At 38.5% G+C, this 57671-nt stretch carries 59 protein-coding genes and 4 pseudogenes (2 of these 63 cut by a window edge); 15 read left to right on the forward strand and 48 right to left on the reverse strand.

What is annotated here, in order from left to right; all coding sequences use genetic code 11:
• The 3 genes in view from N178_RS03550 to N178_RS03560 are tightly spaced (at most 13 nt apart) and all read right to left on the reverse strand, a layout consistent with a single transcriptional unit that may run on beyond the window.
• Positions 1 to 672, reverse strand: the 5' end (the start) of a protein-coding gene (locus N178_RS03550) for an aldehyde dehydrogenase (protein WP_045290509.1). Its footprint begins 729 nt before the window's first position; 672 of the gene's 1401 nt are visible here — the first part of the coding sequence; the start codon lies at positions 670 to 672; the stop codon falls past the left edge of the window.
• A gap of 13 nt (positions 673 to 685) precedes the next feature.
• Positions 686 to 988: an ArsR/SmtB family transcription factor gene (locus tag N178_RS03555; RefSeq protein WP_033578848.1), complete on the reverse strand. Its 303-nt coding sequence runs from the start codon at positions 986 to 988 to the stop codon at positions 686 to 688.
• Positions 989 to 1000: 12 nt separating this feature from the next.
• Positions 1001 to 1780 carry an SDR family NAD(P)-dependent oxidoreductase gene (locus N178_RS03560; RefSeq protein ID WP_045290511.1) on the reverse strand — a complete coding sequence of 260 codons (780 nt, stop codon included), beginning with the start codon at positions 1778 to 1780 and terminating at the stop codon, positions 1001 to 1003.
• Positions 1781 to 2087: 307 nt separating this feature from the next.
• On the opposite strand from N178_RS03560, the gene N178_RS03565 reads away from it, so the two are divergent.
• On the forward strand, positions 2088 to 3320 hold the full coding sequence (locus N178_RS03565) for a helix-turn-helix domain-containing protein (RefSeq protein WP_045290513.1): 1233 nt from the start codon (positions 2088 to 2090) through the stop codon (positions 3318 to 3320).
• Between the two features lie 71 nt (positions 3321 to 3391).
• On the opposite strand, the gene N178_RS03570 is transcribed toward N178_RS03565, so the two are convergent.
• From N178_RS03570 to N178_RS03605, 9 genes are all read right to left on the reverse strand, one after another.
• Positions 3392 to 4879, reverse strand: coding sequence for an FAD-dependent oxidoreductase (locus tag N178_RS03570; protein ID WP_045290515.1), 1488 nt, complete (start codon positions 4877 to 4879; stop codon positions 3392 to 3394).
• A 116-nt stretch (positions 4880 to 4995) separates the two neighbouring features.
• The gene (locus N178_RS03575) at positions 4996 to 5586 is read right to left on the reverse strand and encodes a superoxide dismutase family protein (RefSeq protein ID WP_045290517.1); all 591 of its coding nucleotides are present in this window, start codon (positions 5584 to 5586) and stop codon (positions 4996 to 4998) included.
• Positions 5587 to 6003: 417 nt separating this feature from the next.
• Positions 6004 to 6489, reverse strand: a complete 486-nt coding sequence (locus N178_RS03580) for a YusW family protein (RefSeq protein WP_045290519.1) — start codon at positions 6487 to 6489, stop codon at positions 6004 to 6006.
• Positions 6490 to 6605: 116 nt separating this feature from the next.
• Positions 6606 to 7988, reverse strand: coding sequence for an aspartate kinase (locus tag N178_RS03585; protein WP_045290521.1), 1383 nt, complete (start codon positions 7986 to 7988; stop codon positions 6606 to 6608).
• Positions 7989 to 8183: 195 nt separating this feature from the next.
• Positions 8184 to 10055 carry a PTS fructose transporter subunit IIABC gene (locus N178_RS03590; RefSeq protein ID WP_045290523.1) on the reverse strand — a complete coding sequence of 624 codons (1872 nt, stop codon included), beginning with the start codon at positions 10053 to 10055 and terminating at the stop codon, positions 8184 to 8186.
• A gap of 12 nt (positions 10056 to 10067) precedes the next feature.
• A complete protein-coding gene (gene pfkB, locus N178_RS03595; RefSeq protein WP_014460320.1) occupies positions 10068 to 10982 on the reverse strand; it encodes a 1-phosphofructokinase in 915 nt (304 codons plus the stop codon).
• Positions 10979 to 11731 carry a DeoR/GlpR family DNA-binding transcription regulator gene (locus N178_RS03600; protein WP_045290524.1) on the reverse strand — a complete coding sequence of 251 codons (753 nt, stop codon included), beginning with the start codon at positions 11729 to 11731 and terminating at the stop codon, positions 10979 to 10981. The genes pfkB and N178_RS03600 overlap by 4 nt, the downstream gene beginning before the upstream one ends.
• Before the next feature lie 383 nt (positions 11732 to 12114).
• Positions 12115 to 12255, reverse strand: a complete 141-nt coding sequence (locus N178_RS26870; protein ID WP_013056833.1) for a hypothetical protein — start codon at positions 12253 to 12255, stop codon at positions 12115 to 12117.
• Between the two features lie 121 nt (positions 12256 to 12376).
• On the reverse strand, positions 12377 to 12730 hold the full coding sequence (locus N178_RS03605; RefSeq protein WP_033578844.1) for a YolD-like family protein: 354 nt from the start codon (positions 12728 to 12730) through the stop codon (positions 12377 to 12379).
• Positions 12731 to 12978: 248 nt separating this feature from the next.
• Between N178_RS03605 and N178_RS03610 the strand changes: the two genes are divergently transcribed.
• Complete coding sequence (locus N178_RS03610; RefSeq protein ID WP_028413534.1) at positions 12979 to 13818, forward strand: YitT family protein; 840 nt, start codon at positions 12979 to 12981, stop codon at positions 13816 to 13818.
• A gap of 31 nt (positions 13819 to 13849) precedes the next feature.
• On the opposite strand, the gene N178_RS03615 is transcribed toward N178_RS03610, so the two are convergent.
• The 18 genes and pseudogenes from N178_RS03615 to N178_RS03695 form a co-directional block, all read right to left on the reverse strand.
• Positions 13850 to 14584, reverse strand: a complete 735-nt coding sequence (locus tag N178_RS03615; protein ID WP_045290526.1) for an ABC transporter permease — start codon at positions 14582 to 14584, stop codon at positions 13850 to 13852.
• A complete protein-coding gene (locus tag N178_RS03620; RefSeq protein ID WP_045290527.1) occupies positions 14585 to 15292 on the reverse strand; it encodes an ABC transporter permease in 708 nt (235 codons plus the stop codon).
• The gene (locus N178_RS03625; RefSeq protein WP_045290528.1) at positions 15267 to 16202 is read right to left on the reverse strand and encodes an ABC transporter ATP-binding protein; all 936 of its coding nucleotides are present in this window, start codon (positions 16200 to 16202) and stop codon (positions 15267 to 15269) included. The genes N178_RS03620 and N178_RS03625 overlap by 26 nt, the downstream gene beginning before the upstream one ends.
• Positions 16203 to 16288: 86 nt before the next feature.
• Positions 16289 to 17653 carry a HAMP domain-containing sensor histidine kinase gene (locus tag N178_RS03630; protein ID WP_045290529.1) on the reverse strand — a complete coding sequence of 455 codons (1365 nt, stop codon included), beginning with the start codon at positions 17651 to 17653 and terminating at the stop codon, positions 16289 to 16291.
• Positions 17650 to 18318: a response regulator transcription factor gene (locus N178_RS03635; RefSeq protein ID WP_045290531.1), complete on the reverse strand. Its 669-nt coding sequence runs from the start codon at positions 18316 to 18318 to the stop codon at positions 17650 to 17652. The genes N178_RS03630 and N178_RS03635 overlap by 4 nt, the downstream gene beginning before the upstream one ends.
• 82 nt (positions 18319 to 18400) lie before the next feature.
• The gene (locus tag N178_RS03640; protein ID WP_045290532.1) at positions 18401 to 19396 is read right to left on the reverse strand and encodes a ketoacyl-ACP synthase III; all 996 of its coding nucleotides are present in this window, start codon (positions 19394 to 19396) and stop codon (positions 18401 to 18403) included.
• Positions 19397 to 19503: 107 nt separating this feature from the next.
• Complete coding sequence (locus N178_RS03645; protein WP_045290534.1) at positions 19504 to 20577, reverse strand: sulfate/molybdate ABC transporter ATP-binding protein; 1074 nt, start codon at positions 20575 to 20577, stop codon at positions 19504 to 19506.
• A 19-nt stretch (positions 20578 to 20596) separates the two neighbouring features.
• Positions 20597 to 21463, reverse strand: coding sequence for a sulfate ABC transporter permease subunit CysW (gene cysW, locus N178_RS03650; RefSeq protein ID WP_045290536.1), 867 nt, complete (start codon positions 21461 to 21463; stop codon positions 20597 to 20599).
• A gap of 12 nt (positions 21464 to 21475) precedes the next feature.
• On the reverse strand, positions 21476 to 22312 hold the full coding sequence (gene cysT / locus N178_RS03655) for a sulfate ABC transporter permease subunit CysT (RefSeq protein WP_045290537.1): 837 nt from the start codon (positions 22310 to 22312) through the stop codon (positions 21476 to 21478).
• Positions 22313 to 22406: 94 nt separating this feature from the next.
• Positions 22407 to 23471 (reverse strand): sulfate ABC transporter substrate-binding protein, encoded by a 1065-nt coding sequence (locus N178_RS03660; protein ID WP_045290539.1) that lies wholly within the window; start codon positions 23469 to 23471, stop codon positions 22407 to 22409.
• A gap of 252 nt (positions 23472 to 23723) precedes the next feature.
• Positions 23724 to 23875 (reverse strand): annotated as a pseudogene (locus N178_RS03665) (Fur-regulated basic protein FbpA).
• Between the two features lie 311 nt (positions 23876 to 24186).
• Positions 24187 to 24351, reverse strand: coding sequence for a YezD family protein (locus N178_RS25700; RefSeq protein WP_013056824.1), 165 nt, complete (start codon positions 24349 to 24351; stop codon positions 24187 to 24189).
• Positions 24352 to 24723: 372 nt separating this feature from the next.
• Entirely contained in the window at positions 24724 to 26103 is a 1380-nt protein-coding gene (locus N178_RS03670; protein ID WP_045290540.1) for a sensor histidine kinase, read from the reverse strand.
• Position 26104: 1 nt separating this feature from the next.
• Positions 26105 to 26779, reverse strand: coding sequence for a response regulator transcription factor (locus N178_RS03675; protein WP_045290542.1), 675 nt, complete (start codon positions 26777 to 26779; stop codon positions 26105 to 26107).
• A gap of 144 nt (positions 26780 to 26923) precedes the next feature.
• Positions 26924 to 27811 carry a UTP--glucose-1-phosphate uridylyltransferase GalU gene (gene galU / locus N178_RS03680; RefSeq protein ID WP_045290544.1) on the reverse strand — a complete coding sequence of 296 codons (888 nt, stop codon included), beginning with the start codon at positions 27809 to 27811 and terminating at the stop codon, positions 26924 to 26926.
• A pseudogene (locus N178_RS27970) lies at positions 27808 to 28213 on the reverse strand (GtrA family protein). The gene galU and the pseudogene N178_RS27970 overlap by 4 nt, the downstream one beginning before the upstream one ends.
• Positions 28206 to 29171 carry a glycosyltransferase family 2 protein gene (locus N178_RS03690; RefSeq protein ID WP_045290546.1) on the reverse strand — a complete coding sequence of 322 codons (966 nt, stop codon included), beginning with the start codon at positions 29169 to 29171 and terminating at the stop codon, positions 28206 to 28208. The pseudogene N178_RS27970 and the gene N178_RS03690 overlap by 8 nt, the downstream one beginning before the upstream one ends.
• Positions 29172 to 29184: 13 nt before the next feature.
• Positions 29185 to 31428 carry a glycosyltransferase family 39 protein gene (locus N178_RS03695; RefSeq protein ID WP_045290549.1) on the reverse strand — a complete coding sequence of 748 codons (2244 nt, stop codon included), beginning with the start codon at positions 31426 to 31428 and terminating at the stop codon, positions 29185 to 29187.
• Positions 31429 to 31670: 242 nt separating this feature from the next.
• Between N178_RS03695 and N178_RS03700 the strand changes: the two genes are divergently transcribed.
• Both N178_RS03700 and N178_RS03705 read left to right on the forward strand, forming a co-directional pair.
• Complete coding sequence (locus tag N178_RS03700) at positions 31671 to 32243, forward strand: GNAT family N-acetyltransferase (protein WP_045290551.1); 573 nt, start codon at positions 31671 to 31673, stop codon at positions 32241 to 32243.
• A 68-nt stretch (positions 32244 to 32311) separates the two neighbouring features.
• Positions 32312 to 32788: a hypothetical protein gene (locus N178_RS03705; RefSeq protein ID WP_045290553.1), complete on the forward strand. Its 477-nt coding sequence runs from the start codon at positions 32312 to 32314 to the stop codon at positions 32786 to 32788.
• Between the two features lie 77 nt (positions 32789 to 32865).
• Here the strand turns inward: N178_RS03705 and N178_RS03710 are convergent, their stop codons facing one another.
• The 3 genes from N178_RS03710 to N178_RS03720 form a co-directional block, all read right to left on the reverse strand.
• Complete coding sequence (locus N178_RS03710; protein WP_045290555.1) at positions 32866 to 33738, reverse strand: STAS domain-containing protein; 873 nt, start codon at positions 33736 to 33738, stop codon at positions 32866 to 32868.
• A gap of 271 nt (positions 33739 to 34009) precedes the next feature.
• Complete coding sequence (locus N178_RS03715) at positions 34010 to 34702, reverse strand: LrgB family protein (protein WP_028413552.1); 693 nt, start codon at positions 34700 to 34702, stop codon at positions 34010 to 34012.
• Positions 34672 to 35076: a CidA/LrgA family holin-like protein gene (locus N178_RS03720; protein ID WP_033578834.1), complete on the reverse strand. Its 405-nt coding sequence runs from the start codon at positions 35074 to 35076 to the stop codon at positions 34672 to 34674. The genes N178_RS03715 and N178_RS03720 overlap by 31 nt, the downstream gene beginning before the upstream one ends.
• A 190-nt stretch (positions 35077 to 35266) precedes the next feature.
• Here N178_RS03720 and N178_RS03725 point away from each other — a divergent pair, with 190 nt between their 5' ends.
• Both N178_RS03725 and N178_RS27410 read left to right on the forward strand, forming a co-directional pair.
• A complete protein-coding gene (locus N178_RS03725; RefSeq protein ID WP_045290558.1) occupies positions 35267 to 35698 on the forward strand; it encodes a MarR family winged helix-turn-helix transcriptional regulator in 432 nt (143 codons plus the stop codon).
• A gap of 105 nt (positions 35699 to 35803) precedes the next feature.
• On the forward strand, positions 35804 to 36085 hold the full coding sequence (locus N178_RS27410) for a hypothetical protein (RefSeq protein WP_074681570.1): 282 nt from the start codon (positions 35804 to 35806) through the stop codon (positions 36083 to 36085).
• Positions 36086 to 36121: 36 nt separating this feature from the next.
• Here the strand turns inward: N178_RS27410 and N178_RS03730 are convergent, their stop codons facing one another.
• Both N178_RS03730 and N178_RS03735 read right to left on the reverse strand, forming a co-directional pair.
• Complete coding sequence (locus tag N178_RS03730; protein ID WP_045290630.1) at positions 36122 to 36634, reverse strand: GNAT family N-acetyltransferase; 513 nt, start codon at positions 36632 to 36634, stop codon at positions 36122 to 36124.
• Positions 36635 to 36819: 185 nt separating this feature from the next.
• Positions 36820 to 38244 carry a phospholipase D-like domain-containing protein gene (locus N178_RS03735; protein ID WP_045290560.1) on the reverse strand — a complete coding sequence of 475 codons (1425 nt, stop codon included), beginning with the start codon at positions 38242 to 38244 and terminating at the stop codon, positions 36820 to 36822.
• 172 nt (positions 38245 to 38416) lie between these two features.
• On the opposite strand from N178_RS03735, the gene N178_RS03740 reads away from it, so the two are divergent.
• Complete coding sequence (locus N178_RS03740; protein WP_028413557.1) at positions 38417 to 38683, forward strand: hypothetical protein; 267 nt, start codon at positions 38417 to 38419, stop codon at positions 38681 to 38683.
• 2 nt (positions 38684 to 38685) lie between these two features.
• Here N178_RS03740 and N178_RS03745 read toward each other — a convergent pair whose 3' ends face one another.
• From N178_RS03745 to N178_RS03755, 3 genes are all read right to left on the reverse strand, one after another.
• Positions 38686 to 39285 carry a DUF3298 and DUF4163 domain-containing protein gene (locus N178_RS03745; RefSeq protein WP_045290565.1) on the reverse strand — a complete coding sequence of 200 codons (600 nt, stop codon included), beginning with the start codon at positions 39283 to 39285 and terminating at the stop codon, positions 38686 to 38688.
• 110 nt (positions 39286 to 39395) lie between these two features.
• Positions 39396 to 40250, reverse strand: coding sequence for a bifunctional methylenetetrahydrofolate dehydrogenase/methenyltetrahydrofolate cyclohydrolase FolD (gene folD / locus N178_RS03750; RefSeq protein ID WP_029714058.1), 855 nt, complete (start codon positions 40248 to 40250; stop codon positions 39396 to 39398).
• Between the two features lie 248 nt (positions 40251 to 40498).
• Complete coding sequence (locus N178_RS03755) at positions 40499 to 41899, reverse strand: tannase/feruloyl esterase family alpha/beta hydrolase (RefSeq protein ID WP_045290569.1); 1401 nt, start codon at positions 41897 to 41899, stop codon at positions 40499 to 40501.
• Positions 41900 to 42101: 202 nt separating this feature from the next.
• On the opposite strand from N178_RS03755, the pseudogene N178_RS03760 reads away from it, so the two are divergent.
• A pseudogene (locus N178_RS03760) lies at positions 42102 to 42571 on the forward strand (staygreen family protein).
• A 52-nt stretch (positions 42572 to 42623) separates the two neighbouring features.
• Positions 42624 to 43103 (forward strand): hypothetical protein, encoded by a 480-nt coding sequence (locus N178_RS03765; RefSeq protein ID WP_045290571.1) that lies wholly within the window; start codon positions 42624 to 42626, stop codon positions 43101 to 43103.
• A 33-nt stretch (positions 43104 to 43136) separates the two neighbouring features.
• Here N178_RS03765 and gltD read toward each other — a convergent pair whose 3' ends face one another.
• Positions 43137 to 44618 carry a glutamate synthase small subunit gene (gltD, locus tag N178_RS03770; RefSeq protein ID WP_013082931.1) on the reverse strand — a complete coding sequence of 494 codons (1482 nt, stop codon included), beginning with the start codon at positions 44616 to 44618 and terminating at the stop codon, positions 43137 to 43139.
• A gap of 16 nt (positions 44619 to 44634) precedes the next feature.
• The gene (gltB, locus tag N178_RS03775) at positions 44635 to 49188 is read right to left on the reverse strand and encodes a glutamate synthase large subunit (RefSeq protein WP_045290573.1); all 4554 of its coding nucleotides are present in this window, start codon (positions 49186 to 49188) and stop codon (positions 44635 to 44637) included.
• Between the two features lie 134 nt (positions 49189 to 49322).
• Between gltB and gltC the strand changes: the two genes are divergently transcribed.
• Together gltC and N178_RS03785 are read left to right on the forward strand one after the other, a co-directional pair.
• Positions 49323 to 50225, forward strand: coding sequence for a glutamate biosynthesis transcriptional regulator GltC (gene gltC / locus N178_RS03780; RefSeq protein ID WP_029714063.1), 903 nt, complete (start codon positions 49323 to 49325; stop codon positions 50223 to 50225).
• A 162-nt stretch (positions 50226 to 50387) separates the two neighbouring features.
• Positions 50388 to 51458, forward strand: a complete 1071-nt coding sequence (locus N178_RS03785) for a DUF3900 domain-containing protein (RefSeq protein ID WP_045290574.1) — start codon at positions 50388 to 50390, stop codon at positions 51456 to 51458.
• A gap of 71 nt (positions 51459 to 51529) precedes the next feature.
• Here the strand turns inward: N178_RS03785 and N178_RS03790 are convergent.
• Together N178_RS03790 and N178_RS03795 are read right to left on the reverse strand one after the other, a co-directional pair.
• Positions 51530 to 51714: pseudogene (locus N178_RS03790) on the reverse strand (H-type small acid-soluble spore protein).
• A gap of 77 nt (positions 51715 to 51791) precedes the next feature.
• Positions 51792 to 52151 carry a hypothetical protein gene (locus N178_RS03795; protein WP_045290575.1) on the reverse strand — a complete coding sequence of 120 codons (360 nt, stop codon included), beginning with the start codon at positions 52149 to 52151 and terminating at the stop codon, positions 51792 to 51794.
• 219 nt (positions 52152 to 52370) lie between these two features.
• Here N178_RS03795 and N178_RS03800 point away from each other — a divergent pair, with 219 nt between their 5' ends.
• The 3 genes from N178_RS03800 (at position 52371) to N178_RS03805 (ending at position 53309) form a co-directional block, all read left to right on the forward strand.
• The gene (locus tag N178_RS03800) at positions 52371 to 52679 is read left to right on the forward strand and encodes a flagellar hook-associated protein FlgK (RefSeq protein ID WP_013056797.1); all 309 of its coding nucleotides are present in this window, start codon (positions 52371 to 52373) and stop codon (positions 52677 to 52679) included.
• 141 nt (positions 52680 to 52820) lie between these two features.
• A complete protein-coding gene (locus tag N178_RS26535; RefSeq protein WP_152640830.1) occupies positions 52821 to 52967 on the forward strand; it encodes a hypothetical protein in 147 nt (48 codons plus the stop codon).
• A gap of 129 nt (positions 52968 to 53096) precedes the next feature.
• Positions 53097 to 53309 (forward strand): hypothetical protein, encoded by a 213-nt coding sequence (locus N178_RS03805; RefSeq protein ID WP_013056795.1) that lies wholly within the window; start codon positions 53097 to 53099, stop codon positions 53307 to 53309.
• Between the two features lie 60 nt (positions 53310 to 53369).
• Here N178_RS03805 and N178_RS03810 read toward each other — a convergent pair whose 3' ends face one another.
• The 4 genes from N178_RS03810 to N178_RS03820 form a co-directional block, all read right to left on the reverse strand.
• Positions 53370 to 53804 (reverse strand): MerR family transcriptional regulator, encoded by a 435-nt coding sequence (locus tag N178_RS03810; RefSeq protein WP_033578828.1) that lies wholly within the window; start codon positions 53802 to 53804, stop codon positions 53370 to 53372.
• 524 nt (positions 53805 to 54328) lie between these two features.
• The gene (locus N178_RS03815; protein ID WP_045290579.1) at positions 54329 to 54937 is read right to left on the reverse strand and encodes a class I SAM-dependent methyltransferase; all 609 of its coding nucleotides are present in this window, start codon (positions 54935 to 54937) and stop codon (positions 54329 to 54331) included.
• Positions 54938 to 54996: 59 nt separating this feature from the next.
• Positions 54997 to 55173 carry a hypothetical protein gene (locus N178_RS26875; RefSeq protein ID WP_169746649.1) on the reverse strand — a complete coding sequence of 59 codons (177 nt, stop codon included), beginning with the start codon at positions 55171 to 55173 and terminating at the stop codon, positions 54997 to 54999.
• Between the two features lie 95 nt (positions 55174 to 55268).
• The gene (locus tag N178_RS03820; RefSeq protein WP_029714073.1) at positions 55269 to 55886 is read right to left on the reverse strand and encodes a poly-gamma-glutamate hydrolase family protein; all 618 of its coding nucleotides are present in this window, start codon (positions 55884 to 55886) and stop codon (positions 55269 to 55271) included.
• A 388-nt stretch (positions 55887 to 56274) separates the two neighbouring features.
• Between N178_RS03820 and cyoE the strand changes: the two genes are divergently transcribed.
• The gene (cyoE, locus tag N178_RS03825) at positions 56275 to 57192 is read left to right on the forward strand and encodes a heme o synthase (protein WP_045290581.1); all 918 of its coding nucleotides are present in this window, start codon (positions 56275 to 56277) and stop codon (positions 57190 to 57192) included.
• A gap of 24 nt (positions 57193 to 57216) precedes the next feature.
• Here the strand turns inward: cyoE and N178_RS27760 are convergent, their stop codons facing one another.
• The gene (locus tag N178_RS27760; protein ID WP_272946313.1) at positions 57217 to 57561 is read right to left on the reverse strand and encodes a PfkB family carbohydrate kinase; all 345 of its coding nucleotides are present in this window, start codon (positions 57559 to 57561) and stop codon (positions 57217 to 57219) included.
• Positions 57561 to 57671 carry the 3' portion of a PfkB family carbohydrate kinase gene (locus N178_RS27765; RefSeq protein WP_272946314.1) on the reverse strand. It continues 483 nt past the right edge of the window, so only the last 111 of its 594 coding nucleotides appear in the window; its start codon lies beyond the right edge, outside the window; the stop codon is at positions 57561 to 57563. The genes N178_RS27760 and N178_RS27765 overlap by 1 nt, the downstream gene beginning before the upstream one ends.

Raw genomic sequence — 57671 nt, forward strand, 5'->3', positions numbered from 1 at the left:
TTTCCCTCCTAGCTCAAGCGTGACGGGAATAAGCTGCTTCCCTGCTTCTTGCATAATAATTTTCCCTACATTTACACTTCCCGTAAAAAAAATATAATCAAGCGGCTGTTTTAAAAGCAGGCTTGTGGTTTCTACAGCTCCTTCAATCACCGTCACAAATGCTGGATCAAAAGCCTCAGCTAGTAATTCTTGTATAACGCGAGATACGCTAGGCGTTAATTCAGAAGGCTTAATAATAGCCGTGTTCCCAGCGGCAATCGCTCCTACTAAAGGAGATAGCGCTAATTGAAACGGATAGTTCCACGGAGCAATAATTAACGCGACTCCATACGGTTCAGGAACAATTTTCCCTTTAGAGCCCACATGTGTTAAAGCGGTTTTTACTTTTTTAGGCTTCATCCATTTTGCTAAATGTTTAAGCGTAAACCGAATTTCCTCTAGTAAAATCCCAATTTCCGACGTGTAGGCCTCTACTTCAGATTTATTTAAATCTTGTTTTAAAGCATCCATAATTCTCTGTTCATTTTGTTTGACTACGTCTCTGAGCTTATTCAGCGCTTGAATGCGACTGTTGATACTCTTTGTCTTTTGCGCATAGAAATACTGCTTTTGTGTAGAGACAATATGCTCAATGACCGTTTCATCTGTGATATAGAATTGCTCGTGGTTCATTCCTTTCATCTCCCTATAAACATTCGGCTTCAACTGTAGCAAGCAAGCTTTTTAATAGCTCAACTGCCTCGTTTAAAGCTAATGAATAATATCTCTGCGTTCCTTTTTGCTCAATTTGCACAAGCTTTTGATCGCGTAAAATTTTCAAATGATGAGAAATTGCCGGTCGTGATAGAGTAGACTCGTTTGCAATTTCATTAACGGTTAAAGGCTCTTTTTCCGCGAGCAGCAAAATAATATCTTGTCTTGCTGAATCACTTAGAGCCTGAAAAATAGGAATGCTGGCACGAAATAACTCCACTGCTTTTTCACTCATAAATATTCTCCTTTATTTAATTTCTTGTGTTCTGCGGACAACGGATGAAAGCCACTTTCTTGGTACAAAGCGTGGGATGAACGTAGCAAGACGAAAATGTACGCCTGGTATGATAACCGTCTGCCCTTTCATAAATTTTTTATAGCCAACTTTAACAACTTCTTCTACATCCATTGCACCGCTTTGAAAAAGCTTGGAGTTGCTTAGCTGGGCTCGGTCGCTAAAACCAGTTTTAGTTGGACCCGGGCATAGAGCGCTTACCGTTACATTGGTACCTTTTAATTCATTTTCAAGAGCCTCTGTGAAAGATAATACGTACGCTTTTGTTGCGTAATATACCGTCATAAGCGGACCCGGCATAAATGCAGCAACGGACGCAATGTTTAAAATTTTCCCGTAATTTCTTTTGACCATATCGGGTAAAAATAATTTTGTTAAATGAGTTAATGATCGGATATTTAAGTCAATCATGTTTAACTCTTCGTCTAAAGCTGTTTCAACAAATTTACCGTATAGCCCAAAACCTGCATTGTTCACTAAATAATCAACGTGCATTTCTTTATTTTTAAGTTCTTCATACAGTGACTGTATCTCTTCTTCTCTTGATAAATCCTTTACAACCGTTATCACTTCAATATTGTAAGTAGATTTTAAATTTTCTCGAATAGCTCTTAGTTTATCAGCGCTTCTGGCAACTAAAATTAAAGAATGGCCATCCTTTGCAAATCGATAAGCTAACTCTTTACCTATTCCTCCCGACGCACCGGTGATGAGCGCATAATGCTGTGACATAGTGTTCACTCCTTATGTTTATATGTTCAAGAACTTAAACATTTAAACTTATCTTATAGGATTCATTTTTTCCCGTCAACTGTTTTCTATACTCTCTTGCCCTTCTCTATTTTAATTTTTTCCATTCGCGCATTTCTGTACATTTTTTTACAAAATATGCGTTTTCTTTACATAGAAGGCTAATGTCGTCTAGTTTTGACAACCTTTGTCACCTAGCAGGAAAACAAGTGAAGATATGGTGAATACAACATACAACAAATAATCCATTACATAGTTGGATGAAAATAGATAAGGGAGGAAATGAAAAATGATGGAGACATATACAATTAAAAAAGTAAGTGATCAATTAGAGGTAGAAAAGAAAACGTTAAAACAATGGGAAAAATTATTGGGCAGCTATTTAACAATTGAACGAGTAGATGGGGCCCGTGTCTATACAGAGGAACAAATTGAATTATTTAATGATATTAAACAGCTGTTTGATGAACAATGTACGTTAGATGAAGTGAAAGAATATGTTCAGCTGCTGATAAAGGAACAAGAAGAGCAGGAACATTTAGTGATGGAATCAGAGGCAGCGGTTTCAAAAGAAGAAGAACCAGCAAAGTTGAAAACTGCTAAAAAAGAAAACGTCATTGATTTCCAAGAACACTCCAATAAACAAATGAAGCAAGAAAAGAAAAAAGCTGCTGAAAAGCAGGAAAGCGTTTCAGAGAATAAGCAAGAGAAGACCCCTCCTATACCTGAAGCGCGATTAGCTACTGAAGAAGAAAAGCAGGCTATTTCGGCTTCTATTGAAGAACAAAAGCCAAACGACCTTGTCGTGAATGAAAAAGAGCTGCTTCAAGGGGAACTAGTAGAAGCTGTTCGCCGCTATGAAGATGTGTTTGAAGTACTTGATACGTTTAAAGCTGATTTGTTAAAAGAAATGCGAGAAGGAATGCGAAATGAAGTTCGGGAAGAAATTGTCGGAGAAGTAAAAAAAGAGCTTGAAAAAAGTGCTACTCAAACTGTAGAAATGGTGGAATCGGTCGGGGCATATATCTCTGAGTCTTCAGAACGCAGCGCAAGAGATGTAGAAAATATGTCTAAAAAAATTATCCGTTCTAACGAAAAATCGTTTGATGAGGTCACTTCTTTGATTGAAGATTATTCAACAATTGCGGAAGAAAAAACAGAGGATATGCGCCTGTTCATGAAAGATGTCATGGAGAATGCGGATGAATCCTCTAAAGAAATGCAGTATTTATTAGACCGATTCTCAAGCAATTCTACCGTTGCGATGAATCAAGTAAAATTTATGGTTGAAAAATTAAACAATTCTTCAACTAATACGACAGAAGAGCTTCGTGATCTAATTGATTCGATGAATGAAGAACGAGTCTATTATTTGAAAGAAATGGAGAAAGAACGTAAGCTTCATCGTCAAAGCGTAGCTGAACGCGAAGAAATGTTTAGTGATTTTGTCCAAACCTTTAGACAAACCGCCGCTGCTGATATGAAGCGAAAACGGAAGTGGTGGAAGCTGTTTCTCTCCTGAAAACACCGGCCCTATGGTAATAGGGCCGGTGTTTTTTGATGGTAACACTAGTAGTTTGTCTGTACGAAACGTTAAGGTAACCTATGCTGACGAGACGTTATACTTTGAAAAACATGATAGCCGCTTACCGATACGCCTATAGTTCCCGCTCCCGGAAACACTGTATCTCCGCACAGCCACAGCCCTTGTAAGCCAGATCGATGCGAAATGCTGTTGAACAAAGCATGATCTAACGTTTGCGGAAAGCCTCCCACTCCGCCGTTTGGGCGAGAAGTGAACCTTTCCCATGCTTTAGGAGCTCCTGAAATTTGATGCTCTGCTTCTTCAATGTTAGGAATGATGGTTTTAATTCCTGCCATCATTTTTTTCTCAAGAACTTGTTTTTGAACATCATAGGCTTCTTTGTTACGCCACTTGCTAAGCTCAATGTGAGTAGACGCTGTAATTGTACGCTTGCCTTGAGGCGCGCGAAAACGATCGTCAGGATGAGACACGGAGATAAATAAATGATTTCCTTCCGTCATCTCGCCTTGTTCGGATTGAAGCACTTGCTGAAACAACTCTACCTTCTGCGGCAAATCTCCTTCATCAATCGCAACATACATCGAAAACGTTCCCCACTGCGGAAGCTCGCTTTTTTCTTTGATCCGCTTATGGATATGTTGGTAATCTTCATCATGCAGTAAAGACTTTAAGCTTTGAATTGGCGCGTTGCATACAACGTCTGAAGCACTGTAGCGGTTACCTCTATGATCATGCACTATCCACTCGTCGTTATCACGCTCTATCTTTACTGCTTTCCTTCCTAGAATCGTTTTTCCTCCGTTGGCTTTAATCGATTTTTGCAGGGCTTCTGCGACTTTGTATAAGCCACCCTTCACGTAGAAAGCTCCTTCGTGATAAATATCCAACGCTAGACATCCGATAAGCATTGAACAGTTCTCACTCGTTGTCTGCATGCTGTCTATTAATTGACCATCAACAAAATGAAGAAAGTCCGTTTCGTCTAGTAAGCTGTGTTTTTTTAGTAAATGACTAAACGATCGATGAAAATAAGGTAATAACTTCACAGACCCAAGATTTAACGAACTTACCAGCCGACTCCACTCACCGACTGTCAGAGGAGGAAGAACCGGCAGCGGCCGCATGAGCTTGCGAATTTCTTTTGCAACTCTAAAAATACTTTCATAGAAGCTCCTAATATTCTTCGCTTTATGAGGAAATTGTTTTTGAAGATAGGAAATATGCTGATGCCGGTCTTGATAATAAATCAGTGTACGATGAGGAAGATGAACTTTCATGATTTTCTCAAGAGAAATCTTTTCAATTTCTAGGCCAAGGTACGTGCTGATTCGCTCATGTATCCCTCCGCGCTCAAAGCCCATTCCAAGCGTCGCTCCAACAGGAAATGTATAAAGATGGCGCTGGAATTTCCCGGCACAGCCTCCCCACTCTCGAGAAGCTTCTAAAACCGTCACTTCATAGCCATGCTTAGCTAAAAGCGCTCCGGCTGTTAACCCACCTATTCCTCCGCCTATTACAACAACTTGCTTATGCATATTTTCACCTTCTTTAGCTCTTTCTTCTATTGTGCAAAAAAAAGAAGCTCACCGCAATTTAGAAGCGGCTCGTTACTGAAATAAAAAAGCCGTGAATGATCTCACAGCTTTTTGGCTTATTTTGTAACCACTCCACAAATAATTCGATCTCCTGAGTTTCCTGAAGGGTCCGTTGTGTAATCGTCGACTTTGTCATGTATCACTAATGCCGACCCATCCATATCCAAAAGAGAATTCGGCTTTCCTTCTTGCAGCGTGACGAGAGAAGCAAAAATTTCGGTATCTACTTTTCCATTTGGCGCAACTTCTAGGTTGGGCAAGTCACCGGCATGCGGGCCTTTTGTATTTTTAAAGCCGTGTTCACGTTTAAAAGGATTAAAATGGGCCCCTGCTGTTTTAAAATCCGGCACCTCACATTTTCCTATTTCATGAATATGAAATCCATGTCTCCCGGGTGAAAGACCTTGAGCAGTTAATTTAATTTGCACACCGTTCTTTGCTTCTGTCAGCGTAGCCTCTCCTACTTTTTTGCCTGATGTATTCGTTAAATTCACTTTAACAGGTTCTACCGATACTTCGCTTGTTTCTTTCGCTTCCTCTGCTTCCAAATGGTTTTCATGAGCGTTATTTTGCTCTTTTACCATACTGCATGCTCCCAGCATTAATAAGATAAAGACCACGCATCCGTTCATTATCCACTTTTGCATCCGTGATTCCTCCTTTTGCTTATTTATCACCATCCTTTCACTATTCTCCTTTTTTTAGACATAAAAAAAGAGGATGGGACAAAAGTATTTTAGTCGAAGGAAAATCTGAACAAGTTGGATTTTTCACGGTGATGATGAATGTAGGTTTCATCTAGATAGGTGCTTCTAGCTGTTGATTGGAGGGCAAGACGAAGACTCCTGCGGGAAAAGCGGAATAGATGAGACCCCGCAGGAGCATAAGCGACAAGAAGACTCAGCGGCCGCCCGCTGAAAGCGAAGTCTTGCAGGGAATTCAACAGCGGTGTCACAAGCGATTCATACTAGCTCATTGATCCTCTTTGTTCGCCTTTAGATTCGATTGATGTAGTTATGTCTCAACCTCTCTCGTGTTTCCACTTTTTTCTTCACTTTAACGTCTTACTTTTGTTTAAAGTTGTATTCTTTTTCCGTTCCGTTTGAAAAACGAACTTCTAATTCAAAAGACTGAAAATCTTTTTTTAGATCAAACGCATCGATTACTTCCTTTTTCACATCTTCATCGGGCGTGCGCTGATCAAAATTTAACTTTTTAAATTTTGAAGATAATTTATTAAAAGCTTTGTCTCCGTTCAAGTGCTCATCGTTAATATTATCATCCACTTTGGCTTCTATCTCATCATTTTCATTTTCATAGTCGGCTTCATAATCATTGTTGAGCCCCTTATAGTCTACTTCTAAATCAAATTTTAAAAAGTTAAAAGATGTGTTTTCACTTTGATTGTCATAGCTCATCGGCGTTCCGCCATTTGTCACGCCTTGTTTATTTTGAGCTTCTCTTGCCGGTGCTGCATCATCATTGTGGCATGCTGAAAGTACGCTAATACCTATAAGGGAAAAGAATATGAAAAAGGGTCGTTTCTTCACTGTGTTTCCTCCTTTTAGTTCACTCTTCCTTCCTTTTATGTCCACAAATTTGATTTTTATACGCCTTCACTAGAAAACCCCGCTCTCTAAAAAGAAAGCGGGATTTTTCGTCTTGTTTATTTTACATTAGAATAAGAAATACTGTACATGCTGTTAAAATACGTATTGTAAAGAGCTTGAACAGCACGGTCTAAAGCGGCTGCTTTCACACCAAACATCATGCTCACCTCAGAAGATCCTTGATTGATCATTTCAAGATTCACTTCAGCACGAGCAAAAGCGTCTGTCGCTTTTGCAGCAATCCCTACTGTGCTATTCATTCCCTCTCCTACTACCATAACCATAGCAAGATCACGCTCAATAAAGATTTCATCTACTTCAAGTTCTTTTTCAATTCGAGCAAATACACGCTTTTCCACATCTGGCGTAAGCTGATGCTCGCGCATGATGACAGAGATATTATCAATTCCTGAAGGAGTATGTTCGTAGGAAATACCTTCATCTTCTAAAATTTCAAGCAATCTTCTGCCAAAACCAATTTCACGGTTTAATAAGTATTTGCTCACATGAATATTGCAAAAACCTTTGTCCCCAGCGATTCCGACCACCGGCGTATCGCCGTGAGGACGCTCAGCTACAATAAATGTACCCTTTGCTTCAGGATTATTTGTATTCTTTACACATACAGGAATGCCTAGTTTATAAACCGGCTCTAGCGCTTCATCATGGAAGACAGAAAAACCTGCATAGGATAGTTCACGCATTTCTCTGTATGTGACTTCTTTCATTTCATGAGGCTTTTCCACAAGTCTTGGATCTACGCTATAAATAGCATCTACGTCGGTAAAGTTTTCATACAAATCAGCTTTTACTCCCGCTGCTACAATCGAGCCTGTGATATCTGACCCACCGCGCGAGAACGTAACCATGTTCCCTTCTTCAGAGTAGCCAAAGAATCCTGGAATCACCAAAATGCCCGAACGCTCTCTTAGCTGAGGTAGTTTTTCATAAGACAGTGGAAGCACTCTTGCTCTTCCGGGTTCATCAGAAACAAAAATACCTGCTTCTTTTGGATTTACATAATGAGCTTCAAACCCTAAATGGTTTAAATAAGCAGCCATTACCTTTGCGTTATTATCTTCTCCGCTTGCTTTTAGACAGTCTAATAAGCGAAACGGATCGTTTTTATGTAAATCAATAAGTGATTGTAAATTCGTAATAATGTCCGTAATAATCGTTTCTGGCATAGACAAGTCCACAACAATTTCACGATAGCGATCAATTACTTGCCCAAACTCATCGACGTAATCTTCTCCAAGCTGTATTTTGGCAGAAAGTGCGATTAGCAAATCTGTCATTTTTGTATCTTCTCCGTATCGCTTGCCCGGAGCTGATACAACTACCAGCTTTCTCTCTTTATCAGACGTTACAATATGCGCAACCTGTTTAAATTTCTCTGCGCTTGCAACTGAACTCCCGCCAAACTTCGCAACCTTCATGTTTGAGACACTTCCTTACTTTGTTTTTAATATTCGATTATTGTATCATATTTTATCAAGTAGAAAAGCTTATCTATCTAACTTTTCTAAAAATTAAAGGAATACTACCGTAATTGTACTCTCATAAAGAACAAATGTCTACCACGAAAACACAAAAAGACTGATTTTACATCATGTAAAATCAGTCTTTATTTGTTATTCTGCTTTTGGCTTTTTTAATACACCTACAAGGACCGCTGTTACAATTGCACCAATTAAAATTGCTAGTGCATATAAAAGAGGATTTCCTTGTACAATTCCGATAACGAATACGCCGCCATGTGGTGCTGGTAAACCGATGTGGAACATCATTGTTAAAGCACCTGCTACTGCAGCACCGATAACCGATGCGGGAATGACACGGCCTGGGTCAGCTGCTGCGAATGGAATCGCACCTTCTGTGATAAATGAAAGACCCATTACATAACACGTTTTACCTGTTTCACGCTCTTGGCGAGTAAATTTGTTTTTGAACAAAGTTGTCGCAATAGCCATACCTAATGGTGGAACCATACCGCCTGCCATAATCGCTGCGTGTGGTGCATAGTTTCCAGCATCAATCATTGCAATACCAAATGTAAAGGCTGCTTTGTTAATAGGGCCACCCATATCAATAGCCATCATACCGCCTAAGATAATACCTAATAATACTAAGTTACCTGTACCAAATCCACTTAACCAGTGCGTTAATCCTTTGTTAATTGCACTAACTGGCTCGTTTACAACATAAAGCATAATCAATCCTGAGATAAAAATCCCAAATAGCGGATAAAGAAGAACTGGCTTAATTCCATCAAGCGCTTGCGGTAAACCGCTGAATAATTTCTTTAATCCCACTACTACATAACCCGCTAAGAAACCAGCGATTAAACCACCTAAGAAACCGCCTCCACCAGAAGCTGCTAGAAGACCTGCCACCATACCAGGAGCTAAACCAGGACGATCAGCAATACTCATTGCAATGAACCCCGCTAGTACCGGTACTAGTAAGAAGAATGCATTATCTCCGCCAATTGTTTTTAGCGCCGCTGCAAATGCATTGTACGTTGGATCTTTCGGTTCTGCTGAGTGAATGCCAAACATAAATGAAATGGCAATTAAGATCCCGCCCCCTACAACAAACGGAAGCATTGCTGATACACCGCTCATTAAATGTTTGTAAAACCCTGTACGCTCTGATCCTTTACTTTCTCCGCCTTCTTTGCTGCCACCACCGCCGCTGTATACAGGAGCGTCTCCTTTTAACGCGCGGTTAATTAATTGTTCAGGCTTGCGAATTCCTTCAGCTACTGGGACTTGAATAACTTTTTTACCTGCAAAACGTTCCATTTCTACTTGCTTGTCCGCTGCAACAATAATAGCGGTAGCGTTTTCAATTTCTTCCTTCGTCAACGCGTTTTTAACACCGCTGGAACCATTTGTTTCAACTTTGAGCGTCACGTTCATATCTTTCGCTTTTGCTTTTAGGCTGTCCGCTGCCATATATGTGTGGGCAATTCCTGTTGGACAAGCCGTTACAGCAAGCACTAATTGATCTGAAGCTGTATCCACTTCTTCTTCCGGCGCTTCATTTTCAGTTTCTTTATCATCAATTGCTTTAATGACTTCATCAATCGATGATGCCGTTAGCAACGTTTTTCGGAACGATTCGTCCATTAATAACGTAGACAAACGAGATAGTGTTTCTAAGTGAGCGTTATTCGCGCCTTCACTCGCTGCAATCATGAAGAATAGGTGTGCAGGCTGTCCGTCTAATGATTCATAATCGATACCTTCTGTTGAGCGTCCAAATGCAATGGCCGGTGTTTTTACCGAGCTTGTTTTCGCATGCGGAATGGCGATGCCTTCCCCAATTCCTGTTGTACTTTGAGATTCACGGTTTAAAATTGCTTCTTTATAGCCAGCTCGGTCGCTTAAGCGACCAGCTTCGTCTAATTTTCCAACTAACTCATCAATAACATCAGCTTTTGACGTGCTTTTTAAATCAAGAATGATTGTATCTTTTTTTAATAGTTCTGTAATTCTCATTCTCGGTTCCCCCTACTCTACCTTTGTGATTGACACTTGTTCACGAAGCGTCTTTACATCTTCTGCTGTACATAATTCAAGTGAGAATGCTGTGGCACTTCCTGAAGCAACTCCTGTTTGAAAGGCTTCTAATAAATCCCCTTGCTTTACATAAGAAGCAATAAATCCAGCTACAAGTGAATCGCCAGCTCCAACAGAATTTTTCACTGTTCCTTTAGGGACTGTGGCACTGTAGACACCGCTTTCGTTAATAAGAAGTGCTCCATCGCCTGCCATGGATACAACGACGTTTTGCGCTCCTTGTTCCACGAGTTTTTTACCATATACTAGCGCATCTTCTGCACTGTTTACTTCTACATCAAACAATTCTGCAAGTTCATGATGATTCGGTTTGATAAAAAACGGCTTGTGAGATACGACGTCTAGCAAGGTTTTTCCACTTGCATCTACTACAACTTTTACTCCGTTCGCTGCTGCTAGTTCAGTTAATGTTTCATACACAGAACTTGGAAGCGTTTTCGGTATACTCCCCGCTAATACGAAGATATCGCCTTCAGTCATTTGCTTTACTTGAGTCAATAAAGACTGAAGCGCTTCGTCTGTAATAGCAGGTCCTTGACCGTTAATTTCTGTTTCTTTTTCGGTTTTTAACTTTACGTTAATGCGGGTATCTCCATCAACTCTTGTAAAAGCTGTTTCAATATTCTCCGCTTTTAAGTAGTCTTCGATATAGGTTCCTGTAAAGCCGGCTACAAAACCGAGAGCTTTATTATCAACACCTAATCGTTTTAAAACGCGAGAGACGTTAATGCCTTTTCCTCCTGGAAACTTGGCTTCATTCGTTGTGCGGTTAAGTCCGCCTTCTTCGAATGCTGAAACATGTACTACGTAATCAACGGATGGGTTCAACGTACATGTATAAATCATGATTTCACAACCTTTATGTCTGTTTTGTTTGCATACTGTGTAAGTACATCGCTAGGTACGTCATTTGTTATAATTTTTGCTTCATGTAAATCGGCTATTTTCGCAAAACTTGTTTCAAAAAACTTAGTAGAATCTGATAAAATATAAGATTCTCTAGACAGCTTCATTGCCGTTTGCTTGATCAATGCTTCTTCTGGATCAGGAGTTGTATATCCATATTGATGATGAATCCCATTCGCTCCCATAAAGCACTTATCAAAACGATACTGCTCAAGACTTAAAAGAGCTCCATTGCCAATTAAAGCACCCGTTTTATGTTTAACGGATCCTCCAATTAAATAGAGGGTGATACCTTGTTCTAGCATCGGGTTTAAATGCATTAAACCATTTGTCACGACAACTACATCTTTTTGCTTTAAAAAAGGAATCATTTCATACGTTGTAGTTCCTGCATCTAAAAAAATACAGTCACCTTCATTTATAATGGAAGCCGCATACTCTGCAATGTTTCGTTTATCTTGAACATTTTTAGCAGATTTTTCGATAACGCTTAGTTCGATTCGTTTACTGCGAATAAGCGAAGCGCCACCGTGAACACGTTTGAGCATTTGCTCTTCTTCTAGTTGACTTAAGTCTCTTCTAATTGTGGATTCCGAAGCGCCTGTAACTTCGATAAACTCTTGTACTTTTACAAGTTCTTTCTCTTTTAAAAGTTTTAAGATTAGTTGATGTCTCTCCGGCGTTAACATGTTCTAGCTCCTTTTTCAAAAAAGCGTTTTCATTTATTTCATGTACTTACTTTATCACGGTTTACATTCAAAATCAATCATAAAAAATCAAAAACATTCATTTTTTTAATTACAAAATAAAGTTTTTTGAACGAATAATTAGATTTGCATTTGTTTTAATAATAGTTTATACAAAAGGAAATAAGCTGGTAATTCAAGAATTTGTCTACTTTTCTCATTATATGTAAAGGTTTTCTTGCACTTAATTAGCTATGACTGTTTTTGACTATTTCTTGACCGATTGAATTTCTCCTGACTGAATTATGTTTAGCTTGTCCTGTTTTAATGAGAGCCTATACATCAAAAAAAGTTGTCCACCTTTTTGGACAACTCGAAGTGACCCATCATTTAAATAAAAACAGAAGCATATATAATATAGAAGCAAGGGCAGAAGAAATAGCTAAACTTGAGATAAAACGAACGAGTCTTTTTTTAATGAACTGCGTTAATTCAATTTCTCTTACTTGAGTTTTTTCATTTTGCATACAATATCCCTTCTTTAATCAAAATTTCCTAGTAGCTAAAAGTTACTACTCGCAGAATATGCTTTTATGTATTGTATGCAAGCGTTAAAAAAAAGATACAAATCGAACAAAAAAGCTACTCTTAGCTAGAGTAGCTTTCATCTTTCCATACATCTGCTTCAATTACTGCATCTGCTCGAATCGAATATGTATAACAAGGCCCTGTCACCATCAGCGTATTCGACTGCAGCGAGACTTTATCGATCGTCACTCGTTCATACCTTTGAATATGTCCTGCTTCATAGACGTGAAGCGTTACTGGATGATGCTCCGAGTAACTGTTCATAATGACATTTTCAATATGCTCAATCTTTTCTTTTTTCAACCCTAAAGACTGCTTATGCGCCTCGGGACTGTACATTTTCTTCATTTTCTCTAAATGCTCAGGCATTACTAACTTCGCATACTGTTTTAATTCATCTTGATACACGTTCATTCTCCCCCTTGACTCTTGCTTCTATTTTACCGAACGAACATTCTCATTGCAAAACTTTTTAATCAAAATAAAAGCAAACAATTCATTTTTTCATACTCCATAAAAACTGTCAAAAGATTTTATGTTAATAGTAGAAACTGATTTTTAAAAAAATAATAATATACCATCTTTAATTCATTCTCTAGAGTTGGTATAATACATTGTCATGACTGTGTTTTCGGAGTTTTTGATGATTGGAGGTAACGTTCATGATTAATAAAATAAAAGAAATTATCCTCATTATTCTAGGGAGCCTCATTTTCGCACTGGCCATTAATTATTTTGCTATTCCAAATGAATTAGCAGAAGGCGGCGTAACCGGTGTAACAATGATTACCTATTATGTACTAGGCTGGTCGCCGGGTATCACAAACTTTATATTAAACGGTTTGCTGGTACTGATCGGATACAAATTGCTTCACAAACGTGTGATTGCTTACACAATTATATGTATTATTTTCACATCTCTATTCCTACATATAACTGAAGGACTGGGAAATCCTCTTGACGATACGCTACTGGGGGCTATTTTTGCTGGGATTTTAGCCGGAGTAGGACTCGGACTAGTGTTTAGAGGAGGCGGAACTTCCGGAGGCTCTGCAGTTATCGCCCGCTTAGCTAATCAATATCTAGACTGGAATATTAGCAAAACGATGCTAGCAATTGATTTATTAGTTGTAGCAAGCGCTTATTTTGTCATCGGGGGAGAAAAGACGATGTACACGGTTATTTCTCTTTATATTGGAACAAAGGTGCTTGATTATATCATTGAAGGACTCAACCCCCGCAAAGCAATCACCATTATTTCGCACCGTTCAGCTGAAGTAGCCGAACAAGTCAATAAAAAGATGCAGCGCGGCGTCACTGTCTTTTCTGCTCATGGAAGCTATACAAAAGAAGCAAAAGACGTATTGTACGTAGTTGTGAACAAACAAGAACTGCTAGAGTTAAAGCGCATTATTCATAAAGTCGACGAACAAGCTTTTGTGGTCGTACACGATGTGCGCGACGTCTTTGGAGTAGGTTTTACCATTCCAAAAGCCAGTTGAAAACCCGCTGTATAAAAGCGGGTTTTTTCTATTATATATGTTTGCGCTGAAAATACAGTGAACCTGCTGCTACAAAAAGAAGAAAGCTGCTTATGATAACCACTAAGAAAGTCTGTGTAGTCAGCATCAAATCCCATGATTCTTTTCCCGTTACTCTTAACATTCCATACATCGGCTGAGTCCATGGGTACCACGGGCCAAATCTTTGAGAATTAACAACGAATAAATTCGGTAGTGTGAAAATGACGTTAACTGTTAAAGATGCTCCAAAGCTAGAAAGTGCCATCGACACAACTAGCATAAACGCAAGAATTGGCAACACTGCAATCCAGCCGCCTAGCATATTTCCAGCTATCATTTTTAATGGAATAGCACTCGGGTAGTCTTTCAATATGCTAACCCCTAATAAAGCAACAAATACAAGCACTTGAAGAATTCCCATAAAAGCCGCTGCTGTGATCAATTTTGCTCCGTATACTGCTGTCCTTGTCACAGGAAGAGATAATAATTGTTTCCACCCTCCTGCTTCGTGTTCGTATCGACAAACGAACGAAGTTACTAAACCGCCAATTAGCGGAAAAAGTAATAAGCCGTGAACATTGGCAATGAAGGCACTTGCCATAAGCCATTTCATTTTCCCATTTGGCAACGCCGGATCTCCCACAAAAAGGATAGCAGCGATAAGAATTGGACTAATAAAAAGATATACCCAGGCTTTTGTTTTCAACAATTTAAACCATTCTACCTTACATAATTGCCACAACATTTACGCCACATCCTTTCTGATAAAGTGAAAGGCGCCTGCACCATATAAGAAGATACCGATAATCGCGCCTGTTATCATATACGTATTCCGGTAATCAGAGAATACTAACATCGGCCATTGCCAAATAAACCAGCTTGGCAATTCTCCCATACCACTCATTGTCACACTCATCATAATACCTAGTGCAAGAGAACGGCTTTGATTTTTAAAAAGCATAGATAGCCATATTTGAATAGCCACAAACGGGATGGCTGAAAAGAACGGATAGAAGTTATAAACAAAAAGGGTTTTCCAAGAAGAAGGAAGACCAAATCCTAACCACCACCCCAGCCCGATTATACCAATCGATAGAAAAGCAGAAGCGATGAGTAACATAGCCATAACTACTATAAATTTTGCCGTATAAACACTTAGCCTGGTTACAGGTAAGCTCAGCAGATGCTTCCAGGAGCTTCTATGATATTCAACATGCGCTATATTTGAAGCAAGAATTGTTCCTCCCAGTAAAAAAGCTGTAGGAAGCGTAATGTTTATTTCATGAAAAAGACCTTCCCACACATTTGGATTTTGTTGAATTAAATATTCATATCGAACGCTGTAATCTACAAGTGTTAAGCCTACTACACCTGCTGGACCTAAAAATAATAAAAACCAAAGCCATTTTCTTTTTAATTTCATACACTCAGCCTGCATTATTTTTATGAACATGTTCATTCTCCTCGCTCGTCAGCTTTAAAAAGATATCTTCTAGTGATTTTATTTTTTCTTCGACGCGATAGATAGAGACATTTTCTTGCACGAGTTGATAAACAAGATGTGCCACTTGCTCATGATCAATATAATCTAGAAGGAGGCTGTTTTTATTGACAGTAGGTACAAGTCCGTTTGTTAATAGTATCGTTTTTGCCTTTTCTACCTCCCCTATTGTAAATGCCACTTGATGTTTAGCCTTTTTGCGAAGCGATTCAATTGATCCATTAAATAGCATCTTTCCTTTTGTAATAATGCCTACTTGAGTCGCTAAGTGGTCAATTTCATAAAGTAAATGACTTGAAATCAAAACGGTAACGCCATTTTCCCTTGGCATTTCTTTAATTAATGAGCGAATTTCTTGAATTCCTGCAGGATCTAGTCCATTAGTTGGTTCATCTAGGATTAATAAGCGAGGGTTTCCTAGAAGTGCAGAAGCAATGCCAAGACGCTGTTTCATCCCGAGAGAAAATCCTTTAACTGGACGATTTGCTTCCTTTGTTAACTTTACAATATCTAGTACTTCATCCACTCTATTTCTAGATACGCCTAGTATCTTGCGAAGTACCTCTAGATTTTCTCTTGCAGTTAGATGTGCATAATAAGAAGGACTCTCTACAAGTGAACCTATCTGTTTTAAGGCTCGAATATGCTGCCTATGATTTATTATTCTTTCTCCAAACAGCTCAATTCCGCCACTCGTTGGCTTCATTAGACCGAGCAGCATTCGAATCGTTGTCGTCTTTCCAGCTCCGTTAGGTCCTAAAAAGCCATAGATTTCTCCTTCTTTGATGGAAAGATTCACTTCACTTACAGCTTCTACTCCTTTAAATACTTTTGTCACCTGAGTCGTTTTAACAATTTCCACTTTTATCACCTCTCTATTACTATAAACAGAGAAAGTTAAGGGGAAGGAAAAGAAAGGTTAAAATCCGTTTAAAAAAAGCGAGTGAATTAATCACTCGCTTCATACACAATTTGAATATCCGTTCCATGTTTTGTTGAATGAATTGACCACGTTAACCCCATTTCTTTAATCATCACATCTACAACCGCTAAACCTACACCGTTTTGTTTGGTCTCACTATTCTTTTTAAAGCCTGACCCTTTATCAGAAATGATAAGAGAAGATGAATTATGTTCTTGAACAAGGCGAAAACCAATAAAACGACCTTCTTTAGCATGACGAATTACGTTTTGACATAAGTTATCTATTATTCTCTCTAACCACTGCACGTCTCCATACCAGTATAGAGACTGTGGCGGTAGCTGAATATCCACTTCCATATTTTCTTCTTCAAATAGTGGATACCACTGCGCAATGCTTTTTCTGAAAAATCGAACCATATCAACCTCCTCTTCTCGATACGGATATTTTCCATTTAACAGCAGCGTATAAGAAAATAAATTATCTATTAAACTGCTGACAAATTCTATTTTAGTATCAATTACTTCAAGAGCCTGTTGAACATTCCACGTTACTTCTTCACTTTTCAGCTGATAGATATGGGTTCGAACGGTCGTGAGCGGTGTCCGTAAATCATGGGACAGGCTCATAATTAAGTCTTGCCTCAGCTGTGCTTCTAGCTGCTCTCGGCTCCGACTTTCATGAAGCTGTCTTACCATTTGATTAAATGATTGTTCTAGCTGTCCAATTTCATCCGTGTACTCAGATGCAACAGGCAAGGGAATTCCTTGCTCGTCTTTGTTATTCATAGCGACTTGTAATGCACTTAGCCTCTTTCGAATTCGAAGGAAGAAGAACAGAGAAAGCACAATAAAAGAAAGCACAATGACACAAACAAATCCTAAATAAATATTATAGTAGGCTGGATCTAGCTTCTGAATAGGCAGCTCAACAGCTTCTTCCGGTACTTCAATTACCATAAAACCTTGCTTTTTATCTGTTCCAATAAAGGCAAGAACCGTATACGGATCGTTTCCATACCGCCTTTTTATAAATTCAGCCGTATAAGAAGATGACCATTGCTTCGGGAGTAATTCATGATAAGGAAGCGGGAGCTGTGTTTGTCCAGCTTCGTTTACCCAAAACATTGAAGCTTCAGGATATTTTCCCTTCAATAGTTTGAGCTTTTTATTGATTGTTTCCTCATTTGCTCCGTCTAGCTTTTTGGCTTCTTGATTCCACATTTGTTCATAATAGCTTTTTCCTTTATACTCTTCATTTAATAATCCTTGAATATGCATAAAAGGAACGGTGATCAGCCATGAGCCCGCAAAAAATGATAACGGTATAATCAATACGGCTACAATCATAATTAAGATATACTTCGTAACAAGGGACTGTGCAACGTTCATTGCTTGACCCTGTAGCCAATCCCTCGTATTGTTTCAATAATTTCAGGCTTAGCTGCATTTTTCTCCAATTTTTCTCGCAAATAGCGAATATGTACCATTAACGTTTTATCTCCTTCTATATAACGTTCTTTCCATACCCCTTCATAAATTTGTTCTTTTGTTAAAATTTGATTTAAATGCTGAAGAAAATAAGTGAAAATATGAAATTGCTTACCTGTTAAACTAATTTCTTCACTTGTCTCTCTGTTCATTACACGATAGTCTATCATCGAAATATGCAAATGTTTTAAAATAAGTTCTTCTTTCTTTCTTGAAAACCTTCTTAACAATACTTCGAGCCTTGCCAGCAGCTCTTCTGGATGAAACGGCTTTGTGACATAGTCATCGGCAAACTCTAGCCCAATAATCTTATCTTCTAGAGCTGTACGAGCTGAAAGCATTAAAACAGGGACATCGGGCGCTAACTTTTTAAGCTTTTTCCCTACGGTAAATCCATCTAATCCAGGAAGCATTACATCTAAAATAACAATATCCGCTTGTTTAATAAACTGACTGGCGCTATCTCCTGATTGTAACCAAGTAACTTCATAGTTTTTCTTTTTAAGCTCTTTTTGAATCATTAATCCAATTTCTTCATTATCTTCAATGTATAAAACGTGATTCATGCGCACACCCCTTTACTTCTTTTTCCATTTTACCGAATTCTTCCTAGCGGTAAAAGACAAAAAAGCTAAAAGGCGAGGCCTTTTAGCTTTTTTCTTTACACGTCCACTTAATTAACAAACCGCAGTGCGTTAATCCTCCTCCAAACCCATAGAGAATAAGAAGGTCATTATTCCGTACTTTTCCTGTCACTATCCCTTCGTTTAAAGCAAGCGGAATAGAAGCTGAAGATGTATTTCCGCAGTATTGCACACTCGTTAACGTTTTATCCATTGAAACACCTGTTTTAGCACAAATCGCTTCAATCATTCGAAGATTTGCGCTGTGTGGAATAAACCAATTTACATCAGAAAGAGAAATAGGTGTATTTTGTAATAAGGCTTCTACTCCTTTTGGAACCGTTCGGACGGCAAAACGATACACTTCACGTCCGTTTTGAACCAAATTCCCGCTCGAGTTAATTTCTTTTTCTGAAAGAGTGTCAGATAAATTAGAACGGTATAAATTTACGCCTCCGCTTCCATCCGTTCCGTAATGAGAGCCTAAGAAACTCGGATTACACTCGTCGAACTCTACAAGCATCGCTCCCGCTCCATCACCAAACAGCACGCATGTTGCCCGGTCCGTATAATCTGTAATTTTCGACATCACTTCCGCACCGATAACTAAAATCTTTTTATGCAGTCCCGATGTCACTAAGCCATTGGCCACATGAAGGCCATATGTAAACCCGGCGCATGCAGCGCTTAAGTCAAATGCTGCAGCTTGCTCAATATGAAAGTATTCTTGAATCTGACATGCTACGCTGGGAAAAAAGTGATCAGGCGTTGTTGTCGAAACAATAATTGCATCTACATCTTTTATTTCTACAGCATATCGGTTAAGCAAATTTCCAACTGCTCGAATGGCAAGCGTAGACGTGTATTCGCCTTCACCAGCAATTCGTCGCTCTTTCATTCCCGTACGCTGCACAATCCATTCGTCATTTGTATCAACCATTTCTTTTAAATGGTCGTTCGTTAATTTTTGCTTTGGTGTATACGTCCCCATGCCTGTGATTCTAGCTTTTGATTGTATCATTTCTCCACCTCAAATCAGTTGATACTTAATTATAACATCTACTTTTAATATCTGGTACTAATTTTTAATAGATAAAAAGCGTAAAGGCGCACCCTTCACGCTTTTTATCATATAGAATAATCTTCTGGAATAAATACTTTTAGCTGCTTAGGCTTTACATACACCTGCTCTCCTACTTGAAGGCTGAGCGTTTTATAATGCTCTTTACTTAATTCAGCTTCTAGAAATTCTTCTGCATCTTCTCTTTTTAATTCAATTTGCACGATAGGTCCTATCACATGAATATGGCTAACCGTTGCAGAAACGGCATCTGCGCTTGTTTTTATCTTTTCAAGGTGAATATCATGAGGTCGCACATATCCAACAGCTGCTTCTTCATTTCTTCCGCTAAATTCCGGAACATCCATTTCAAAGCTTCCTTGTTGTAGTTTCCCTTTATGAATGCGGCCCTTGAATAAATTGACGTTTCCTAAAAAATCGTACACAAATGGACTGTTAGGATAATCATACACTTCTTCAGGACTTCCAATCTGCTCAATTTTCCCGTTGTTCATCACAACAATACGATCAGCTACATCCAAGGCTTCTTCTTGATCATGCGTAACGAAAATACTCGTAATATGAAAATCATTATGCAATTTACGCAGCCATCTGCGTAAATCCTTGCGAACTTTTGCATCCAGAGCGCCAAAAGGTTCATCTAATAGTAGTACTTTCGGTTCTACTGCTAACGCTCGTGCAAGCGCTACTCGCTGGCGCTGTCCGCCCGATAATTGAGAAGGATAGCGATCTGCAAGCGGCTCTAATTTAACAAGCTGCAGCAGCTCGGTTACTTTCTTGTTAATGTCTGTTTTAGAAGGTCTTGTTTTTTTAGGTCGTACTTTTAAACCATACGCAATGTTATCAAACACAGTCATATGCCTGAACAAAGCATAGTGTTGAAAAACAAACCCCACATTCCGCTCTTTTGGATTTACGTGCGTAATTTCCTTTCCATCAAATAAAATAGCTCCTTGATCAAGATGTTCAAGACCGGCAATGATGCGAAGCAAAGATGTTTTTCCAGAACCGGACGGACCGAGTAACGCTACTAATTCACCCGTTTGAATATCAATGTTAATAGAATCCAGCGCTTTAAAATCACCAAAGTTCTTTGATACGTGCTTAATATGGATACTCATCTCATAAGCTCCTTCCTGTTTAAATATGTTTGGCTTTCCACTCAATAATATTTTTTATAATTAATGTGAAAATAGCTAAAATTGACATTAAAGATGCTACCGCAAACGCTGCTGCAAATTGATATTCATTGTAGAGAATTTCAATTTGCAGAGGCATCGTATTTGTCATTCCTCGAATGTGTCCAGACACAACGGAAACGGCTCCAAACTCCCCAATTGCACGCGCATTACATAAAATAATGCCATATAATAAGCCCCATTTAATATTCGGTAACGTCACTAGAAAAAAAGTTTTGAAACCACTGGCTCCTAACGTTAACGACGCTTCTTCTTCGGCTGACCCTTGAGCTTGCATGAGTGGAATCAATTCTTTGGCAACAAACGGAAGCGTTACAAAAAGGGTAGCTAATATAATACCGGGAATAGCAAAGACAATTTTAATATCTTGATTAAACAGCCATTCTCCGAATAACCCTTGTGCACCAAATAATAAAATAAAAACCAATCCAGCAATAACAGGCGAAACGGCAAACGGTAAATCAATAAGCGTAATTAAAATATTCTTTCCTTTAAAATCAAACTTCGTAATTAACCATGCAGCTACCACGCCAAAAACGGCATTTAAAGGAACGGTAATAAGCACAACAATTAGCGTTAGTTTAATAGCAGCCAAAGCATCCGGATTCGTAATCGCAGCGAGATACGTTTCCCACCCTTTTTGAAAGGCTGTCATAAAAATGGTGATGAGCGGAAGCACTAAGAATAGAGCTAAAAAAACCAGCGCAATAAATGTAAGCAGCCATTGGACCACTTTGGGCTCTTTTAAACTAGAATGAGTGATTTCAACAGTCGTTTTTGCATGCTGCATTGGAACATGTCCTGCCAATGTCATCCCTCCTTAACTATATACAAATTTACGATTTGTCCACCATTGAATAATATTAATAAGTAATAACAGAAAAAATGATACAACGAGCATGACTGATGCAATAGCAGTAGCGCCCGCATAATCGTACTGCTCGAGTTTTGTCATAATAATAAGCGGCGTAATTTCAGTTTTCATCGGCATATTTCCAGCAATAAAAACAACCGACCCATATTCTCCAAGCGCTCTTGCGAATGAAAGAGAAAAACCTGTTAAAACAGCAGGCACCAGCTCCGGAAAAATAACTTTTCTGAACGTCTGTATTCGGCTAGCTCCTAAACTAGCAGATGCTTCTTCAATCTCTGCATTAAAGTTTTGCAATACCGGCTGCACCATTCGGACTACAAACGGCAGACCGATAAACGTAAGAGCGATAATAATTCCGATAGGCGTAAATGCGATTTTAAACGTAAATAATTGACCAATCCATCCTTTCGGAACGTAAAGAGTGGTCAAGGCAATGCCGGCAACAGCCGTTGGCAAGGCAAACGGCAAATCCACAAGTCCGTCAATAAGCCTCTTTCCAGGAAAATGATACCTCACTAATACCCACGCAATAATGGTTCCAAAAATAACATTAATGATGCCGGCTGCAAATGCTGCTCCAAAGCTTAATTTATACGATGCTACTACTCTAGGGTCTGTAACAGTTTTAATAAAGTCGCTCCACCCCATAGATGCCGTATTGAAAAAAATCATAGATAACGGAAAAAGAACAAGGATGCTTGCATAAAACATCGTAAAACCTAAAGAAAGCCCAAACCCAGGTAAGATGCTTTTCTTTTTCTTCTGTCGTTGTAACACGCTCACGTCTCACACCTCTCTCTGCTTTTCAGATACATGTACACAGAAGATACGAATCACCATTCGTATCTTCCTCTTTCTACTTTTTTAATGCATCATATTACTTTGGCTGATAAATCTGATCGAATGTTCCTCCATCGTTAAAATGCGTTTCTTGAGCTTTTTTCCATCCACCAAAATCTTTAATGGTAACTAGGTTAAGAGAAGGAAATTGATCTTTGTGTTCCTCTAATACTTTTTCATTTCGAGGGCGATAGTAGTTTTCCGCTGCTATTTCCTGACCTTTTTCTGTATATAGGTATTTTAAGTATGCTTTTGCTACCTTTGTCGTGCCTTTCTTTTCAGCTACTTTATCTACTACAGCAACAGGCGGCTCTGCTAAAATACTTAATGACGGTGTGACAATTTCAAATTTATCTTTTCCTAGCTCATTTAACGATAAGTAAGCTTCGTTTTCCCATGCAATTAACACGTCTCCAATGCCTCGTTCTACAAAGGTAGTTGTAGCTCCACGTGCGCCTGAGTCTAACACTTCGACGTTTCCATAAAGCTTACTCATGAAGTCTTCAATCTTTTTATTATCTCCGTTATATTTATCCTTCGCGTATGCCCAAGCCGCTAAATAATTCCAGCGTGCGCCTCCAGAAGTTTTTGGATTTGGCGTAATAACAGATGTACCTTTTTTCGTTAAATCATCCCAATCTTTAATTCCTTTTGGATTTCCTTTACGAACTAAAAAAACAATCGTTGATGTGTATGGTGTAGAATTATGAGCCAATTCTTTTTCCCAGTCTTTGTTTAATAATTGGCGAGTTTGAGCGATTTCATCAATATCGTAAGCAAGCGCCAGCGTTACTACATCCGCTTCTAAACCGTCAATAACTGCTCGGCCTTGCTTACCAGAGCCACCGTGTGATTGCTGGATAGTGACGTCTTGCCCTGTTTTATCTTTCCAATAAGACGCAAAGCTCTTATTGAACTCCTGATAAAGCTCACGTGTAGGATCATATGAAACGTTTAAAAGTTCTACCGGTTTTTTTGAATCGTTTTTACTCGCAGAACTATCTTTCCCTGCTGTTTCAGTAGATTTTCCATTGCCGCAACCTGCTAGCACCACGAGCAGTGCTGTCAGCACCATTAAAAACTGAACTGCTTTTTTCTTCATGTTTTACTCCCCTTTTTATAAAAAAATACAAAAAGGCCGCTATCTCTTTGAAAAGAGAAGCAGCCTTCAGTTAGTCTGATCAGCGTATATGCTCTTAAATTATTCTTATTAAATTTATTAGTAAGAATAAAAAGAAGATACTTTCTGAAAAGACAATTTATTCTTGTTTTTATAATAAACACACTTTACCTATTAGTCAACTAGGTTTTTAATCTTTTTTACACTTATTTTAGTTCTTTTTACGTGTTTTCCTTACTTACTGCGTGCCCGATACTCTTTTTCTAAGTCAGAGAGTGTGAGTTCAAAAAGATGATATTTTTCTTTTTGTAAATCCCTTTTTTCAGTAACTCTTCAATGAGGTATTGTTTTCTTTGCCGCACCGCTGCTCGTAATAAATTTTCCATCTTTTCTCCTCCTATTATATTAATTTAAGAATAAAAAAGACTCCTAACACAGGTCAGAAGCCTTCGGTAATCCGATCAGCACAGGAATGAAACTGTCAGACCTTCATAATTTTAAAAAATGTCATACTCATAAAGCTTATAATCCACCTTGAATTTGAAAGATTCTAAATCTTTGTCTCAAAAGAAAGTCAATCCTTTTTCAACCACGCATATTTTCTATATTTAACAAAGCACTTTTTTGCCGCCTACTGTCAAGACGTCGCTAACTAGACCAGTCCTTCTGACTTTCTCAAAAAAATATTCAATTAGGCTTACTTGTGGCTGGCTACTTTGCTTTTAGCTAAAAAGCGGTTTTTTTCCGTGCTGTCCACTTGAGTAATTTGTCCGTCGTGAAGAGTAATTAGTACAGATCCATAGTTAATTTCAGTCAGTAGTTTAACGATATAATCTAATTTTTCTTGTGTAATTGAAGCCATTTTATCATTCTCCTATTCATAAATAATTTTATATTTTAGTTACAATTGAATAAACAACACGAACAACATCTATAAGTACTTGTATAATGAGCAGAAGATAAATGCATGGTAATCCTCCCCATATGTTCATTTGAAAATTGAGATATTAATAGCCACAGTCGCTGTACAGAAAAAGCCCACACTAGTAGCGAACAAGTATGAGCCTTCGGTTGACCGATCAGCTTCTTTAGCATCCCAATTTTTTCAAAAGATTTATACTATCTATATTATTTACACTTTACCTATATGTCAAGTAGGGATTAAAAAAATAAATAGATAGTATTAATTTTTTTTATATCTTTGACCTATTAAAAAAGACTCATCTGCATGAACTTACACAGACGAGTCTTTTTTAGTCCTATTTTTTTGGATAGGTAATGTTACAGTAAAGGTGCTTCCTTGATCACTTTTACTTTCTACATGTATGGCTCCCTCATGCAGTCGAACAATTTTTTTGGTAATAGCTAGACCAAGCCCACTTCCTTTTAACGTTCTCGATTTATCTACTTTATAAAAGCTTTCAAAAATATATTTTTGATCTTCTTGTGAAATACCAATTCCATTATCCTTTACTTTTACGAATATTTCTTCGTTTTTTAGATAAACGGATATTTTCACAAATCCATGTTCAGACGTATATTTAATAGCATTGGTTATCAAATTTAACCAGACTTGCTCTAACAAGTCTTGATCTGCTTCTATTTGAACATTAGATAAATCGAGGTCAATTTCTATGTTCTTTTTTGTCCATTGAGGTTCTAAAGCCATAACCACGTGTCTGATTTGTTCATCCAATCTGTATTGTTTTAGCATCAGCGTTTGATGTTCAGAGTCAAGAGAAGCAAGTTTTAGTAAATTAGAGCTAAGCTGAGAAAGTCTTGTACTTTCTTTTTCAATAATCGTTAAATATTGTCTCTTTTTATTTTCGCTCACGATATCATCTTTAAGTGCCGCTGAAAAACCGCGAATTGAAGTAAGCGGTGATTGAATTTCATGCGAAACGCTAGCAATAAACTCTTGCCTCATCGTTTCTATTTTGTTTAATTCTTTAGTCATTTGATTAAAGTTTTTAGTTAACAGACCGATTTCATCATTCGCTGCGTGCTCGACTTGCACATTGTATTCTCCTTGTCCGACAACTTTCATCGCTGTACTGAGACGCTTAATCGGTTTAATAATAATCGTTGAAACATATGCAAACAATACAATACCTACTAATAAAATCGTAATAAGCTGGATATTTTGAACATCTTGAATAACTGAAAATTGCCGCTGGGGATGAGACTGAATAAATAGAGCATACGACCGTCCATTTTCTTTAAAAGGAAGACCCACTACGTTTGGCTGTGGACGATCCTCTTTTTCCTCGTTTAAATTAGAATAACGCTTTCCGTCTAATACTTGATCTACTTCTTTCGGTGTAATTGGAATAGGCGGTCCTGGCTGTCCTAATACTTTTTCTTTATGCTGATCATCAATAATAATAAACGAAAAATGAATGAATGATGAATTAGATAAAAACCTTGCAGCTTTGTCGGAGTCTTCTGCTCCGTACAAATCGATAAAATCTTCTCCCATCTTCACCATATCCTGACCTAATCGCATTTCAAGCTTCTGCTTGCTAAGAAATGTCGTGACGACAACGGTAATCACAACGCTCAATAAAATCGTAATAATAAACGACAGTACCAGCTTTACATAAATTGATTTCACGTTAACACCCTTCTGCTCTATAGCCTAGTCCGCGAATTGTTTTGATTTCCATACCGACGTTTGCCATATGATTAAGCCTCTCTCGCAGACGTTTTATGTGAACGTCTACCGTGCGCTCATCACCTTCATAATCATATCCCCAAATTAATTGAATAAGCTGATCACGAGTAAAAATCTTTCCTGGAGAACTAACTAACGTGAACAGTAATTCAAACTCTTTTAGCGGCAGCTGTTCGCTTGTTTCTCCTGCACTCATCTCTAATTTGGTACGGTCCAATTTTATATTCCCCATATAAATTACATTGTTAGCTTCTACTCGGTACCTGCGTAAAAGGGCCTTTACACGAGCAACCATTTCCTGAGGATCAAAAGGCTTCACGACATAGTCGTCTGTTCCGATATCAAATCCTTTTAGTTTATCATGCGATTCGCCTCTAGCTGTTACCATCAAAACCGGTATATCAAAATACTCCTTAATTTCCTTTGTTAGTTCCCATCCGTCTTTAAATGGCATCATGATATCAACGACCGCTAGATCAATTCGAAACTCTTCCATTTTCGCCCACGCTTCTTCACCATCTGCTGCTTTTATAATTTTAAATCCTTGATTTTCTAAATATAATGATATCAGCTCTCGAATGTGTTGATCATCATCTGCAACTAATATTTGAATCATACATGTCTCTCCCTATTCCTAAGTTTGTCCAGCTTTTACGCACAGTAAGCTCTCTGTTTATACCAAACAGAGAGCCACATAAGATCATACAATGATTTTATACTTCAAATATGAACTGAATATGAACAAACTGATTAACTCTTATTAGCTGAAGTTGTTTGCTCGTTCTTTTTCTACAATTCCTTCCAAATACGATAAAAACGTTTGACGTAAATCTCTGCGCGTTAACCCCACTTCTACCATTGCTTTCATATAGCCTACCTTATCTCCAATGTCAAAGCGCTGCCCTTCAAGTTCAAGAGCAAACAATCGCTCTTTTTCACATACCACGCGCAGTGCATCTGTTAATTGTAATTCATTTCCTACCCCTCTTTCAATCGTTTTTAGATAAGAAAAAATAGAAGGGTTTAAAATGTAGCGGCCCATAACGGCAATAGTTGACGGAGCTTGTTCTATCGATGGTTTTTCAATCAAGTCATTCACTTCATGAAGGCTGCCGCATTTATTTTTCGGCTGAATAATGCCGTATTTTGATACTTCTTCCACATCCACTTTTTGAACTCCAATAACTGATTGATTAGTCGTTTCATACGCTTGAATCATCTGTTTGAGCGCAGGTTCTTCAGAAGTCATAATATCGTCTCCAAGAAGAACGGCAAACGGCTCATCTCCAATAAACTGCTCAGCACAAAGAATAGCATGACCAAGTCCTAACGGCTCTTTTTGACGAATATAGTGAATACTGGCCATTGATGAAATCGTTTGTACTTCTTTTAACATTTCGAACTTGTGCTTTTCTTCAAGCATTTGCTCTAGTTCAATTGATTTGTCAAAATGGTCTTCAATTGATTTTTTATTTCGACCTGTAATAAAAATAATACTTTCAATACCTGATTTCACAGCTTCTTCTACAATGTATTGTACAGCAGGCTTATCGACAATTGGCAGCATTTCTTTGGGCTGCGCTTTTGTCGCCGGCAAAAATCGAGTTCCTAAACCGCCTACTGGAATAACTGCTTTTTTTATCGTCATATATGAATCCCTCTTTCTTTTTTAGTAGTAAATACAAATAATTTAGTGCCAATAAAATTGATACCGACACTTACGATTGTGATCAAAAGTTTACTGATTAGCAGCGATATACCCCATTTATTATATAGAACAGTCAACAGAAAAGATGTTAGGGATAAAGTGATTAAATTCACGACCACGAATGAAATCACTTCACGCTTACTGTCTTTTTTCTTTTTTCTTAAACGTCCACTTACGGTTCATGACATAACTGTTTAAAATCCCCGCGCTGTATGAAATCCACTGCGCTAGTATATAGTTCACACCGATTGTTGTTAAAAGTGCATATACTGCAAAATCAATCAGTGTATTTACAACTCCTACTAACGCAAATTTAATTAAAGGTAGCCATTTGTTAGTCACGAAGTGATACTTCCTTGCGTGTTTCAAGCTGATACTTTTCACGGACGATATAGAGCGGACGATTTTTTGTTTCATCGTAGATGCGGCCAATATATTCTCCAATCATACCAAGAATAATTAAAATGATGCCGCTAAAGAATAGCTGAATGACAATTAACGACGACCACCCGGTGATGGTACTGTCTGTAAATAACTTCAAATACAGCACCACAAAAAGATAAATAAAACCGATACCAGATAGCGTTACACCAGCATAGCTAGCTAGCTTCAGCGGTTTATAGGAGAAAGACGTAATGCCATCCATTGAAAGCTTCAGCATCTTTTTCAAAGGATATTTCGACTCCCCGGCCAAACGCTCGTCTCGCTCATATTCTACTGCTATTTGCTTAAAGCCCACCCAGCTTACTAATCCGCGTACAAAGCGATTTTTTTCTTGAATGCTATTCATTTGATTGCATACTTTACGATCTAGCAAGCGGAAATCCCCTGTATCGAGAGGAATATCAATATCAGTCATTGCACGTAAGAAACGATAAAACATAGCAGCCGTTTGCTTTTTAAAATATGTTTCTCCTTTTCGCTTTGTACGCTTAGCGTATACAACGTCAAACCCTTGCTTCCATTTTTCAATCATCTCTAAAATCAATTCGGGCGGATCTTGCAAATCAGCATCAATCACAACGACCGCCTCTCCTCTTGCATAATCCATACCAGCTGTAATAGCAATTTGATGACCAAAGTTACGAGCAAAATCTAATAAAACAACGGCTGGGTCTTGCTCACTGTACTCTTTAATGATTTCTGCCGTTCGGTCTCTACTGCCGTCGTTCACGAAAAGAAGCTCGTAAGCTTCTTTCGTTGAACGCATCACTTCTGTTAGACGGCGATAGGTTTCATGAATCACTTCTTCTTCGTTGTAGACAGGAACAACAATAGAATATTTAACAATTGAACTCATGTTCATGTCCTCCTTATTTAAGCGTTATTTCGTATAATGTTCCATTTCCAGATGGTCCTTGCTGAGAACTTGATGAAGTAGACTGCCATTTGGAAGAAGGAATCTCTTTACTATTTTCTTTAATCCACGTGATAACGTCAGATTGGCCTCCCTTGCCCATTCCAGACAAGTAGAAATATTTCACTTCACCTTTTTTAATCATGGCTTTTAATTTACTCACCGTTAGAATTGGATCTGAACCGCTAAATCCTCCCATTGCCATGACTGGTTTGCCCGTTTCGATAATGTAAGGCGCAGCTGAAGTTGAATCCGTTGTGGCAAACAAATATTTTTCACCTGTATTATTTTTTGTTAAATAGTTTAGTAGCTTTTTGTTTACTTCTGCGTTCATCCCTCCACTTTTTCGTTTTGAAGATGATGATTTGCTTGAAGAGCTATTTGGCATTTGACTATTATTGGATGAACCGCCTGGCATTTGCATTTGACCATTATTGGACGAACCGCCCGGCATTTGCATTTGACCGCCGTTCGATGAACCGCTTGGCGGCTGCATTTGATTGTTCGATGATGAATTGCCGCTAGAGCTTCCTGGAGGCTGCATGCCGTTAAAGCCAGACTGTTTGCTATTCGTTGCTGTGCTTGGAGGTCCTCCCATACCGCTTGAAGAATCAGGACCTGCTGCTGGAAGCATGCTATTTCCACCATAAATAATTGGTGTCATTGCCCAGTACGCGGGCATTGCTAGCAAGACAACCATTGCTGCTACCCCTAAATAATTCGTTACAGAATTTTTACGCTCTTTACGAACAGCTAAAACAAGAGCTAAAATGACGCCCAGTGCCCCTACACCTGCAATTGGTGCTACGCCGATTGAGCTGATATAAGGAGACATAATATATACTTGAAGCGCTGCCGTTGTTAAAATACCGCCCGGCAACAGCCATGATTTCCAGCCATTACGCTGTTTGTACATGCTCCATAAAGCTACCGCTCCCGCTCCTGCAAATGCGGCGATTGGAGGTGCCAGCATAATTAAATAATACTGATGGAAAAATCCTGCGATACTAAAGAAAACAGCTACTGGCAGCAGCCAAGCTAACCAAAATAAACTTTCTTTTTGTTTTGTTGTGTAAGGTCCTTTAAATTTCACTCCGGCAAATAGACCTACGATTGAGAAGATTACAAATGGCAATAGCCAGCTGATTTGATCTGATAATCCTTTTTGGAACAGTCGGAATGGACCAGGGTTCCCTGTGTTGAACATTCCGTTTTGATTTCCTCCACCTGGAGCCTGCATCTTTTGAGAAGAGCTGCTCTTGCTTTGATTTGAGCTTTGTGAAGACTCAACATTTGAATTACTCGTTTGTTTTGTTTCACTGCTTGCTGTTTGCTGCTGAGCTTGAGCAGGCTGTTTATGACTGCTTCCCATCACGCTTGTATTTCCCGTTAAACGATTGATACCGTTATATCCAAAAGCAAGCTCTAGAACTGAATTTGTTTGACTGCTTCCCATATAAGGCCGTTTATCAGCAGAAGTTGAATCTACTACAACTGCCCATGAGACAGAAACGGCGAGCATCAGTGCAGTTGCTGTTGTTAAAAAAGCTATTTTCTTTTTCCATGTAATTTTAGTTGCCACTACATAGAAAACATAAAATGCTGGTAAAACCATGTATGCCTGAAGCATTTTCATATTAAAGGCAACACCAATCATCGCAAAAGCTGCTAACACCCAGCCAAATTTAGCCGTACGCACAGCACGAAACAACATCCATGTTGCTACTAATAATGTAAACACAAGCATACTATCAATATTATTTGTTCGGCTTACCGCCGGTACAATTGGCGTCAGAGCCATGGCAAGAGCAGCAAACCTCCCAGCCCATACGCCAAACGTACGTTTTACGAGTACGTATAGTAAAAGGACTGAACCGATGCCCGCTAATGCTTGCGGTAAAATGACACTCCATCCGTGAAACCCAAATATTTTGGCACTAATTGTCTGAATCCAAAACACAACCGGCGGCTTATCAATCGTTACATAGCCTCCTGGATCAAAAGATGCGTAAAAGAAATTATGAAAACTTTGAAGCATACTTTTGACAGCTGCCGTGTAATAAGCGTTGGCGTATTCATCTGTCCAAATTTTAAATAAGTTCAAAAACGCTGCAATTAAAACAATTGGAACTAAAAATAAGTCTATTCTTTTCTTGTTTGAAGTCCGTTCTTCTTTCACTTCACTGTTCATGTGTTTCATTTCACTCCTTCGTAATTTCTGACTTTAGTCTAACAAGCTTATGTGAACTGATTATGAACAGTAGAAAATAATTTTTTTATTTTTTAAAAAGCTATTTGACCTCTTACGCTCAGCAATGAAATATTTTACAATTAAAGAATCAAGTACATGAAATGAAAAGCGTCTTTCTTGGATGCTGCAGCTTCTATGAAACATTCTTATCAACACTTCATTCACTTCTTGCTGAGAAAGGAGACAACTTTATGATTCAAGTAAAAGATATATACGGAAATTTACCCACACTAGAAACAGAAAGACTGCGCTTGCGGAAAGTTACCAAAAAAGATGTGCGTGACATGTTTGAATATGCCTCAAATGAAAAGGTAAGCAGATATGTAAATTGGGAAAAGCACCGAAAGCTTCAAGATACAAAAGAGTTTGTTTCCTTTGTTTTAAAGCAGTACAGCAACCAATCCATTTCTCCTTGGGCTATGGAAATCAAAGCCTTGAAAAAATGTATTGGCACCATTGACTTTGTCACTTGGAACCCTACTCATCGCATTGCGGAAATTGGCTATGCGATTTCTGAAGCATATTGGAATAAGGGGTTTGTTACGGAAGCAGCTGAAAAAGTAATTGCGTTTGGATTTGAAGAAATGGATTTAGTCCGTATTCAGGCGAGGTGCTTTGTTGAGAATGCCGCATCTGAGAAAGTGATGAAAAAAATCGGTATGTCTTATGAAGGAACGATTCGAAAAGCCATGTTTATTAAGGGAGCTCATCAAGACTTAAAGTTATATTCAATCTTGCGAGAAGAATATACGCGCAACGTGTAGAAAATGTATAAAATACTTTCCATAACATAGGCTAACTTCAACACTAACTCTTCCTTTTGAGGTGAACAATGTTGGAGCAAGCAATTCAGCATTTAGACTTAGCTGCACATGGTTTGTGGTTTCCTATTACCGTTAGTTTATGTTTATTTATTCTTGCCCTTATTTTATTTAAACGACAGCTAACTTGGCGAGATTTTTATATCACGTTTAGCGTAGTTGGATTTATGGGATGGCTTTGTGATGTGATCATTACGCGTGTTTTTAACGTGATTGATTTGGGAGATCCAAAAGTTACAGGAATTGGAGATATTGTAAGCTATACGTTTATTCTACCTTCCCTTTCCATTTTATTTTTAGCTTACTTAACTGCTAAAAATAAATGGGTTTTATCCCTTCTTTTTTGCGCTGGTTCACTACTTATAGAATACGGAATGATTAAAAGTGGCTATATGCATTTAAACGGCTGGTTTTTTATCTATTCAATAGCGGTATACTTTCTCGTTTATGCCTTTGTGCTGCCATGGCATATCGCATTTATTAAGTAAAAAGCGGATGTTGATTAACATCCGCTTTTTTACTATGCAATTACTTTCTGCCTGCTGAAATGCATATTTACGGCCGGTCATTTTATGCGTTGTGGTGATAAATGCGTGCGGCTATGTTCTTCAGGACGTGTAAACCCAATTTTTAAAAGAGCCGCTTCTAAATTTGCTTCTGTTTTCATTTGATTAAAATCAATTCCTAATTTGACTACCGTTTGGGCAATTTCCGGTCGTATCCCCGTTATAATAGCTTCTACTCCCACCAATTTGAGAGATCGATGAATTTTAAAAAGATTGTCTGCTACCATTGTATCAATAATCACTACACCTGAAATATCCAAAATAAGATAAGATAATTGAAGGCTTGTCCCTTTTTTCAAGCAGGTTTCCATAATAACTTGCGAGCGGTGGGTATCAATTTCTCCAATAATCGGCATAATAGCGATTCCTTTTGTAACGGGTACGAGCGGAACTGAAAGTTCTTCTAGTGACGTATAAGCTAAATTCATCATATATCGATTATGCTCGTCATAAATTTGACCAAAAACACATGTTACCGTATCTAAAAGTGGATCAATTCGTTCACTGACATGCAGCATGGTAATTGCAGCAAACTGATGCTCCTCTAGTTCTCTTGTAAATACATCCCAAATAACGCTGCGATAGATTGGAAGGATACCTAGTGCTTTTTCTAAAGGAATATTTTTTTCCACTGCGTATTTACCCGTATCAAGTGCCCATTCTTTAACAAGTTTAAGTACAGCCTCCTGTTCTTCAAATAGAGCTCTCCCAAAGTATTCCATAATCGACACTCGCCACTTCAGAATTTTCTTTTCTTTCAATTCCTCTAGACTTAGCGTATGTGTAGCATCTAAACGTTCGGCTAATTTTTCTGACAAGCTATATTTATGTTCAAGAATCTTCTTTCCTATATACACGAGCTCCTCTTTCATAAAATACGTTCAGCTCCTCTTTTCTGCTATTTTTACTGCGTATATAACTTTGACTAAGCCTACTTACCCGTGCGACAATTGACTAGCCTTCCCAAGAACAACAAAAAAGCGGTTATTTTATGAATTTTCTTTCTTTTTATTATAGTGCCAGAGTAAGAGCCGCACAACTTAAAATTTGCTGCGGACAAAACTTATGCTTTCGTAATAAAAAAACAATCCTGTTCCAATTGGAACAAGATGTTTTTTTATATTCACTTTCTTTTATCTCACTTTATACCTGGAATAGCCAGACAACAATCGGTCCAAAAACCGATCCTAGTACAGCACTTAACGTCATTGATACTGAACTCATCGATACCGTTAGTTCACCGTATTCAAATGCTTTGGAAGTTCCTAGCGCATGGGAAGCGCTGCCTAGTGCAATTCCTTTTCCTAAAGAACTCTTGATCCGAATCCATTTTAAAAGTAGCGGTCCAAGAATCACGCCCGAAAAACCTGCGATCATAACAAATACCACGGTCATCGATGGAACGCCCCCTAGTCCTGTGGCAATTTGAATCGCTACCGGAGTAGTAATAGATTTAGGAATAATGGATAAAATCAGGCTTCGATCCACCCCAAATACTTCAGCAAACACAAGTCCGCTGATCATGCCTGCGAATAACCCTACAAATACCCCTCCAATAATAGGAACGCTGTACTTTACTAGCATCTCACGTTGTTTATAGAGTGGATACGCTAATGCAACAACTGCTGGTCCTAGAAGTGAATTAATCCATTTGCCTCCAATCATATACTCATCATAGGAAACATGAAAAGCAAGCAAAAGAAGAATAACGAATATGGTTGTAGTTAAAACAGGAATAAGAATCGGATAGGAGAACCGTACGTATACTTTTGCCATGACTAGATACAAAGCAACTGTAGCTACGATTATAAAGACCGCGATAAAGAATTCTTGCACTGTTGTTTCTCCTTTCGTTTGTTCGCTTTCTTTTCCAAAAGTTGGCTGGCAGTCCCTGCGGCGGCCATCGTAACAATCGTACTAAGCACAATAATTAAAAATAAAACCGCTCCGCTGCTTGAAAGAAGCGAAGGGTAATTCATCACACCAGCCATAGCCGGTATGAATAATAGCGGTAAAAAAGATAACAAGAAACTTGCTCCGTCTTCAATTATTTTGATGGGAACAACTTTGCACGTTAAGCAAATGAGCATTAAAATTAAGCCTATAATACTGCCTGGAATAGGCAGATGAAGCATATGGTGAACAGCTTCGCCAATCATAGAAAAAGCATAAAGAATCGCAATTTGTAAAATGATTCGTATCACTTTCATTGTAGGTCACTGTCCTATAGATAAAGAACAGCTGTCCTCCTCTCTTTATTTTGTCATGTTGTCTAACATTTAACTATATAAACACCTTTACTTTACCTGCTTTTACTTGTACTATACAACTATATATACATTTGTATTATACAAGTATATATTTCTTTGTCAATGAATGATTTTGTAAGGGGCGATTATGATGCAAAAAAAGAATTCAATTGAATTGATTGAATATGAACTTACTACCTTTATTAGACGAGCCGTCTATCTTGATAATTCCGAAAAAAAAATAGGAAACCTAGAAAGATCAGCTTATTTATTACTGCGGCAATTAGATGAATTTGGACCAGCTCGTGTAAAAGAACTGGCAGAAGCATTTAAACTCGACATTTCAACTCTTTCTAGACAGGCTGCTGCTTTAGAAAATAAAAAGCTTATTTCTCGCTCCTCTGACCCTTCGGATGGACGAGTCAGCCTTTTTGACATCACAACACGCGGGAAACAAATGCTGCAAACTGATAAGCAAATGCGTCTTGAACGCTATCATGGTATGTTAAAAAAATGGTCAAGTGAAGAAAAGGAACTGTTTGGCAAACTATTAATGCGGATGAATGACGCATTTATCGATTAAATAGAAACTCATGAAAATTAGGCTGCTGCTGCAAGGTGTTTGTCCCTGTCTCTTTTCTCTTTCTTGCATTTAATGTAAAGAGACTATTGAAAAGGATGTATGATTATGTCTGTTCCGAACAAACGGAAAGCCACACCCTGCCTCTTCCCCGGCTATAAATGGTGTGGTCCCGGATGCAGTGGTCCCGGATGTCCTGTAAATGATGTAGACTGCTGCTGTAAATACCATGATTTATGCTATGAAGATTACGGATCCTGCCGGTCGTGTGATGAGCAATTCCTTGACTGTCTTTGCTCCAAAGCAAATCCGTACAGTTTAAAAGGAAGACAGGCATACGCTATGTATACCTATATGCGGCTGAAGTTAGCTTTAAAACAATATGACTAAGCAGAAAAGAGGTGAATTAAAAAATTCATCTCTTTTTTATGCCTTTTTATCCGTATGAATCCAAAAGCGTTGAACAACAGCTCCGCCCTCTTCTATATAATCCTCGTCTTGTATACCACCGTTTGCCAAAATAGTTCGACGAGAAGCGGTGTTCCAATCATCACACACAACTAATGCCCGTTGAACTCCCAGCTTTTTAATTTCTTGAAGAGATAACCTCAGTAGCAGCTTCGCATATCCTTTTTGTCTTTCACTCGGCCGAATACCATACCCTATATGTCCTCCGCTGTTTCGAAGTATTTCACTTAGCTCATGGCGGATGTTAACTACCCCTATTACTCTTTCGTGATGCATTAGCCAGTAGGTGGAATCGGGTACATATCCTTTTTTTAATCCGATCCCTTTTTCTGCATCTAATAACTCTTGAACCATTTTTTCAAAGTAAGCAGGATCTTTAGCAATTACCCATGGAATCATTTTTTCTCCGCTTGCTTTCCATTCATGATAAAAGCTCATATAAGCCTTTTTATAAGCTGCATCCGGTTTCATTAAAACAGCAGTTTCCACGTACCTTCCTCCTTTTTGTTTATTATGTTTATACTACCGATTTTTCCCAACAAATGAAAGGGGATAATTTACGTGATGTGATCGTTGTATGAGCTTAGTTATAAGGTATGTAACAAAAAGCACTCAATAAATGTTCATTGAGTGCTTTTTGTTCTACTGCCGGTTGTTTAAATAAACTCCTTAAAGAACCTAGTTACTTTTGCAAGGGTATACAGTAAGGTACGCTTCATAACAGGCTCTTCTTTCTTTTGGATTTCAGGAGGTTTCACCCAGCGCTTGTGATTGGCAACAAGAATACTTTTATCCATTTTGTTTTCCATCGCCGTCGTCAACTCTTTTGCGAATTTTTGACTATCGATAATGACCATTGATTCGTTATTCAAAAATGTAGAACGGGAATCTAAATTAAAAGAGCCTACGGCGCTAAGTCTTTGATCATAAATCACAGACTTTGCATGGATCGAATAAGGTCCTTGGTATTCGTAAAGCTTTACACCTGTGTTCATAATCGTATCACGCATACTGATATACCCGGAAAAAGCCAACACATTGGGCGTAGATGTAACTGAATTTGTGAGTAGCGTCCATTGAACGCCTGGCTTCTTTTTCATGACTGTATACTTTCTCATCGCAGTGGTAGGCACCACATAAGGACTTTGAATAAGAACAGAGCGGTTAGCTCCTTCTGCTAGGTTAATAAACGTTTTCCACATAAAAGGTCGTTTATTAAAGCGTTCAATTGGATTATGAATAAAAGAAACACGCTTTGTAGGAACGGTGGAAGCATTCCAATTAATCTTAGGCGTCGCAAATGTTTCTCCTACTTGCTTAGCTTTATCATATTGCTGTAGCAGCAAAGCTTTCATCCTCTTTCCCTGATCGACCTGGTACTGTGTGAGATGATGAAAAGCTTTTTTAGTGTAAGGATGAGTCCATAATTCATTTATATAATTTTGCATTTGAGTGATGACGCTGTCTTGTTTATGTTTGCTGTTTGTAATAAAGACATCACGATCATAGACGAAGTCTGGAGGAGGCTTTTTAGCCAAATATTTGTCTCCTATATTCCGTCCCCCTATTATGCCTAGCTGTCCGTCTACAACCATTATTTTATCATGCATACGATTTTGCCACGCCCAAGGTTTAAACAATTGAAACGGCTCGTAATAGTTCACTTCAATATTAGGATGTGAAGCTAATGCATAGAGCACGCCTCTTCGGTTTCCCCGTAAGCCGTTAGCTATCCCATCTAAAAGAACGTGAGTATGGACGCCTCGATCAGCTGCTTTAAAAAGAGCGGCCATAATTAAATCAGTTGACTCTCCTTTTCCTATTGAGTAATAAGCAATATCAATCGATTTCTCAGCTTCTTGAATCATTTGAATACGAACTCTTCCTGCCTCATAACCATCTTCAAGAAGTCTCACTCGGTCCGTAGACTCACTGTGACCAAAAAAGCTAGCCGATTTAATTGAGGCCGTTTCCTCTCCTGTTTTTAAAGGTACATAAAAGAGAACCACCGCCGTTATAACCACATAAAGAATATATAAAGATAAAATAATAAGTAATCCTTTGAATGCTATTTTTATCATCGCAACTCCAGCTTTTTGTCTTTTTCTGTTATGGTTCACAAATAATGATCATTACATGCAAGAAACTGCTTCCTTGATTGCTTTGCGCTTTGTTCTTTTGACACATTTATTTTTTCTGATTCACTATTTGTATAGTATGCTTGTACATATCATAGAAAAAAGGATGATGGTGATGGAGGAATATTCTTTTCGTTTTCATATTACAGATTCTTACCCTTTGCAAAATGAAAACGATAAAATAGAAGCTGTTGTACGCACCAAAATCAAGCATGCGGAGCGAGGATGCTTGTATGAGGGTTATCTCCGTGTTCATATCACTAAAATCGGGGTGTTTCCTGTAGCAAAAGATATTGCTGAAGCGATTGGCGTTCGTTCGCTTCGTCAGCAATTAGCGGCCGAATTAAAAAGATACGTACGGCCGCACCGCAATTTTTTATAACTTTATCCAAACATTTGTCCAAGTGGACTTTCATCTGCAATAATATCTTGAATAGCATAGATAGAAATTGGAAAGTAAGGAATTCCATATACATAAGGAGCCAGATCATACAGCTGATAAAATAGTACAAGTGATTTATCGGCGATATAAAAATCTTGATCTGGTTTAATTCCTTTATATTCTCCAAGAACCATAATATCACGCTCTTTTATTTGCTCTCCTACTATTTTAGAAAGAACACTCACGTAATCACTGTCTTTTTTAAATAAATCTTTTAGTTGATACGTTTTTCCAGTCAGCACATTAAACGTTAACGGAACTACCACGGTCAATCCGTGCGCTCCCCCGGAATAAGCAAAATTGACGAGCGTTAAGCTGAGCACATTTCGCTCGTTTGTTTTCAACTCATAATAACCCGTTTCTTCTGTATCCGGATTTTCTCCATATCCCTGCTGACGTATTAATTCATTCGTACGCTGCAAGATTTTACTGTTAATGCTGTGCTGAACAGCTGGATTAGTCAAATGAACAGCTGGATAGTAAACGTTTAACTTTTTCTTCACCATTTGTTGAGAATATACCGTTGCAGGTAGCGTAACCATGGCTTCCTCCTCTTTCTATACAGATTGTTACATTCTATTCTTTTAGCTTTCATTCCATTACTGAAGCAAAAAAATCCCGTGCATATACGCACGGGATTTTTAACTTTTTATTATTTTACGCTGTTAATTGTTTTAGCAGCGTCTACCGTATTTTTTAATAGCATTGTGATGGTCATCGGACCAACGCCGCCTGGTACTGGTGTGATATAACCTGCAACTTCTAAAGCCGCTTCGTAATCAACATCACCAACGAGTTTACCATTTTCCATTGTGTTGCCTACATCAATTACAATGGCACCCGGCTTAATATCATCTGCTTTGATAAGTCTAGGTTGTCCTACAGCTGACACAAGAATATCAGCTTGTTTTGTTAAAGCAGATAAATCTTTTGTGCGAGAGTGAGCAATTGTTACCGTTGCACTTTCTTGAAGTAACAGCATGGATACTGGCTTACCAACAATATTGCTTCGTCCAATTACTACCGCATGTTTACCTGAAATTTCTTCACCTGAACGTTTAATTAACTCAACGATACCGTGTGGTGTACATGGTAAATAGCACTCATCGCCAATGACCATATTCCCTACGCTTACTGGATGGAAGCCATCTACATCTTTTTTAGGAGATACAGCATTTAATACTGCCTTTTCATCAATATGTTTTGGTAATGGAAGTTGAATAAGAATACCATGAACAGATGGATTTCCATTTAAGTGATGGATTTCGTTTAAAAGCTCTTCTTCAGTAATCGTTACGTCGCGTTTGATAATTTCAGATGCAACACCGATTTCTTCACAAGCCTTTGCTTTTGCTTTTACATATGATTGCGAAGCAGGATTTTCTCCTACTAAAATCACGGTTAAACCAGGAACGATACCTTTTGTTTTTAATTGAGCTACCTCTTCTTTTAATGCGGCGCGCAGTTCTTGCGCTACTTCTTTTCCTTTAATTACTTTCGCTGTCATGATGTTTTTTGCTCCTTTCAACTGTAGCCATTTAATAAATGTACGAATTATAGTTATTAATCTAACACAAAAGTTCGGTTTTGTTCAATGTTTTTATTATTTTTATTTTAAATAGATGAAAATAAATAACAAATAACGTATATTCCTTTCTTATCGTACTATAATATTTTGCATTTACCAAAGCTATTTTTATTCAAATGGTGCTTTTCCAAATTAAAAACCGCACCTTCGGCACGGTTTTCAACGATTTATTTTTCTGTTGATATGCTTTTCTTGGTAGTCAACGGCAGCACGTCTTCCTCTGTTTTTAGATCCTTTACATGCATTTCCTTGAGAGGCACACTTATTTTCTTATTTTTCGGAGGTTCTTCAAAGTTCTCCACCCAATCACATAGCAGTTCAAATCCTTGATACACATAAGGCAGGAGAGGCTGAAGCTTTCGATCTGGGTCAATTTGATGATTCCATACTAAGCTATCAATGTGGTTTCCATTTTCAATTACATAGTGACGATGAAGGTGCTGCTTACCAGCATCTTTTACCAGTTGTTCATAAGGATAAGCATGAATATCCGGAAAAATAAGAGCATCTAACGACCCTGTAATGCTTATCAACGGAACGGAAATATCACCTGTATTTTCAATTTCACGAACTTTTTGCTTAACATCTTGCGGTCTTTCTTGATAATCATACTTTTCAAAAATAGAATCTAATGAACGATCTCTAACTCCGTTTTCAAAAAGCGTCAAGTATTTTTGCCACGGAATGCTTCCAGGTGCTTGACTGTCAAACTCATCTCTATATATATTAAGCGTTAAAAACCAATAATACTGGTCATGATATGGCCATAAAAACTCAGATCCCTTTGGCAACCCTGCTTGATACAACCGGTGCAAAGCTTCTTTTTGCGATTCACCTACCGTATACAGTGCTTCTTCCGCATGATTTACAACAGGTGTTAGGGAAGTAATCAAGTTATCGTGATCAGCTCGCCACATAACCCCTTCCCATTCAACCCCTCCATTAAAAAGCTGAGGCTCTTCATTTTTCCCATCGTTTTCTAAAGCATAGCGAACAACATAACCCCCATTAGAAATACCTAAAGCATACGTTTTTATATCGAAATATTCTGTCACTTCTTTTTGAAGTTTGTGACGATAATTTTCAAACAAAAATCTCTGAGCAATTTTTGTCACTTCCCGGTATTGAATATGCCATTTTCTAATGGAGTCTTCTTCTTTGACTAGAGCGTTCTTTGCTTTAGCAAATGGATCATCTCTCACTTCTTCTCCCTGTGTCCCTTTATCAGAAGCAGCAAACGCAAACCCTTTTGCCAACACATAGTCGCTGAACAGTAAATCCGTTGATTTCTCATCTCTGGTAGCTGGAACTCCCGACATAACTAACTTTCCATTCCAGTCATCAGGAATTCGAATGAGAAATTTACCACCGTCAACTTCACCTTCTACTTGAACGCCCGTTATTTCTTCAGGCTGATACATGTAATACCATCCATTTTTTTCTTCTTTTGTTCCCCAATAGATAGGAGCCAGCCCAATGTTCCCATAGGCAGTCGCTGCTTGAAATTGAAGAGGATTTTTAGTCGTTAACCAGTTTCCATACTTACCGTCAAACGTTGTGATATTCAAGTGATAACCTCCATTCACATTTGCTTTTGAAGACAATCTTCGGGGACTGTACACGCATAATTTTAGTTAAATATTACCATCCATTTCTCAAAAAGTACATTAAAACGCCTTTCTTGCAGAAAGAAAGTAGACATTTATCACATCTGTGCCCATAGTGCCGTATAATATTGAAATTTATTCAAAAAAAGGAGTGTCAATGACTATGAGTTCGTTTAATTCTTCAAAACTCTCTACGACTCTCATTCCCCCTGCTACTTCCTCCTATCCGGTTTCCGGAAGAAAATATACTCTTACTCATTCTGATACAACGGGTCAGCTTTTTTAAGCATCGGATGCTCATATAACAACAAGGCGATAGATAAAAATATGCGCGATGAAGTACTAGCTGCTCTTCACGTAACAGACCGAAAAGCAGTTATTCAAGGCGAAGTTTTTGTTAGTGGAGGTGAGTTCAGCCGCGAGCAAGCACAGCTTCGTTATCACATTTTTCGCCGGGAGCTTCCGCTTGCTTTAGAAGCAATATTTTACGGAGACCAAGCGTTTTTTCAACATTATCCAGACCTGCTAAATACACCGATTTACATTTATTTTGTATCGACTTATCAAGAATTTAGAGGGTGGTCCTATTATCAAACCCCTAAATTTTATTTAAAACAAACATGCAGCAGCTAGCACTCTAGTGCATAAACTAATGGGAAATGAACGAGGGAGGTGTGAATGTCTCATGTACAGTCAATGGGTTTACCCTTATATGCCGCGCTACTACCATCCAGTGGTTCCTACTACGAATGAAAATTATTTAGAACCTTATAGATACAATGAAGACTTATTTTCTTATATCCTGCATGAGGAAGAGGAAGTTAGATCTACACGCGATGTAGACAGAGTGATGAAAATTTTAAAACGCCAGTATCAGTCCATCTACAGAGATGCTCAACGAGGCGGGATGGATAGCAAACTAACAGAATACTTATTTCGTTCCATTGTAAGGTTTGTTGATGATAACTATAACAATTACAGCGGATCTATTAACGAACGCGTCGAAAAAGCCGCGCGACAGCTGAAAAAACGTGATCCCTGGATATTTGAACTTTTTAACTTATACAGCGTTTCCCCCGCTTCACAAGTTCGAATTACTAACACGATTTTAACCGTTTCATTTGAAAATTTACGCAGAGGAAATGACGTATCAAATCCTAGATAAACAAAAAACCGCCACAATTGTGACGGTTTTTTGTTATGGTAATACAGTTGCTCCCATTAGATGGCTATCAACTTGTTTAGCTACTTCACGACCTTCATGAATAGCCCATACGATTAAACTTTGCCCACGACGAGCATCACCAGCAGCAAAAACACCTTCAACATTTGTTTTGTAATTTCCATACGCTGCATCTACGCGACGATTTTTCGTTTCAACACCAAACGCTGATAGAACCGGATGCTCTGGACCTTCAAACCCAATCGCAATAAAGACAAGCTGAGCTGGCCATACTTTTTCTGTTCCTGGAATTTCGGTAAAGATGTACTGTCCATTTTCACCTTTTACTTTTTCCATTTGAACCGTATGAAGTTCTTTCAGATTGCCTTGCTCATCTGCCACGATTTTTTTCGTTTGAATTGAATATTCACGTGGATCGTCCCCAAATTTCGCCTGTGCTTCTTCATAAGCATATTCAAGATTAAATACATGTGGATATTCAGGCCACATATTATCTGCCGTACGCTCAGCAGGAAGCTGAGGATGTTTACCAAACTGAACAACACTGCGACATTTTTGACGAAGAGCAGTAGCCACACAGTCAGCTCCCGTGTCTCCGCCTCCAATAACAATAACGTCTTTTCCTTCAGCATCAATAAATTGACCATCTTTGAAGTTAGAGTCTAAAAGGCTTTTTGTTGAAGTTGTTAAGTAGTCCATTGCAAAGTGAACTCCTTTTGCTTCACGACCTTCTAATACTAGATCTCTTTGCTTCTGAGCTCCTGTACACAAAATAACAGCATCATATTGTTCTTTTAACTCTTCAGCAGTAATGTCTTTTCCAACTTCCGTATTCGTTACAAAATCAATACCTTCTTGTGTCAATAAGCGAACACGTCTTTCCACTACTTCTTTATCTAGCTTCATATTTGGGATTCCATATGTTAATAAACCGCCGGCACGATCTGCTCTTTCATATACCGTTACTGAATGACCCGCTTGGTTCAGCTGATCTGCGCTCGCTAAGCCTGCTGGCCCAGAGCCAATAACAGCAATTTTTTTGCCTGTTCTTTTCTCCGGAATACGCGGAGTAATCCACCCATTCTCAAAGCCTTTATCAATAATAGCGCGTTCGATATTCTTAATCGAAACCGCTGGATCTGAAATAGCAAGCGTACAGGAACCTTCACACGGAGCAGGACAAACTCGTCCTGTAAACTCCGGGAAGTTGTTCGTTTTCATTAAACGCTCTAAAGCTTCTTTCCAGCGCCCTTTATAAACTAAATCATTCCACTCTGGAATTAAGTTATAGATTGGACATCCAGAAGTAAAAGCATTAATATCCATTCCCATGTGGCAAAAAGGTGTACCGCAATCCATACATCGTGCTCCTTGACGGCTTAGCGCTTCATCAGATAAAGGAGCAGCATACTCTTTCCAATCACCTAAACGTTTTAACGGGTCACGTTCCTTCCCTTTTTCACGTTTGATTTCCATAAATCCTGTTGGTTTTCCCATCGTACTCTCCCCTTTCTTACTGAGCTACCGCTTCTTGTTGTTTTGCCGATGCTTTCTTTTCTTGTTTTGCATTTTCCTCAAACGCACTCATAGCTGCTTCTTCTTCCGTTAATCCAGCTGCTTTTTGCTCTTCAATGCGATTCATCATGCGTTTATAATCATTCGGAATCACTTTTACAAATTTCGAAAGCGATTCTTCCCAATTTTCTAATACAAATGCTGCTTTATGACTGTCAGTATATTTCAAATGATTTGTAATCATCTCTTTTACTTCTTCTGCTTCTTCTCCTTTTAAGCTCTCAAACCCAATCATGTCTTTATTACAAAGGTTTTTGAATACTTCTTGATCATCAGCAAATACGTAAGCAATACCGCCAGACATTCCTGCACCAAAGTTTTTACCTACATCACCTAATACGACAACACGTCCGCCAGTCATATATTCACAGCCATGATCGCCAATTCCTTCAACTACTACGTTCACACCGCTGTTACGAACCGCAAAACGTTCTCCTGCTAGCCCGCTAACATAAGCTTCACCGCTTGTTGCACCGTAAAACGCCACGTTCCCAACGATAACATTTTCACCTGACACAGCTGTTGTTTCCTTAGGTGGAGCAACAATGATTTTACCTCCTGATAATCCTTTTCCGATATAATCATTTGCATCTCCAGTTAGATACATAGACATCCCTTTTGGAACAAATGCACCAAAACTTTGTCCTGCAGAGCCAGTGAATCGAAGAGTAATCGTATCTTCTGGCAGACCTTTCTCACCGTAACGTTTTGTAACTTCACTTCCTACAATTGTTCCAGCTACACGGTTAATATTAGAAATTGGCAGTTCTAACTCAACTTGATACTTGTGCTCGATTGCTTGCTGTACCGCAGGCAAGATTTTTTGCATATCAAGAGATTGGTCAATTTTATGGTTTTGAGGTGTTTTAAAGGTACGTACACCTTCAGCTTGATATAAAAGAGTTGTTAAGTCTAAGTGCTGCGCCTTCCAGTGATTTTTCGCACGTTCGCTAACGCTCAATACGTCTGTACGTCCAACCATTTCATCCACTGTTTTAAATCCAAGTTCAGCCATAATTTCGCGCACTTCTTGTGCAACAAATTTCATATAGTTAACGATGTGATCCGCTTCTCCTAGGAACTTTTTACGAAGTTCTGGGTTTTGTGTCGCCACTCCAACTGGACATGTATCTAAGTGACATGCACGCATCATGATACAGCCTAAAACAATTAAAGGGGCCGTAGCAAAACCAAACTCTTCTGCTCCTAAAAGTGCTGCCATGACTACATCTTTACCCGTCATTAATTTCCCGTCTGTTTCAAGCACTACCTTTTCGCGAAGACCGTTTAACATAAGCGTTTGATGAGCTTCTGCTAAGCCAAGTTCCCACGGTAGTCCCGTATGTTTAATACTTGTTTTTGGAGATGCTCCCGTACCTCCGTCGTAACCGCTAATAACAATAACGTCCGCTACTCCTTTTGCTACTCCGGCAGCAATCGTTCCTACTCCTGCTTTTGAAACGAGTTTGACGCTGATTCGTGCATCACGGTTTATATTTTTTAAGTCATGAATAAGCTGTGCTAAATCTTCAATCGAGTAAATATCGTGGTGTGGAGGAGGTGAAATTAAGCCTACTCCTGGCGTTGATCCACGCACATCTGCTACCCATGGATATACTTTGTTTCCTGGAAGCTGACCGCCTTCTCCGGGTTTTGCACCTTGTGCCATTTTAATTTGAAGCTCATCCGCATTCACAAGGTAATGACTTTTCACTCCAAAACGGCCAGAAGCAATCTGTTTAATCGCACTGCGGCGATTATCTCCATTTTCATCCACAGTGTAGCGGCTAGGATGCTCGCCACCTTCTCCACTGTTACTGCGTGCGCCTAAACGGTTCATCGCAATCGCTAATGTTTCATGAGCTTCTTGACTTAAAGATCCAAACGACATAGCACCTGATTTAAAACGTTTTACAATCGAATCAACTGATTCCACTTCATCAATGGAGATAGATGAGCGCGTTCCATTAAACGAGAATAGGTTGCGCAAGAAACCGATGCGTTCTTCATTAGCCGATTCAGAGAATTTTTTAAATAAGCTGTAATCTCCCTTACGACAAGCCCACTGCAGCGTGTGAATTGTTTTTGGATTAAACGCATGATGCTCGCCCGTATGTCTCCACTGGAAGTCGCTTCCTGACTCTAACGTTTGCTCAATTGTTTCAACATAAGCATTGTCATGACGCGTTTTCGCTTCTTTTGCAATAACATCTAAACCGATACCGCCAAGCTGCGAGGCAGTACCTGTAAAATATTGATCGATAACCTCTGCACTGATTCCAACTGCTTCAAAAATTTGTGCGCCCCGATAACTTTGCACCGTTGAAATACCCATTTTAGACATTACTTTTACGACACCTTCAGTAACGGCTTTTACATATTTCTCAACAGCATAGTCATACGATACGTTTAGCGTACCTGCGTTAATTTCATTTTGATATGTTGCAAAAGCAAGATATGGATTAAGTGCGTCTGCGCCGTAACCAATAAGCGCTGCAAAGTGGTGCACTTCACGCGCTTCTCCTGTTTCCACTACAATGCTCGCCTTTGTACGGTTTCCTTTTCGCACTAGGTGCTGGTGCAGCCCGCTGACCGCTAATAAAGCTGGCATAGCTACAGATTGAGCTCCCGCTTCACGGTCTGTCAGAACAAGAATGCTAGCGCCTGCGTTAATTGCCGCTTCAGCTTCAGCAAATATGCGATCAAGATCTGCTTTTAAATCATTTGTAAACACAGCAGATATAACAGCACTTTTGAAATCTGGATGAATGGCAGACTTCAGCTGATGAGTTTGATCGTTTGTTAAAACCGGCGTCTCAAGCTGAATTCGATGAATGTTTTCTTTGGTTGGATGCAGTAAATTCCCTTCTGCACCAAGCAATGTCATTGTCGATGTAACCAACTGTTCACGAATAGCATCAATCGGTGGATTCGTTACTTGAGCAAACAGCTGCTTAAAGTAATTGAACAGCGATTGAGGACGATCGGACAACACGGCTAATGGAGTATCGTTACCCATTGAACCAAGCGGATCTTTTCCTTCTGTAATAACTGGAACTAAATATTTATGAATATCTTCATACGTGTAGCCAAATGACTTCTGGCGAATAACCAAATCATCGAAGTATTCAGATTTTTCTCCCTGCACTTCTGGCAACGTTACCAGCTGTTCATCTAACCACTCTTGATAAGGCTCAGCCTGTGACATTTCAGATTTAATTTCTTCGTCTGAAATAATTCGGCCTTCCTCTAAATCGATTAGAAGCATTTTACCTGGACTTAAACGATCTTTATATAACACATTTTCATCTTCAACATCAATGACGCCTACTTCTGATGAAAGTATGATGTAATCATCTTTTGTAACATAATAGCGAGCTGGACGTAAACCGTTACGGTCTAAAATAGCACCGATTTGCTTTCCATCCGTAAACGAAATAGCAGTCGGACCATCCCATGGCTCCATTAATGCGCTATGATACTCATAGAAAGCACGTTTTTCTTTTGACATGTGCGGATTCTCAGACCAAGGCTCTGGAATAAGCATCATCGCTGCATGCGCTGGCTTGCGGCCGGCCAATACAAAGAACTCTAGCGCATTATCTAACATAGATGAGTCGCTTCCTTCAGCATCTAAAATTGGAAGAACCTTCGGCAAATCCTTACCAAATGCGTCCGAAACAAACTGCTGTTCACGCGCTCTCATCCAGTTTTGATTACCGCGAAGCGTATTGATTTCACCGTTGTGAATTAAATAACGGTTTGGATGTGCTCTTTCCCAGCTTGGGAACGTGTTTGTGCTAAAGCGAGAATGCACTAAAGCAAACGCTGAAGTAAAGTCTTCATCTTGTAGGTCAAGATAAAAAGCATCAACTTGCTCAGGCGTTAATAACCCTTTGTACACAATTGTTCTGCTTGAAAGACTCGTGAAATAAAAACGGTTTTGACGCGCCTGCGCCCAATTTTCCGCTTGCTTGCGAATAACATACAGCTTGCGTTCAAACGCTAAGTCATCTTGAATACTGTCATTTGCCCCAATAAATACTTGTCGTACGTACGGACAGCTTTCTTTTGCAACTTTTCCGATTTTTCCGACATTTACAGGTACAGTTCTCCAACCTAGTAACGTTTGTCCCTCTTCTTCAATTAATTTATTAATATAAGCTTCGATTTCTCGGCGCTCGTCTTCGTTATTTGAGAAAAAGATCATTCCAACTCCATAACGACCTTTTTCTGGCAAGTTCAATTCAACGCATGTCTTTTTAAAGAACGCGTGTGGAATTTGTACCATTAATCCAGCTCCATCTCCTGTTAGCGGATCGCTTCCCTGTCCGCCTCGATGGTCAAGCTGGCAAAGCATATTTAGTCCTTTTTTAACGATATCATGTGACGCTACGCCTTTCAATTGAGCGTATAGTCCGATTCCACATGCATCGTGCTCAAATTCAGGACGGTAGAGACCTTGAGCTTTTGGCATTTGATTGTATGTCATCTTCTTCTCCCCCGTTCGTTTTCTTTATCTTTTTAAGATCACCTGTTTACATTGTAAGTTTTCAAATCAATATAAACAATATATAATTTAGATAAAACTAATCTAATTTTGATATATATAGATGGAGGATGCTTATGGAACTGCGTCAATTACGCTATTTTATGGAAGTTGCAAAAAGAGAACACGTATCTGAGGCGGCAGAATATCTGCATGTAGCTCAATCAGCAATCAGCCGTCAAATCGCGAACCTGGAATCTGAGCTAGGTGTTAGTTTATTCAAACGCGAAGGAAGAAATGTCAAGCTAACAGCAATAGGAAAAGTCTTTCTTGAGCATACGGAGACGGCTATGAAAGCTATTGACTATGCGAAAGAACAAATTGATGAATACTTGGATCCCGAAAGAGGGACGATTAAAATCGGATTTCCAACAAGTCTTGCTAGTCACCTTCTTCCTACTATTATATCAGCCTTTAAAGAAGAACACCCAAATGTTGCTTTTCATCTTAGACAAGGTTCGTACAAATTTTTAATTGAATCGGTTAAAAAAAGAGATATTAATATCGCTTTTTTAGGCCCTGTACCTGTAGAGGACCAGAGTATAGAAGGGCATATTCTATTCACTGAAAATCTTTTAGCCCTTGTTCCTTCTCATCATCCGCTCGCTGAACGGGACAACATCCGGCTGCGGGATTTAAGAAATGAAAATTTTGTGCTGTTTCCAAAAGGATTCATTTTACATAAAATGGCCTTTGACGCTTGCAAACAAGCAGGATTCATGCCTAATATTTCATCTGAAGGAGAAGATTTAGATGCGATTAAAGGTCTTGTATCCGCAGGAATTGGCGTCACGCTTCTTCCTGAAAGCACAGTGTCTGAAACGACTCCTCGTTTCACGACTAAACTTCCTATTCATACGCCGCAGCTTCAGCGTACAGTCGGGATGATTATTCCTAGAAATCGTGATTTAGCACCTTCTGATAAAATTTTTTATAAGTTTGTCAAAACCTTTTTTGAACGGTTGGAGCAGTATAAATAAGAGAGGCCCCCTGCCTCTCTTATTCTTTGCTTTACACACTATTTCTCAGCTGATCAATTCTATAAATAGATCTTCTTTTTCCTTAAAGCTAACAGGCATTGACGCTTACCGGACTCTTTCTTATACTGAAGTAACTGACTAAAAAGAAACAAGGTGACTGCTATGGATTTTAAAATTAATTTTTTATCATTTTACGTAATACAAGTAGAAGGAAAAGAAGAACAGGCCTCTAAACAATATAAGCATTTTCAAACGCTTGATACGGAAGAATATGAAGAAAGTTCCATTAAAGATTTTTTAGACGGTGAATTTAAAAAAATTGTAAAACGCAAAGTAGAGCGACACCCTAAAGCAGAACAAGTGCCTACAAAGCTTGGGTATTTTATAGTTGAACCAGGACACGCACTCGATTCAAACCCTAATTATAATTTATTTCACCGCACTCGTTTTGCCACAACCAAAGAAGAATTTGAAGAAAACAGCGAACAGTTTATCAATGCGTACCTTGATACTGCAGCCGTTCGAGGAGGAGCATTTTTAGTTGTATCTGCTGTTCCAAGAAAATATTTTGATCATGCTTTTGTGTTTATTTTAAAATGTGACTTTGAACCAAAAGTGGCTTCAATTTCAGATGAATCAACCCTTATTCGCCACGTAGAGATGGCGATTACTACTAAAAACATGAAATCCATTCAATACCCCTACATGCCTGAAGAAGGCATGGTGGAAGAAAGTGAACTCGTCATCCACCAAGCGTCTCATGCCCGTTACTTTGAAGACTTCTTGAAATTCATTGACTACAACGAGCCGATGCCTGAGATTATGAAAACACAAGTGATGGATATGGTGCGTGAACACGTCAGCGAAACGTTTGAAGCAGAAAGCGTAGAGCTTGAACAGTTTGAATCGGACATGGAACTGTGGGCAACAAGTGAAAAGCGTGAGCTTCAAGAACGTTTAGATACCCATCAAGTCATGGAAGCTGCTGCTCATATCGTCGAGCATACGCCTGATGCGGAGCTTAAAATGAAGCTTGGCGAAACAGAGATTAAAGGGCTGTTAGCTGATTTCGGGGAAAATATTCACTTAGCGAAAGTGAACGGACGCTACGTGGCGTTAATTGAAGCGGAATCGATTCTATTTGAAAAAGGCGCTTCCCCGATTGAGTTTCATAAGCCAGGTGATTTGCACGGGATTATTGAGAAAATTAGCAGTAAGAAATGGGAAGAATAAATAAAAGCCAGAGAGCTGTATTGTGCTCTCTGTCTTTTATTTAACTGAAAAAGCAGCTCTATTTATCCACCTTAATTCTCTACTAATTGGCTCACCGCAACATTTTGTTCATTTTCAGGCTGACCTAGCGGATAAATTCTTGCCGTATCATTTTCTTCGCTTACATGTTGAATATAAACGGCCGTATCGTTTCGTTATACGTAACGTTAGCCATAACGGGTGAATCAGCAATTTGTTTTGCTCGCTGCTTGTCCACGTTTCTTCCCCCCTCTATGCTAATATACATATAAGGTTTGCTTAAAGAATGAATGATATTCGCCGTTTAGAATAGTTCTAGCGCTTTTTAGCGGTGCGGTAGCCAAGGTAAAAGATGAAAGAAGTATAGATAATAAATACAGCTCCAGCCAGCAAGATCATTTTGTGATGATGCCAAAGGTTTACGTATGTTTTGATGAAGATCCCTTTTGTAAGTAAAATATATTGATACACAATAAAACCAACCACCAAAGCAAGAAACAGCACTCGAAACAAACGAATGAAATCAATGTTAGATAAAGCGGAAGCAGCTTTTACCCAGGGCGATATAGGAGGCTGCGCTTTTTTGGTGCTGCGGCTCTTCGACTTTTGTTTCTTTGCAGGCGGAGCTTTTGATTCTTCTATTTTAGGTGCTGGTTTTTGTTTCCCTTGAGCCATCGGTCACTTTCCCTCTTTCTTAAATAAAGTGTCTAAAAAAGAAGCTTTTCTATTTTGCATATTCAAGAAAGAGGCAGCTATCTCCTTTTCGCTTTTAAAAATACTTTCCTTTTTAAATACAGAATGTCTTTAGGTATGTGCCTATAGCATTTTTTTTATCTTCGCATACGTTATATCGTGTTTGATTTGAATTTACTATTTAAAAGGAGCGGTGCCCTAATGAACCCTTATTATTTCAACCCTGGATATATTCCTCAGCAAGTTGATTACTCAGTTCAACAATACTATCCCCCTTACGTACCACAGCATGAAGAATACGATGAAAGACAGCAGCTTCAAAATCTTGGAGGATTTGAACGAAGAATTCGTGCCCTTGAGAGACAAAATGAGGAGCAAGTCAGAGAAATCACTCGTTTAAATCGAGTTGTTGAGCGACATACTGACCGTATAAACAGATTAAATCAGCGCTTACGCAATGTAGAAAGAAGACTTAACATTCCATTTACAGCAAGCCAGGACGGATTTTAAACTCACCTTAAGCATTCCCGTTTCTTTTGAACGAGAATGCTTTTTTACATGTCTTCCGTCGTTTTTGATAGCACGAAGGATATTTGATTAAACTTTACATAAAATAAAATTTGACTATGAAAAAGAAAAGGAGAAAATTACATGAAATCCCCTGTTGTTATTTGTCCTAACTGTCATTCTCAAAAAGAGCTTGCTACCGTTTTAACTGCTCAGTCCAATCAAAACGTTATCTATACATGCTCAGCTTGCGGCTATAAGCTGACAAACATTAAAACAAACAAAGGATAACCAGTATCTCTCACCTCACTTAGTACCTATACTCAATATGTTCTTCTGTCCATATACAAAAATTAACGTTTACGTAAATGTTATTAATTTTGTATACTGATAGTATTATGGGAAAGGGAGTTGAAGAAGTTGAAGTTTAAAATGAAGGAACGCGGGCAGCTGCATTTGAGTCCCGAAGGAAAACAATTGATTTTAGACTTATACGAATCAAATATGATGGAATCTGTAAATGAAGCTTTGGATGCTGAAACAAGAAGCTTTCACAGTGGAAAAGCCGATGGGATACAGGCTATTCTACTTCTTTTAGGGGTACAGTTAGAAGAAAACACTTCACAATCATAAATGAATGCCCTATAAAAACCATAAAAGCAGACGCACTCTTCTGGTGAATGCGCCTGCTTTTTATGATTCTTCCTGCTCAAATTTTACAATTGCAGCCTTAGCACGATCTCTCAGTGACAGAAGGTCAGACTCTACTTTTAAGATGTTTTTCTTTTTCTGTTCAATCAGCTTGAGCTGCTCTTCTACCGTATGTAACACTTGCTCTAACTTTTCTTTTTGTTGACTTGTTCCTTTCACTTGCCTATAATCCATCTTTTGTATTTCAAGAGTATCACTTAAAGCAAGAAATTCCTGTAATTCTTGAAGTGAAAAACCCATGACTTCTTTGGCATTGGTAATTTTCTTTAAGAATTCTACATGTTCTTCGGTGTACAGACGAAATCCACCTTCACTTCTTGGAGGTGCTGGCATCAGTCCAATTTGTTCGTAATAACGAATCGTACGTTTTGTTAAACCGCTTTGCTTCGCTACATCATCTATTTTTAGTTCACTCATTTTTAAATCCCCTTTAATCAATTAACAATGTCAACTTTTCGTACTTGTTACTATTATACACTAACGCTAGATATCTCAAAACAAATCTGAACAGCTGTGCACTTATTTAAAAATAAATAAGCAATTTCTTTACCCTTTTTTAGAGTAAAAAAATTGCTTATACAGTATATACTGGGTTCTTTTCTCTAAAAGCTTATCATAAATGCTGTTTTTGTTAATTTACGATTTAGCATACAAATTAATAAATTTGTTTTTGAGACTTCTTATTTCTATCGACTAAATGTTTATTAACTTGTATGTAGCCTTCTCTTTCTGTACTAGCCCCGCCTGCGCTGAGTACACCGATAGCCACGCATGCTATCCAACCTAATTCCATTATAACAGAAAGCGCTTACATAATAAAGTGTTATGCTTTATTTTCTAAAAAGTTATAAATAAAATCAGCGGGTCTTGTTCTAGCCCCTGCTGATTTGTTAAATAGAACCGGCGACGATACAGTTTTATAAAATAGTAAATAGGTCGTCTTAATAAGCTACTTTATAAATCAAAAACCGTTCATATGGATTTTTACGATCCAACTCTGGCAGCATTACCTCTTCTTTTAAAGTGAAAGAAGGGTGTTTTTCGAGATGATGAAGATAATCCTCTGAACTATAATACAAAATCAAATCAATCTCGCGCTTATTCTCTTCCCACGAAAGCAAAATATTGTTCACTACTTGGATAAAAATTTGAACTGAAAAAGGATTAAAAAAATAAAAGCGGTTGTCTAGTGGATGAATCTTATATTCCTGGGCTAAACAACACTGAAAATGAATATGACGTTTTCGGCCCTTGGCTTTTTTTAAATAGCGCCTCTGATTATCTATGGCCTGCTCATAAAAGTGCTCATTCATTTCTATCCCTACAGCGGTGGCATTACATAGGTAGTTTATATAAAAATTCAGCCTTCCTTTCCCACACCCAAAGTCGACAATTCTATCGCTGCTTGTTAGCTCATACTGAGTGAAAAGTGTTTCTAATGCACGATAAGGTGTGGGTTCATAACGATGGTAATGAAATGAATCATTAAATCCCTTTTGTTCTCCCGTTGTTTTTATATTTAATAAAGCGTCATAATATTGCTCATTCATGGCCAATCTCCTATTTATAGTTGTTGAAAAAGAGAAAGAAGGACAAATGTCCTTCTTTCTCACTCTACTTTCACACGCATTTCTGATATTTTAAGACCAATCTCTTCGATTAACTGCACAGCCTCCGCTCGTTTTTGATTATCTAATGTGCTGATTTCTGGTATATCTACGCTTTTTAAATATCGATAAGAGGCTTTAAGTCGTTCTAGGGTATCTTCTTGGTCAAACTTTTTCATGATTATCTCCTCCAGTTTATGTAGTTACTATATGTATACCACAAACATGCCCGTAATAAATCTAACCTGTTTAATAAATACTAAACGTATCTGATTTATCTAAGAGGAAATGCACTTCTAATAGCTGATATATACTCAAAAAATTCCTGGGTTTTAGAATTTTTACGTTCATTTCTCGTGTTAGTTGCAAAAAATGCTTCTCTTTGCGCTTTACTTATCTCAATTTGCACACCCATCCGCCTAGCTGTTTTATTGGTTATATTTCTGGGGCTTGTACCGGAAAAAGGGTCTTGATCTGATAAAATTTCTGTACTAAAGCCTTTGGAAACAAGCGCTTCATGTACTTTGGACCTTAGCGCTTTGTCAGCACCGCCGATTTTAGTGTGTTTTTCACTTTTATCATTGTATCCATGAAAAGATACTGCATAGTCTTCTTTCGATATAATAGTTAGCGCATGAGGTTCATCAAAATGAGTGGATGTGATATGAAGGTCGGCATTTCCTGATTTCTTTAACCCTTCAAATATATAGTACGAGTATTCGTTTCCTGCTAGTCCAACAGCAAGTTCGGATGTTCCAGTTTCAATACCTCCACCGTGTATCGCGAGCATAATAATGTTAGAAGGTCTGATTTCAAATTGAATTTTGTAGTCTTGGTTGTATACTTCATAAGAGGCAAGTTCAGAGAAGCTAGCATATTTATCTGGCATCATATATCCTCCTTGTGAATAAGACATAGTAAATAAACTTATTAGTCTTTTCTTTAATGTACCACATCTTTTCTTTCATCACATACTATGTGATTGCAATTACCAATAAATATGGTACGATTAAGTTCGAGTTTCTTGCTCGTTAAAAGTTCACCAGATAGTCAAAATTTTCATTTTTAAGCATTCCATTTTTATCTTATAATAAAGGATGTACTTATTTTCAATTGGTAATTCGACATTATTCTTTGTTTTTTTAAAAAGTTCAAGGAATGTTAACAAATTTTACGAGCAACCTTGATGTAATTACGATATTTTTTTGTTAAAATAGTTTAGTTGATTAATAAAGATTATGTTTATTCATGTAAGAATAAGCTCAAAAAGGAGAATTGCTGTGAAAAATACCGAAGTTATCACAAAGGAATCACTTCCTATCAATCAGTATTTTTCCCGGGAAGTAATCAGTGCTATTATAAAAACTGGGATTATTAAATCGAACTCACTAGGAATGGTTGCTGGGCTTTGTCTCGCAATTGCTGTTAACGACTTAAGCTTTGTGACACAAATTCCTATCATTATTTTGGCTTTAATTGGGACATCTTTTGTCGTAGGAGGAGCTGGGGCAGTTAATAACTTCTATGACCGTGATATTGATGCGATCATGAAACGTACGAAAGACAGACCGACTGTAACAGGAGCGGTCAACCCTAAATTTGCTCTATGGTTAGGACTGGCTTTATTTGTTATCGGTGTAGGTATTTTATTTTTAGTTTCTAACATGGCCGCCATTATGGGTATTTTAGGATTTTTCTTTTATGTAGTGCCTTATACTATGCTTACAAAACGTACAACCATTTATAATACCGAAGTCGGAAGTATTTCTGGAGCTATGCCTCCAATCATTGGCTGGGCCGCTATTTCACCAGACTTATTTCATCCGGTAGCAATTGGATTGTTTGTATTTATGTTTTTATGGCAGCCTCCTCACTTCTACGCTATTGCGATTAGAAGACTTGAGGAATATAAAGCCGCAGGTGTACCAATGCTTCCTGTAGTAAAAGGGATCCGTCGTTCCAAAGTCCAAACGCTTGTATACCTAGTTATTTTACTAGCGGCATCTTTCTTATTTTTATCGTTTAGTAAAATTATCGCATTTACAACGTTCGGTTTAACACTAGTGTGGATGCTTCTTGGGATTGTTGGATTTAAAAAATTAGAAGATACAAAATGGGCTACTTTAATGTTTGTGTTCTCATTGAACCATCTTACGATTATTTTTGCCCTTATGATTATACTGTCGTTTTTTAAATAATAAACGTTCAAAAGCAGGTAGCTATCAGCTACCTGCTTTTATACTAGATACATCTTTTGCTTTCAGTGAAATCATTCCTCCGTACCTAGCTGAAACTGCTTCACCTAACGCGTTGGCAAACATTGTGTACCGCTTCCGTGACTCCTCACTTTCAGGTAACCCTTTTTCATGAATACACCAGAGAATTCCTGCCATAAATGCATCACCCGCTCCCGTCGTGTCTATCGCCTGCACTTCTTTTGCACTCACATGAAGCGTTTGATTTGCAGTAACCGCTACTGCCCCATCTTCTCCTTGAGTAATCCATACGTACGGAATATGATACGATCTCAGTTTTTCTAGGCTTTCTGTCAGATCTGTTGAATTCATCAAAAATGGAGCTCATCTTGAGAGATTTTCAAAATATCTGTTTCGTACAAAAACGGTGTTACGGTATTTCTACATGCTGCTTCACTTTCCCATCTTTTCATTCGGATATT

The sequence above is a fragment of the Priestia aryabhattai B8W22 genome, from assembly GCF_000956595.1.
GTDB classification, from domain to species: Bacteria; Bacillota; Bacilli; order Bacillales; family Bacillaceae_H; genus Priestia; species Priestia aryabhattai.

Excerpts from the sequence above, each read along its gene's own strand:
- N178_RS03555 (WP_033578848.1), bottom strand. The coding sequence starts at position 988 with ATGAGTGAAAAAGCAGTGGAGTTATTTCGTGCCAGCATTCCTATTTTT.
- N178_RS03560 (WP_045290511.1), bottom strand. The coding sequence starts at position 1,780 with ATGTCACAGCATTATGCGCTCATCACCGGTGCGTCGGGAGGAATAGGT.
- N178_RS03565 (WP_045290513.1), top strand. The coding sequence starts at position 2,088 with ATGATGGAGACATATACAATTAAAAAAGTAAGTGATCAATTAGAGGTA.
- N178_RS03570 (WP_045290515.1), bottom strand. The coding sequence starts at position 4,879 with ATGCATAAGCAAGTTGTTGTAATAGGCGGAGGAATAGGTGGGTTAACA.
- N178_RS03575 (WP_045290517.1), bottom strand. The coding sequence starts at position 5,586 with ATGCAAAAGTGGATAATGAACGGATGCGTGGTCTTTATCTTATTAATG.
- N178_RS03585 (WP_045290521.1), bottom strand. The coding sequence starts at position 7,988 with ATGAAGGTTGCGAAGTTTGGCGGGAGTTCAGTTGCAAGCGCAGAGAAA.
- N178_RS03590 (WP_045290523.1), bottom strand. The coding sequence starts at position 10,055 with ATGAGAATTACAGAACTATTAAAAAAAGATACAATCATTCTTGATTTA.
- pfkB (WP_014460320.1), bottom strand. The coding sequence starts at position 10,982 with ATGATTTATACATGTACGTTGAACCCATCCGTTGATTACGTAGTACAT.
- N178_RS03600 (WP_045290524.1), bottom strand. The coding sequence starts at position 11,731 with ATGTTAACGCCGGAGAGACATCAACTAATCTTAAAACTTTTAAAAGAG.
- N178_RS26870 (WP_013056833.1), bottom strand. The coding sequence starts at position 12,255 with ATGCAAAATGAAAAAACTCAAGTAAGAGAAATTGAATTAACGCAGTTC.
- N178_RS03605 (WP_033578844.1), bottom strand. The coding sequence starts at position 12,730 with ATGAACGTGTATCAAGATGAATTAAAACAGTATGCGAAGTTAGTAATG.
- N178_RS03610 (WP_028413534.1), top strand. The coding sequence starts at position 12,979 with ATGATTAATAAAATAAAAGAAATTATCCTCATTATTCTAGGGAGCCTC.
- N178_RS03615 (WP_045290526.1), bottom strand. The coding sequence starts at position 14,584 with ATGTTGTGGCAATTATGTAAGGTAGAATGGTTTAAATTGTTGAAAACA.
- N178_RS03620 (WP_045290527.1), bottom strand. The coding sequence starts at position 15,292 with ATGTTCATAAAAATAATGCAGGCTGAGTGTATGAAATTAAAAAGAAAA.
- N178_RS03630 (WP_045290529.1), bottom strand. The coding sequence starts at position 17,653 with ATGAACGTTGCACAGTCCCTTGTTACGAAGTATATCTTAATTATGATT.
- N178_RS03635 (WP_045290531.1), bottom strand. The coding sequence starts at position 18,318 with ATGAATCACGTTTTATACATTGAAGATAATGAAGAAATTGGATTAATG.
- N178_RS03640 (WP_045290532.1), bottom strand. The coding sequence starts at position 19,396 with ATGATACAATCAAAAGCTAGAATCACAGGCATGGGGACGTATACACCA.
- N178_RS03645 (WP_045290534.1), bottom strand. The coding sequence starts at position 20,577 with ATGAGTATCCATATTAAGCACGTATCAAAGAACTTTGGTGATTTTAAA.
- N178_RS03660 (WP_045290539.1), bottom strand. The coding sequence starts at position 23,471 with ATGAAGAAAAAAGCAGTTCAGTTTTTAATGGTGCTGACAGCACTGCTC.
- N178_RS25700 (WP_013056824.1), bottom strand. The coding sequence starts at position 24,351 with ATGGCTTCAATTACACAAGAAAAATTAGATTATATCGTTAAACTACTG.
- N178_RS03675 (WP_045290542.1), bottom strand. The coding sequence starts at position 26,779 with ATGATTCAAATATTAGTTGCAGATGATGATCAACACATTCGAGAGCTG.
- galU (WP_045290544.1), bottom strand. The coding sequence starts at position 27,811 with ATGACGATAAAAAAAGCAGTTATTCCAGTAGGCGGTTTAGGAACTCGA.
- N178_RS03690 (WP_045290546.1), bottom strand. The coding sequence starts at position 29,171 with ATGAGTTCAATTGTTAAATATTCTATTGTTGTTCCTGTCTACAACGAA.
- N178_RS03695 (WP_045290549.1), bottom strand. The coding sequence starts at position 31,428 with ATGAAACACATGAACAGTGAAGTGAAAGAAGAACGGACTTCAAACAAG.
- N178_RS03700 (WP_045290551.1), top strand. The coding sequence starts at position 31,671 with ATGATTCAAGTAAAAGATATATACGGAAATTTACCCACACTAGAAACA.
- N178_RS03705 (WP_045290553.1), top strand. The coding sequence starts at position 32,312 with ATGTTGGAGCAAGCAATTCAGCATTTAGACTTAGCTGCACATGGTTTG.
- N178_RS03710 (WP_045290555.1), bottom strand. The coding sequence starts at position 33,738 with ATGAAAGAGGAGCTCGTGTATATAGGAAAGAAGATTCTTGAACATAAA.
- N178_RS03720 (WP_033578834.1), bottom strand. The coding sequence starts at position 35,076 with ATGAAAGTGATACGAATCATTTTACAAATTGCGATTCTTTATGCTTTT.
- N178_RS03725 (WP_045290558.1), top strand. The coding sequence starts at position 35,267 with ATGCAAAAAAAGAATTCAATTGAATTGATTGAATATGAACTTACTACC.
- N178_RS27410 (WP_074681570.1), top strand. The coding sequence starts at position 35,804 with ATGTCTGTTCCGAACAAACGGAAAGCCACACCCTGCCTCTTCCCCGGC.
- N178_RS03730 (WP_045290630.1), bottom strand. The coding sequence starts at position 36,634 with ATGAAACCGGATGCAGCTTATAAAAAGGCTTATATGAGCTTTTATCAT.
- N178_RS03735 (WP_045290560.1), bottom strand. The coding sequence starts at position 38,244 with ATGATAAAAATAGCATTCAAAGGATTACTTATTATTTTATCTTTATAT.
- N178_RS03740 (WP_028413557.1), top strand. The coding sequence starts at position 38,417 with ATGGAGGAATATTCTTTTCGTTTTCATATTACAGATTCTTACCCTTTG.
- N178_RS03745 (WP_045290565.1), bottom strand. The coding sequence starts at position 39,285 with ATGGTTACGCTACCTGCAACGGTATATTCTCAACAAATGGTGAAGAAA.
- folD (WP_029714058.1), bottom strand. The coding sequence starts at position 40,250 with ATGACAGCGAAAGTAATTAAAGGAAAAGAAGTAGCGCAAGAACTGCGC.
- N178_RS03765 (WP_045290571.1), top strand. The coding sequence starts at position 42,624 with ATGTACAGTCAATGGGTTTACCCTTATATGCCGCGCTACTACCATCCA.
- gltD (WP_013082931.1), bottom strand. The coding sequence starts at position 44,618 with ATGGGAAAACCAACAGGATTTATGGAAATCAAACGTGAAAAAGGGAAG.
- gltB (WP_045290573.1), bottom strand. The coding sequence starts at position 49,188 with ATGACATACAATCAAATGCCAAAAGCTCAAGGTCTCTACCGTCCTGAA.
- gltC (WP_029714063.1), top strand. The coding sequence starts at position 49,323 with ATGGAACTGCGTCAATTACGCTATTTTATGGAAGTTGCAAAAAGAGAA.
- N178_RS03785 (WP_045290574.1), top strand. The coding sequence starts at position 50,388 with ATGGATTTTAAAATTAATTTTTTATCATTTTACGTAATACAAGTAGAA.
- N178_RS03795 (WP_045290575.1), bottom strand. The coding sequence starts at position 52,151 with ATGGCTCAAGGGAAACAAAAACCAGCACCTAAAATAGAAGAATCAAAA.
- N178_RS03800 (WP_013056797.1), top strand. The coding sequence starts at position 52,371 with ATGAACCCTTATTATTTCAACCCTGGATATATTCCTCAGCAAGTTGAT.
- N178_RS26535 (WP_152640830.1), top strand. The coding sequence starts at position 52,821 with ATGAAATCCCCTGTTGTTATTTGTCCTAACTGTCATTCTCAAAAAGAG.
- N178_RS03810 (WP_033578828.1), bottom strand. The coding sequence starts at position 53,804 with ATGAGTGAACTAAAAATAGATGATGTAGCGAAGCAAAGCGGTTTAACA.
- N178_RS03815 (WP_045290579.1), bottom strand. The coding sequence starts at position 54,937 with ATGAATGAGCAATATTATGACGCTTTATTAAATATAAAAACAACGGGA.
- N178_RS26875 (WP_169746649.1), bottom strand. The coding sequence starts at position 55,173 with ATGAAAAAGTTTGACCAAGAAGATACCCTAGAACGACTTAAAGCCTCT.
- N178_RS03820 (WP_029714073.1), bottom strand. The coding sequence starts at position 55,886 with ATGATGCCAGATAAATATGCTAGCTTCTCTGAACTTGCCTCTTATGAA.
- N178_RS27760 (WP_272946313.1), bottom strand. The coding sequence starts at position 57,561 with ATGAATTCAACAGATCTGACAGAAAGCCTAGAAAAACTGAGATCGTAT.